The following is a 55997-nucleotide window of genomic DNA, read 5'->3' as shown; positions in this document are numbered from 1 at the left end:
CCGCCCTCTCCGCGCGCGACGCCATCACTCGCCTCCACCAGCGCATCGTCGGCTGACCTTCCAGAGGATCACAACCATGCAACTGCGCATTTCCCTCATCGCCCTGCTATCCCTGACCTCGACCCTGGTACTGGCTGGCCCCGACCCCATGCGCCGGGACGACGCGATCTTCCAGCACGACAACAACAACTTCACCAGCACCGACGGTGCAGTGCTCTACCAGTCCATCTGCCAGGGCTGCCACATGGCCGAGGGCCAGGGCGCCCACAGCGGCGCGGGGATGTACCCCAAGCTCGCCGCCAACCCGCGCCTGGCCACTCCCGACTACCCCGCCGCCATCATGCTCAACGGCCTGCACGGCATGCCCAGCTTCAGCGCCTACCTGAACGACACGCAGATCGCCGCCGTCGCCAACTACGTCACCACGCACTTCGGCAACAAGAGCACACAGACCATCACCGATCAGCAGGTCAAGGAGCTGCGGCCACCCAAACCCATCGTTTACCAGGAAGGCTGATTTCGCGCCCACCGCCCTTCACAACAGAAGACTGACCGATGAAACGACTCAATCCCTTCGCCCTTGCGCTCTCCCTGGCCGTGCTGGCCGGCCCGCTCTGCGCCGGCGCCGCCGAGGTGATCCGCTACAAGCTGCCGGACTCCAACTTCCCCATCGCCCTGGCGGTGGAGGTGCCCGAGGGCTACTCGGAAATCCATATCAGTGGCCTGACGCCCGGCGCCGTGCCGCAGAAAGACCTCTCCGGCGCCACCGTGGTCTACGGCGATACCAAGGCCCAGACCATCAACGTCCTCCAATCCATCCAGGGCACCCTCAAGTCCATGGGTCTGGGCATGGGCGACGTAGTGAAGATGCAGGCCTACCTGGTGGGTGACCCGAAGAAGGACGGCAAGATGGATTTCGCCGGCTTCATGGAAGGCTACAACCAGTTCTTCGGCACCGCGGCACAGCCCAAGGTGCCGGCGCGCTCGGCCATCCAGGTCGCCGGCCTGTTCGACCCCGGCTGGCTGGTGGAGATCGAAGTCACTGCCGTGCGCAAGAAGCCCTGACGCCCCGCGCAACCGACGCCCGCAAAGGCGCCGGCCCACTCTTTCGCAGGGGCGCACGTCGCCCCTTCTCCGATGATTCAAAGGAGCCCGATATGAGCCAGACAGTGGCAGAACTCATGGTCGACATCCTGCATGGCGCAGGTGCCCGACACTGCTGGGGCATTCCCGGCGATACCCTCAACCACTTCACCGACGCCCTGCGTCGCCAGGGCGGCATCCGCTGGGTGCACGTGCGCCACGAAGAAGCCGGCGCCTTTGCCGCCGGCGCCGAAGCGTTGATCAGCGACACCCTGACCCTGTGCGCCGGCAGCTGCGGGCCGGGCAGCCTGCACTTCATCAACGGCCTGTTCGAGTCCCACCGCAACGGCCTGCCGGTGGTGCTGATCGCCAGCCAGATCCAGAGCGACGACCTGGGCTCCGACTTCCCCCAGGAGGTCGACTTCCTCCAGGTCTACAGCCGTTGCAGTGTCTACTGCGAGCAGATCCACAGCGCGCAACAGGCCGTGCACAAGACCCAGCAGGCCGTGCAGGAAGCGCTGAACAAGCGCGGCGTCGCCGTGCTGGTGCTACCGGCCGACATTGCCGGCCTGCCCGCGCCGACTGGTGCTAGGGCGCTGCCACCGATCACCCCACGACCCAGGGTGTGCCCGGCGGAAGATGAGCTGCAGAAGATTGCCGCGCTGCTCAACGCCGGCAAGTCCATCGCCATCTACGGCGGTATCGGCTGCGCCGGAGTTCAGGACGCGGTGAAGAAACTGGCGACGGCCCTGCAGGCGCCCATCGCCCACACCTCCCGCGCCAAGGACTTCCTCGAGCCGGACAACCCCTTCAACGTCGGCATGATCGGCATGATGGGCCATGAGTCCGGCTGCTACGCCGTCAGCCAGTGCGACACCCTGCTGGTCCTTGGCTCAGGCTTCGCCTGGCGGCAGTTCTACCCGGACCACGCCACCATCATCCAGATCGACATCCAGGGCAGCCACCTCGGCCGCCGCCACCCAATCAGCCTCGGCGCCGTCGGCGATGTAGGCAGCACCGTGGAAGCGCTGCTGCCGCTGATCACGCCACGCCAGGATCGCAGCTTCCTCGACCATTGCCTGGAGCGACACAGCAAGGCACTGGCCGGCCTGCGCGAACACGCCCAGCCGACGCACAACGGCTTGATCCGCCCGCAGTACCTGACCAGCCTGATCGATCGTCATGCGGCGGCAGATGCGATGTTCACTGCCGACGGCGGCTCACCGATGATCTGGATACTGCGCTACATCAGCGCCCTGTCTAGCCGGCGCACCCTGAGCAGCCTGGTCCACGGCACCATGGCCAACGCCATGCCGCAGGCCATGGGGCTGAAGGTCGCCTTCCCCGAGCGCCAGGTCATTGCCCTGTGCGGCGACGGCGGCCTGTCCATGCTGATGGGCGACCTGCTGACGTTGGTGCAGGAGCAGATCCCGCTGAAGCTGGTGGTGTTCAATAACAGCGCGCTGTTCTTCGTCGAACTGGAACAACGGGTGGAAGGCATGCTGGACGCCTTCACCAACCTGCAGAACCCGGACTTCGGCCGCGTGGCGGAGGCCATCGGCCTGTGGGGGCGCAAGGTGACGCACTGCGACGAGCTGGAAGCGGCCGTTGTCGAATGGCTGGCGCAGCCCGGCCCGGCACTGCTGGACGTGGTGGTCAACCAGGAACTGGTGATGCCGCCCAAGGTCGCCCCCGCGGCGGTGCGGGGCATGGCCCTGTACGCCGCCAAGGCAGTCATCAGCGGGCACGCCGGTGACGTGGTGAAGATGATCGAGAACCACCTCGCTCGCTGACGCTTCACTTGCAGGAAATGCGAGCAGCAATGAAAAAGGCCCCGCCGGTTTTCCCGGCGCGGCCTTTTCTCATGACGACATCAACGCAGGTTGATGATGGTGTCGGAGATGGTGCTTTCGGTCTGGACGGTCTTGGCGTTCGCCTGGTAGTTGCGCTGCGCCACGATCAGGTTCACCAGTTGCGCGGTGAGGTCGACGTTGGAGTCTTCCAGGGTTCCCGAGCCGACCGAGCCGAGGGTGCCGGAGGTGGGCGTGCCGATCACCGCCTCGCCCGAGGCCAGCGACTGCTTCCAGCCGGTGTTGCCCACCGGGGTCAGGCCCTGGGTGTTGGCGAAGTTGGCCAGGATCACCTGGCCGATCACCTTGGACTGGCCGTTGGTGTAGGTGGCGTACATCTGGCCGTCTTCGGCGAACGACAGGCCGGACATCTGGCCGGTGGCGTAGCCATCCTGGGTCACCGCCGTCACGGCGAAGGAGCCGTTGGTCTGGGTGGTCTTGGTCAGGTCGATGCTGATGCCGCCAGTAGTGCCTGACGCGCCGTTGGCACCCCAGGTCACCGGGTTGGTGGTGGAGTCGGTGACGGCGGCCGGCGTCCAGCCGGTCAGGGTCATGGTGTTGTCGGCATTGACGGTCATGCCGGTGGAAGTGATGCCCGTCAGCTGGCCGGCGCTGTTGAAGGTGATGTCGCTGCTCAGCGGCGTGGTGCTGGTCGGGGTCTGCGGGTTACGCCCGTCCACCAGGGTGTACATGCTCCAGTTGTTGGCGCTGTCCTTGACGAAGTAGTTCGTCATGGTGTGCGAGTTGCCCTGGGAGTCATAGATGTCCACGGAGGTCGACCAGTTGTAGCTGTCCGAGTCGGTGGCATCGAACGGCGTGGTAGTCGGCGTGGTGGCGTTGGAGTTCAGGCTCAGGGTCGAAGTGATCTTCGAGGTCGGGCTCGGCGGCTGGTTGGCGGTGTCGACCTTCAGGTCGGTGATCACGCCATTGACGATGTTGCCGTTGCCATTGACGCCATAACCCTGCAGGCGATTGCCCGAACCATCGACGATGTAGCCGCTGGCGTCGGTATTGAAGGTGCCGTTGCGGGTGTAGACGCGGCTGCCGTTGTCGCTGGTCATGAAGAAGCCGTTGCCGCTCACTGCCAGGTCCAGGCTGCGACCGGTGGTGCTCAGGTTGCCCTGGGTGAATTGCTGCGAAACGGCCTGGGTGACCACACCGTTACCCACGGCGATGCGGCCGGTGCCGAGCATCGAGGAGGCGTAGAGGTCGGCGAACTCGGTCCGCGAGGATTTGAAGCCGGTGGTGCCGACGTTGGCAATGTTGTTGCCGGTGACGTTCAGGTCCATCGACGCGGCGTTGAGTCCACTCAGGGCGGTATTGAAAGACATGTGTTGCTCCTGTGCCGAAACGCGGCGTTATTTTCCGATGGTCTGAATGCTGGAGGCGGAAACGGCGCCGATGCCAGCCAGGTTCAGGGACATTTCCCCGCCGTTCTGGCCCAGCGTGACGCTGTTGACCGTGGCCGGCAGGTAGGTGGTCAGGGCGGTACTGGTACCGTCCAGGCTGGCGCTGGCCTTGACGGTGTAGGTGCCGGCAGCCACCAGTTCGCCGCTGTCGTCCTTGCCGTCCCACTTGAAATCGATGTTGCCGGCCTTCTGGCTGCCCATGTCGACGGTGCGGATCAGGTCACCCGAGTCGTCGTAGATCTTCAGGGTCACACCATCGCCGCCGGACGGCATCACCAGGGTGCCGTTGACGCCAGCGCTCGGGTCATCGACCTGCACCTTGCTGGAATTGACGATCACCGAGCGCCCGACCAGCGAAGAAGCCTGCAGGGCCTGCGACGACTGGAACGACGAATAGAAGGTGCCCAGGGTGGTATCCAGGTTCTGCATGCTCTCCAAGCTGCTGAACTGCGCCAGCTGGGAGACGAACTCGGTGTTGTCCTGCGGGTCCAGCGGGTTCTGGTTGTTCAACTGGGTGACCAGCAACTGCAGGAAGGAATCCTTGCCCAGCGCGCTGGTCCCGGTCTCGCTGGTGGTCGACGAACTCGACGACCCGGAGTTGAGCGAGGACAGGATCGAACTCGTGGTGCTGTTATCGGTATTGATGCTCATGGGGCGTCCTCTGCGCTTACTGACCCAGGGTCAGGACCTTCTGCATCATCTGCTTGGCGGTGTTCATCATTTCCGCGTTGCTCTGGAAAGAACGACTGGCGGAGATCATGTCGGCCATCTCCTCCACCACGTTGACGTTGGGGTAGTAGACGTAGCCGTCCTTGTCGGCGGCCGGATGGTTCGGCTCGTAGCGCGGCACCAGCGGGCTCTGGTCCTCGACCACGCCCAGCACCTGCACGCCGGAACCGGCCTGGTCGGTCTCGCCGAACAGCGAACCCTGGTCGCCGCCCTGGGCGTTCTGCAGCATGGTGGAGAACACCGGGTGACGGGCGCGGTAGGTCTGGTCGATGCTCGAGGAGACGCTCTCGGCGTTTGCGATGTTCGACGCGGTGGTGTTCAGACGGGTGGTCTGGGCACTCATGCCGGTACCGGCGATGTTGAAGACACTGGCGAGCGACATGGCGATTACTCCCCGCGCAGGGCGTTCATCAGCCCTTTGAATTTGCTGTTGAGGAAGGTGAACGAGGCCTGGAACTGCACGGAGTTTTCCGCGTAGTTGGCTTGCTCGATCTGTTCGTCGACGGTGTTCTGGTCAACCGAAGGCTGGTTCGGGATGCGGTATTTCACCGACTCGTCACCCATGCCGAAACCATCGGCGGCAATGTGATGCGAATTGGTCAGGGTCGCGCTGAAGGTGCCGTTCTTCAGCTTGTCCGACTGGGCTGCCAGCACCGAGGCGAAATCCAGATCGCGCGCCTTGTAGTTGGGCGTGTCGGCGTTGGCCAGGTTATTGGCCAGGACTTCAGCGCGCTGGGAGCGGAAGTTCAGCGCTTGCTGGTGGATGCCGAGGGCTTTGTCGAAGCTGATGCTCATGGTCACGAACCTGTTTGCCGGTGTGGGCTTGCCAACACTTCAGCAAGGTGCGTGCCATATTTATATTCCCTGGATAATCAAGGGCTTGAGGGAATCCGAGCAGCGGCAAGGAGCGGCAAACAGCGGCAAAGCGGCAACCGCTTTCCTTGCCGCCAGGGGCAAGGCGGCAAGCTTGCCGCTGCGCTTTGCCGCCCTCTTCTGCCGTTGCCGTTGCCGCGTTCAGCTTGCCCGCGAAGCTATTGGAAACGTCGGCCCTGCCGACGGATCGCGGGCATGGCCCGCTCCTACGGGGAAAGTCATTGCCACCCGATCGCGAACGGCACCCTGCCCGGCGAACGCATACGCAGGATGGCGTGGAGCACAGCGATACCCATCGATTCCGAGGCACCGATAGCATGGGTATCGCAAGCTCTCCCCCTCCTGCGGCCGTGCTCCGCCGCGAATTCGACGCACGCAGAAATGCAGATCGCGGACAAAGTCCGCGATCAGGTGAATGCCGTAGCAAGATCCCCGCCCGAACAGGCGGGGCGTCGGCCGATCACTTGGCCTTGTAGATGATCCCCGGGCTGCACTGGACCATCTGGTAGTGGTCCGGCAGCGCGTTGAGCGCTTCGGAGGCGCCGAGGAACAGGTAGCCGCCAGGCTTGAGCGTGGCATGGATGCGCAGGAGGATGTCGCGCTTCACCTCGGCCGAGAAATAGATCAGCACGTTGCGGCAGAACACCATGTCGAACTTGCCCAGCGTGGCATAGCTGTCCAGCAGGTTCAGCGCGCGGAACTCCACACGGCTCTTGATCGGTGGCTTCACTGTCCAGCGCCCCGGCGTCTTCTGGTCGAAGTAGCGCGCCAGGCGCTCCTGCGACAGGCCACGGCCAATGGCCAGGCTGTCGTACTCGCCGGCCTTGCAGGCGGTGAGCATGGAGCCGGACAGGTCGGTGGCGACGATCTGCACGCCGGCCTTCAGTTGGCCGAGGTTGGTGCGCTCGAACTCGTCGATGGACATCGACAGCGAATACGGTTCCTGCCCCGAGGAACAGGCCGCCGACCAGATGCGCAGGCGCTGGCCGGGCGAGGCCTTGATCATCTCCGGCAGCACGCGGTTCTTCAGCACCTCGAAGGGGTAGGTATCGCGAAACCACAGGGTCTCGTTGGTGGTCATGGCATCGACCACCTGCTCGCGCAGCTGGCTGCGCATCTGGATCTTCTGAACCAGCTCGCCCAGGGACTTGATGCCCTGCTGCTCCATCAACTTGTTCAAGCGGCTGGAGACCAGGTACTGCTTGTTGGCGCCCAGGAGGATGCCGCAGGTCTTCTCCAGGAAATCCCGGAACAGCTCGAATTCAGAATTGGTGGATGTCACAGATAAGCCTCTTTGCTCGTGGACGGCTGCCGGCAATGCGACGGCAACTGCCTGACCGGTGCTCAAAAAACCATAGACGATGCGGGCGGCACCGGCGCCACCCGCATCTCGTCACGCCGGCATCAGGCCGATGCGCCATCCACTGCCTTGATGCGGTCCGACACACGGGCCGCCAGGTCATCGGGACGGAACTTGGCGAGGAAGTCGTCAGCGCCGACCTTCTTCACCATCGCCTGGTTGAACACCCCGGACAACGAAGTATGCAGGAGAATGTGCAGATCCTGCATGCGCGGGTCGTGACGGATTTCCGCCGTGAGCGTGTAGCCATCCATTTCCGGCATCTCGATATCCGAGATCACCATCAGCAGATCGCTGCCCGGATGCCCGCCGGCCTCCACCATCTGGTGCAGGTAATCCAGCGCCTGGCGGCCGTCGTTGAGCGCCAGCACTTCCACGCCGACAGTCTCCAGGCAACGCACCAGCTGCTTGCGCGCCACGGAGGAGTCGTCCACCACCAGCACGCGCTTGCTCACCGCTCGGGCCTGGGTCTCGGCATCCAGCACGCCTTCGGAGATGTCCTCCGAGGTCGGCGCCACTTCGGCGAGGATCTTCTCCACGTCGATGATTTCCACCAGCTGGTTGTCGACCCGCGTCACCGCCGTCAGGTAGTGGTCGCGGCCGGTTCCCTTGGGTGGCGGATGGATCGACTCCCAGTTCATGTTGACGATGCGCTCCACCGAATGCACCAGGAAGCCCTGCACCTTGGTGTTGTACTCGGTGATGATCACGAAGCTGTTGGCGATGTCCCGCAGGGCGTGACGCCCCGTGGCCAGCGCCAGGTCGAGGATCGGAATGGTGCCGCCACGGATGTTCGCCACCCCGCGCACCACCTGGCTGGATTTGGGCATCACGGTCAGGCGGGGGCACTGCAGCACCTCCTTCACCTTGAACACGTTGATCCCGTACAGCTGGCTGCCGTTCAAGCGGAACAGCAGCAGTTCGAGACGATTCTGGCCAACCAGCTGCGTACGCTGGTTGACCGAATCCATGACTCCGGCCATTGAGCCTCCTGTGCACGCAACGCCGCCCGACTCACGAAGGCGGCATGACCATTGCTTGGATCGTTGCATGAAACGAGCAACGACATTTTTCCGACAGCTGAGACCCGCGCGCGCCCTGATGGCTGCGCTGCTCGGCATGACGGGTGCGCTGACCCTCTCCCCGGCAGGGGCGGAAGGCTTCACTGCGCCTGAGATCCTTATCGGCTCCACCCAGGGCTTTCTTGAGTTCAAGGTGGAAGATTATCTGCAGACCTCGGGCATAGACGCACGCTACGAGATCGAAGTCGCACGCATCGACCCCCGCCTGCGCCTGGCGGAGTGCGACAAGGACCTGACACAGAAGCTGGAAAGCCCGGCGCAGCCCGTTGGTCGGGTCACCGTGCGGGTGCTCTGCGAAGGCAGTTCACCCTGGACGGTGTTCGTGCCGGCGACGGTCAGGCTGTTCCGCCAGGTTGTCGTCACCACCCTGCCCCTGCAGCGCAATCATGTCGTCGAGCCCGGTGATATCAGCGTCGTCGAACGGGACGTCGGCCAACTGAGCCAAGGCTACCTGACCGACCCCAACCAGGTGGTCGGCATGAAGCTCAAGCGCCCCACGGTCAACGACCAGGTGCTGGCGCCGGTCTTCCTCGAACAGGCGGCGGCCGTGCGCAAGGGCGACCAGGTGGTGATCCGCGCCAGGACCAGTGCGATCAACGTGTTCATGCCCGGCGAAGCGCTGTCCGATGGGGTAACCGGCGAACAGATCCGCGTGCGCAACCTGCGCTCCCAGCGTATCGTCAGGGCTCGGGTGGTCGAGCCGGGGACGGTGGAAGTCAGCCTGTAGCGCTCGACCCAGGACTTTTTCTGGCATGATGGACGCAGCCCTCTGCAAAATGTGCTCAGGCGCACGAAAATTCGGCCTAAAGTTTCTCTCAAGACGGCCGAAAAGCTTGGCAAGCGTCCAATACCTCCAGAGGTTTCCACCATGGTCATCGACTTCAACCGGCTGAACCCGGCCTCTACGACAGCCAGCACTGGCCGTAGCAGTGCTGCCCAGAGCGGTCGCAGCGAAGCCGCCGCAGAGAATGCCTCCGTCAACGCCCCGGCCAAGAGCGGCGAGTCGGTACAGCTGAGCGACACCGCACAGCAACTGCAGAAAGTAAGCGATCAACTGAAGGACCAGCCCGTGGTCGACAACGAGAAAGTGGCCCGCATCAAAGCGGCCATCGCTGACGGCAGCTACCAGGTCGACAGCCAGAAAGTCGCCAGCAAGCTGCTCGATTTCGAATCCCAGCGCTGAGTTCACTCAGCGCCTGGTCAACCGCTAGTACGCCGAGCCCAAGATGTCCGATGCCCTGCTTTCTCTGATCAACGGCGACATCGAAGCAGCCAGCAGCCTGCTGCAGCTGATCGACGACGAGTTCCAGGCGCTGCAAGCCCGCGACCTGGACCAGTTGCAGAAGCTGCTCGACAGCAAGCTGCCGCTGCTGCATCAGCTCGAGCAGAACGGTCGTATCCGCACCCAGGCACTGCAACAGGCCGGGGTCAGCGCTGACAACGAGGGGCTTGCGCAGATTGCCCAGGCTACCGGCAACGCCGCTCTCACCGCGCGTGCGCAGGAGCTCGGCGCCCTGCTCGAACGTTGCCAGGAAGCCAACCAGCGCAACGGCCGCCTCATCCGTTCCGGCCAGACCAGCACCGAGCGCACGCTCGACATCCTGCGCGGCCAGGAAACTCCGCGACTCTATGATCGCTACGGCGGCTCCACCCAGAGCAACCGCCAGCGTCCGCTCAGCCAGGCCTGAACTCCTCTGGCCTGAAGGCCCGCCCTAGGGCAGAATGCCACTATCCGGCCCTGCCCCGTGCACGACTCATAACAAACACAATGGAGACCTGCGGACCGTGTCCAATCTGTTCGCCGAGGAAAATGGCCCTCAACCACCGAAGGTGTTGAAAGCTCCGGTGGAGATCCACGCCAGCCTGAAAATGCTGATGGACAGTCACGATCCACTGGTAATCACCTTCGAAGGGCGCAGCCAGCGCTTCCAGAGCTTCGTCGTCGAGATCAACCGCGAGCGCAACATCGTCGCCCTCGATGAACTCATCCCCAACGACGGCGAGCGCTTCCTGCAGAATGGCGAGCAATTCCGCATCGAAGCCTTCCACGAAGGTGTGCGCGTCGCCTGGGAAAACACCCAGAACGCTTTCTTCTCCGAGATCGACAGCGCCCGCTGCTACTGGCTGCCGGTGCCGGCCGAAATGCTCTACCACCAGCGCCGCAACGCCTTCCGCGCCCCTGTGAGCCAGGTCCAGCCGGTGCCGGTGGAAATTGGCGGCAGCAAGCTGAAGTCGCCGCTCAAGGGCAGCCTGATCGACATTTCCGCCACGGGCTGCAAGATTCGCCTGGAAGGCAACGCCGCCGAGCGCCTGCAGCCCGGTCAGGTCTATGAAGAATTCACCGCGCGCCTGCCCTTCGGCGCCCTGACCATGGAAGTCGAACTGCGCCACGTGCACTTCGAGGAAAAGGTCGGCTACAGCTTCGCCGGCATGCGCTTCCACCAGATGAGCGGCCTGGCGCAGCGCAACATCGAGCGCTTCGTCTACCAGCTGCAACGCGAAGCCCGGCGCTTCGAGAAGGACGAACTGTTCTAGTTCGTCCCGGGCGGCAAGCGCTTGCCGCCCTTCCCCTGCCGCCTCACGCGGGCCGGCTTTCTTCCTCGGCTTCTGCTTCTGCCTCCACTTCCGGCTCGGCAGCCGGCGTGCTGTTGTCGTTGCCCTTCATCTGCTCCTCCACGGCCGCTTCGTCGACCCGCGGGTCGAGGGCGGCGGACAGCGGCGAGGACGCCAGGCTGTCCGGCGTGGCAACGTGCTTGACCGGTGCCTCGTCGACCCGGTGTACACCACTGACCTTCTCCGGCTGCACGCGCCAGATGAGGATCAGCGAGCAGGCACAGACGAAGGCGTAGAGCATGTTGGCGCCGAACAGCTTCATCAGCGCACCGGCCGCCAGCGGGCCGATACAGGCGCCGACACCGAAGGTCACCAGCAGCATCGCGGTCAGCGAAACGCGGCGCTCACCTTCGACGTGGTCGTTGGAGAAGGCCACGGCCAGCGGATACAAAGTGAACTGCACCAGGCAGACGATGAAGCCCATCGGCAGCAGCCACGCCAACGAAATCGGCGGCACCGGCAGCAACGGCAGCGCCGCCAGCGGCAAGGCCACTATCAACAGCAGGATCGCGGCATTACGGATCAGCACGGCGCGGTCGATGCGGTCCGACAGCCAGCCCAGCGGCCACTGCACCAGCAGGCCGGCAAAGATGCAGCCGCCCATGAACAGACCGATCTCCTCGTTACTCAGACCCTGGCGCACCGCATAGAGCGGCGCCAGGCCGTAGAACGAACCGACCACCAGCCCGGACACCAGCACCGTGGTCAACGACTGCGGCACACGCTGGATGAAGAAGCGCGGCTCCAGCGGTGCCGGGCGCAGCGGCGCGGGGTGGACCTTGTGGGTGATCGCCACCGGGATCAGCGACAGCGCAAAGCACAGCGCGATCATCATCGGCAGCTCCGGGCCCAGCCCCGGATGCACCACCAGCACCAGCTGGCCGAGTACCAGGCCCAGGTAGGACGCGACCATGTAGCCGGCGAACACGGCACCGCGCTGGCGCGCTTCGGCCTGCTCGTTGAGCCAGCTCTCGATGACCATGTACTGGCACATCATCCCCAGGCCGATGGCGACCCGCAGCAACAGCCAGAAGCCCAGCCAGGGCAACAGGCCGATGCCCAGCACCGCAGCGGTCACCAGCCCGCCACAGGCGACGTAGGCGCGGATATGACCGACGCGGGCGATCAGCCGGTGGCCGATCTTGCCGCCCAGCACCAGGCCGAGGTAGTAGGCGGCCATCATGGCGCCGATCCACAGCCCATCGACCTTCTCCGCGCCCAGGCGCAGCGCGAGGTAGGTACTGAGCAGACCGGAACCGGTCAGGAGCATGACGGCGGCGAAGTACAGAGCGCGGAAGGCAGTGACGATCCGAAGCATTGGACCTCCTGGTCCAGGACAACCCCGGCACAACGTCCGGGCAGCGGAAAGCGGGACTTGCGCTCACACCTTAGAGCTTGCCAATCGGCGCGTCGAGAGGGCTGCCGGGCCCGGAATAGCGCGTGTCGCGCACGGTCATGCGGGGCGTTTCGAAGGATGTCGGCGGGATGAACGAGGATGGCCTGAAGATCGCCAGAAGATGGCTGCCGATCACAGCTGCACCGGGTTTCGGCGCAGCTGTGTCAGCGACTTCAAATCAGATCATGCGCCTCAGGCTTGCGCTGCGAGAACGCGGCGTTCCCACGGGGTGATTTCGTCGAAGAAGCTGGTCAGCTCCATGGACTTGGTCGCGCTGTAGCCGTCGATGAACTCGTTGCCGAACACCTCGCGGGCCAGCTCGCTGCGCTGCAGGCGCTGCAGTGCGTCGTACATCGTGCAGGGCAGCAGCAACTCCGGCGGCACCTCGAACTCACCCTGGATCGGCGCGGTGGGCTCCAGGGCGCGCTCGATGCCGTGCAGACCGGCAGCCAGGCTCGCGGCGATGGCCAGGTAGGGGTTGGCGTCGGCACCCGGCAGACGGTTCTCCACGCGACGAGCCACCGGCGCGCTGGCCGGAATGCGCAGGCCGGCGGCGCGGTTGTCATGGGACCAGCAGGCGTTGTTCGGCGAAGCGTACGGGTGGCACAGGCGCTGGAAGGAGTTCACGTTCGGCGCGAACAGCAGGGTGAAGTCCGACAGGCACGCCTGCAGGCCACCGATGAAGTGGCGGAACTCCGGCGTGGCCTCGCCCTGGGCGTCGCTGAAGATATTGCGGCCCTCGCCGTCGACGATGCTCTGGTGAATGTGCATCGAACTGCCCGGCGTGTGCGCCAGCGGCTTGGCCATGCACACCACGATCAGCCCGTGCTTGAGCGCGACCTCCTTGAGCAGGTGCTTGAACAGGAAGGTCTGGTCGGCCAGCAGTACCGGGTCGCCGTGCAGGAAGTTGATCTCGAACTGGGTGGTACCCATCTCGTGCATGAAGGTGTCGCGCTCCAGCCCCACCGCCTCCATGCAGCGGTAGACGTCCTGGAAGAACGGGCGCAGGCCGTTGTTGGACGACACGCTGAAGGCCGAGTGACCGATCTCGCGGCGACCGTCGAGGCCGACTGGCGCCTGGAAGGCTTCCAGCGGATCGGGGTTGGGGGCGAACACGAAGAACTCCAGCTCGGTCGCCACCACTGGGCTCCAGCCGCGTTCGGCGTAGCGCGCGACAACTTGCTTGAGCAGGCCGCGGGTGGACAGGCCGGAGGGCTTGCCGTCGAGCTCCAGCGCATCGCAGATGGCGAAGGCGCGGGGTTCGTCGCTCCAGGGCAGGCGGTGGATCTGGGTCGGCTCGGCGATCAGGGCGAGGTCGCCGTCGTCGCTGCCGTAGAACTTCGCGGCCGGGTAGCCGCCCATGATGCACTGCAGCAGGACGCCGCGCGCCAGTTGCAGCCGGCGCCCGGTGAGGAAGCCCTCGCCGGTCATCACCTTGCCACGCGGCACCCCGTTGAGGTCGGGGGTGACGCACTCGATCTCTTCCACTCCAGCCAGACGCTCGGCGAGTGGGATTCCAGGATCGTTACTCATGACTTCTTATCCTTGTTCTTTTGTCCCTGTCACAGGACGCCGCGCGAGGCGCGCGAGCCCGTACAAAATACGCATCACGCGTTCGATATTTCAAGCGGGCATGGAACGAAGCTATCGCAGCAAGTTGCGGGACGAACACGACGTAGGATGGCGTGGAGCGCAGCGATACCCATCCTACGAATACTGCACCGTGGTGCCGAGACAGACGCCGGCCCTGCCGGCGGATCGCGGGCATGGCCCGCTCCTACAGGGGGAATCGGTGCCAAAAGAAAACGCCGCTCGTAGGAGCGGCGTTTTCGTTGCATCAGCCAAGGTCAGAACAGGTGGGTGAACAGCCAGTACAGCGACGCCGAGAGCACGATGGCCGCCGGCAGGGTCAACACCCAGGCCATCAGCAGGTTGCGGATGGTGCGCATCTGCAGGCCCGAGCCGTTGGCCGCCATGGTGCCGGCGACGCCGGACGACAGCACGTGGGTCGTCGACACCGGCAACCCGTACATGTCCGCCGCGCCGATGGTCAGCATCGCCACCATCTCCGCCGAGGCGCCCTGGGCGTAGGTCAGGTGGGTCTTGCCGATCTTCTCGCCGACGGTCACCACGATGCGCTTCCAGCCAACCATGGTGCCCAGGCCGAGGGCGATGGCCACGGCGACCTTCACCCACAGCGGGATGAAGCGCGTCGACTCGTCGATCTTGCCCTTGAACGCGGCCAGCTTGCTGGCGGTGTCCGCGTCGAAGTTGCCGACCTTGTCCTTGTCCATCAGGCGGATCGCCTCGCTGGTCAGGTACATGTCGTTACGCACGTTGCCCATGGCTTCGGCCGGCACGCGGGCCAGGCTGCCGTAACCCTTCACTTCCGCGCCGATGGCGCCGGTCAGCGCCGCCAGGGACGGAATGAGTTCGGGCTTGGCGTCCTTGGTCCGCACGTACTCCGACAGCACCGCGCGCGGGTCGGCCGGGGCCGGCTGTGGCGCGGCACGGACCAGCGCCTGCTGGGTAACTTCGGCGATGGCGACGAACTGCACGGTCTGGTCCGCCGGCATGGTGCGGTTCAGTGCGTAGGCCATCGGCAGGGTGCCGACCAGGATCAGCATGATCAGGCCCATGCCTTTCTGCCCGTCGTTGGAGCCGTGGGCGAAGGACACGCCGGTGCAGGTGAGGATCAGCAGGCCGCGAATCCACCACGGCGGCGGCGACTTGCCCTTGGGCGCCTTGTACAACGCACGGTTCCTCACTAGCAGGCGCAGCGCCAGCAGCAGGAGCGCGGCGCAGACGAAGCCGATCAGCGGCGAGAGCAGCAGCGAGTAGCCGACCTTGGTCGCCTGCGCCCAGTCCACACCGCTGGTGCCATCGCGGCCGTGCATCAGCGCGTTGGCCACACCGACGCCGATGATCGAGCCGATCAGCGTGTGCGAGGACGAGGCCGGCAGGCCCAGCCACCAGGTGCCGAGGTTCCACAGGATGGCGGCGATCAGCAGGGCGAAGACCATGGCGAAGCCGGCCGAGGAGCCGACCTGCAGGATCAGCTCCACCGGCAACAGGGCGATGATGCCGAAGGCCACCGCGCCGCTGGAGAGCAGCACGCCAAGGAAGTTGAAGCAGCCCGACCAGACCACCGCGAAGTGCGGCGGCAGCGAGTGGGTATAGATGACGGTGGCCACCGCGTTGGCAGTGTCGTGGAAGCCGTTGACGAACTCGAAGCCCAGGGCGATGAACAGGGCGACCCCGAGCAGCAGGAACGGCGTCCAGGTGGTGACCGTGGTGGTGACGTCGTCGACGTCGCGCACCAGGCTCCAGGCCGAGAACAGCAGGCCGACGGCAAGCACGGCGAAGAAGATGAAGGCGGTGATGCGGCCGGGCCTGTGTTCCAGATGGGGCCGGCCTTCGACGACGGGAACGGCCAGGGTATCGGTGGTCATGCTGGGAGTCCGCTTGGGGGTGTCCCGGTCATGATCGGCGGGGAATGTTACAGGTTGTGTCTCTGCGGAAATGACTGTCCGCACCGAAGGGATGCTGTACGTAGGGCCAACGGCCTTCTTCTGGCGTATTTGCGCCAGGGCCTCCCCTCACCCTAACCCTCTCCCGGAGGGAGAGGGGACTGTATGGCGCAGGATGAAGCCGTAGTGTCAGCCGGCACAGTCGGCCCCCTCTCCCCGAGGGAGAGGGCTGGGGTGAGGGGGAAGCGCAGGCGCGGAACTCAAGAGCAAGACAGCTGCTCCTACGTAATCCTGTTCCTGCTCAGTAAACCTCCGGCACCACGATCTGCTGCGGCGTCGGCGTGCGCGCGTAGTCTTCGTGACGCTGGCGCTGCGGCAGGATCACCGCCGGGTGCTCGACGTCCTCGTAGGGAATCAGCTTCAGCAGGTGGCTGATGCAGTTGAGCCGCGCGCGTTTCTTGTCGTCGGCCTGCACTACCCACCAGGGCGCCTCGGGGATGTGGGTGCGCTCGAGCATGATTTCCTTGGCCTTGGTGTAGGCCTCCCAGCGACGCCGCGACTCCAGGTCCATGGGGCTGAGCTTCCACTGCTTGAGCGGGTCGTGGATGCGACTGAGGAAGCGCAGGTGCTGTTCGTCGTCGGAGATCGAGAACCAGTACTTGATCAGCTGGATGCCCGAGCGCGCCAGCATGCGCTCGAACTCCGGCACGCTGCGGAAGAACTCCTCGTACTGGTCGTCCGAGCAGAAGCCCATCACCCGCTCGACGCCGGCGCGGTTGTACCAGCTGCGGTCGAACAGGACGATTTCCCCCGCCGCCGGCAGGTGCGAGACGTAGCGCTGGAAGTACCACTGGGTCTGCTCGCGGTCGTTCGGCGCGGGCAGCGCGGCGACCCGGCAGACGCGCGGATTGAGGCGCTGGGTGATGCGCTTGATCACGCCGCCCTTGCCCGCCGCATCACGGCCTTCGAAGAGGATCACCACCTTGTGGCCGGTCTTCACCACCCAGCTCTGCAGCTTCACCAGTTCGCCCTGCAGGCGGAACAGCTCGCTGAAGTAGCGACGGCGGGCGAGCTTTTCCTCGTCGACGTCGGCGTGCTCGTCGAACAGCTCGTCGAGGTTGCGCACATCCTCCAGCAACTCCAGCTCCAGCTCTTCGTCGCTGTGGTCGAGCAGTTCGCGGTGGATGCGGCGGATCACGGATTCATTGGTCAGGGGCATGGCGGCGGCCTACGCGTCGGGGCTTTGCCGACAGACTAGGGGCGCTCGGTGTCAGGCTGGTGACAGCGACCCCGGCCGCACAGGGTTCGCGGACATGACCCGCTCCTACAAAAGCACGACTACCTGTAGGAGCAGGCCATGCCCGCGACCAGCGCCCGCAAGGGGCGCCCTCCCCTTACTGCTCGCGCAGCTCCATCACCTTCAACTCCGGATCGGCCTTGATCTGCTCCTCGGTGAATGGCAACTCCGGCCACTGCTGCCGGGCGAACAGTTCGGTCTGGTCACGGTGATGCGGCGAGCCGGGTTCGCTGGACTGCGAAAACGCCAGCAGCCCGCGTGCCTTCGGGCCATCGGCGGTGAAGTCCACCAGCTGGATGTAGCTGCTGCCGCTGAGCACGCGGTAATGGTCGCCCTGCCACTCCGAGGTGATGGCGTTGTACACGCCCTCGTTGCCGGTGCCACCGGGGATGCCCAGCGGGCCGGCGACATCGCCAGTCAGTTGCAGCTCGCCCCACTTCTCGTCGGCGCGGATGCGGCGGCCATCGATCTCCTGCGCGGCGGCGACCAGCGCCTGCTGCACCTGCTGGCGTACCTCCGGCTTGTCCAGGGCAATGCCCGAGGGCGTGGCCAGCGGCAGCTTGGGATCGAAGGGCAGGCGCCAGCCGCCGTCGATCTTCAGGAAGCGCGCGACGAAGGCCTGGAAGTAGGCGAAGCCCGGATTGCTGTCGAGGTTGACGTGGCGATCCCACGAACCCAGCGCGGCACAGGCCGCCTCGGTGCCCGCCGGGGCCGGTTTGCACAGTTGCAGCAGGTCGTCGAGGAGCATGTCGGCCACATAGACGCGGTTGTCGGTGACCATCTTCTGCAGGTCGTCCGGGCCGATCTTGCCGTCGCCCTTCAGCCGGTCGAGGGCGAAGCGCGCGCGGGCGCTGACCGGGACCGAGTCGCGGCTCACCAGCGGCGAGAAGCCGGTCAGCGGCTGCGCGGGGTTGCTCATCCAGGCGCTGTCATTGGAGTTCTGCACGAAGTCCTCGCGCTCCAGCGCCGGCATCTGCTCCGGCGGCGTCAGCCCGGCATGACGGGTGCCCGGCGCGCTCGACCAGTTGCAGGCGCGACGCCCGCCCTGCAGCACCGGCAGGCCCTGCTTCTGGTACTCGGCGATGGCGCAGTCGGCCAGTTGCTGCTGGCTCAGGTGCGGCACCACCGACTGGTTGAGGTAGAGCACCTTGCCCTCGGCGTTGGTCGCCAGGGTGTTGACCCAGGGAATGCCCTGCAAGTGCTCGATGCTGTCACGCAGCTCATCCAGGCTGCGCGCGTGATCGATGGCGTACCACTGCTGCAGCACGCGGTCGTTGCCCAGGTTGGCGTCGCGTACGGCAAAGGCTTCGCTGGCGTTCCAGGGGAATTTGCCGGGCACGCTGAGCAGCGGGCCGTACTCGGACTCGTACAGCGTGTGGCTGCGCGTACCCACACGGCCATTGGGCTCCAGCACGCGAACGCGCAGGGTGACTTCCTTCAGCGGCCGCGACTGTCCATCGACGCGATAGCTGTGCGGGTCCTGCGGATCGAGGTCGAGGCGGTACAGGGTGAAGTGGCTGGAGGTGTCCACTGTGTGGCTCCAGGCCACGTCCCTGCTGAAGCCGATGTTCACCAGCGGCATGCCCGGCAGGGAGGCGCCCATCACGTCGAGCTGGCCGGGAATGGTCAGGTGCATCTGGTAGAAGCGCAGCGCACCGAACCAGGGGAAGTGCGGGTTGGCCAGCAGCAGGCCGTTGCCGTCTGCCGAGCGCTCGCTGCCCACGGCGACGGCGTTGCTGCCGTGGTCCCGGTGGAAGTCTTCGCGACGCTGCATCGCCGCCAGCACCTCGCCGTCACTGACTACCGAAGTGCTCGCCTGCCCCGGCGGCGTGGCCGCCATCATCGCCTCGGCGAACTGCCCGGCGCCGGCCTGCACCAGCAGGCGGCGGGTCAGGCGCAGCAGGTCGTCGGCCTCCAGCGGGCGCAGCCAGGCCTTGCCCGCGCACTGCGTGCCGGCGGCCTGGGTGTCCCACAGCCAGCGGTTGTAGCCGGCGGCGTAGCCATCGAGGAGGTCACGGATCGGCTGCGGCTGGGCGCTGCGCAGGCGGCGCAGGGATTCGTTGTCGTTGAGCCAGGTGTAGAAGAAGTCCGAGGGCAGGTTGCCGACGCCGGCAGAAGTCTTGCCGTCCTCGCCGAAGTAGCGCGAACGCTCGCCCCGCGCGGTGAGCACTTCTTCTGCGAGCAGGCAGGCGTTGTCGCGGGCGTAGGCGTAGCCGATGCCGTAGCCCAGGCCCAGTTCGTCCCTGGCCTGGATGTGCGGGATGCCGTAGCGGGTCCAGCGGATCTGCGCCTCGAGTTCGGCGCCATAGGCCAGCGCGGGCAGTCCGGTAGCCAGCAGGCTGCCGGCCACGGCGGCCAGTCGGAAGGTCTTGCTCATTGATTCCCTCAATGCTCGGATGACGGCCGGATGCCCGGCCAGGGGCACGCGGCCGCGCCGCTCGCGCGGTGCCGGTGCAAGGAGTGGATGGCGGCTCAAGTCCGCCAAAGCAGTGCGCTGAAGGTCATCGCGCCGCGCCTTCCGAGGCACGCGCGCAGGCAGGTTGCACAGGACATGGATTCTCCTTTTCTTGTTGGACGCCTCACGAAAAATGACGATGCGCCTCTTGAGGGCAACGGATGGGAAGCAAGCGAAATTAGCCCGCGACCGATGGCAATCGGCCACAACAGAAGGCTCTATCTCGCGGCTTTCGCCCGTTGCAGAGGCATCGCGGGCGGTTCGACTTCAGTGCGCCGGGAGGGTTCCGGACTGACGTTTCCAACGACCGGGCGACTGCCCCGTCCAGCGCTGGAAGGCGCGGGAAAAACTCGCCGCCTCGGCATAGCCCAGGCACTGGGCGATGCCCTGCAGGTCCATCCGCGATTCGCGCAGCAGGCGTTCGGCGAGACGCTGCTTGATGCCGTCGTTCAGCCCCTGCAGGTTTTGCCCTTCCTCGGCCAGACGCCGTTGCAGCGTACGTTCGGAAAGGCCCATGCGTTCGGCCACCGCCGCCGCGCCGAGCAGGCTGGCGGAGTCGCGCAGCAGCAGTTGCTGCACCTGCCGCGCGGTGGGTGTGGCGGCCAGGGTCAGCGCCAGTTCACCACACAGGCGCTCGCAGAGTTGCTCACCGCTGTCGCGCGCGCTGATCTGCGCCTGCGGTAACGGCGCCTGCAGGTCCTCCAGGGCGAAGAGCATGGCGTTGCGTGGCGCCGCGAACACCGGCTCGATGCCGAAGGTCTCGCGGAACGCGCTGGCATCGCCCGGCGCCGGGCAGCGCAGTTCAATCGCCAGGGGTTGCAGCGGCCGCTGCAGCAGTTCGCCGGACAGTTGCCAGCAACCGGCGATGCCGCGTTCCACCACGAAAGCACGGGCATCCTCGGGCAGCACGCGGTCATCGAACACCAGCCACAATCCCCGCGCCTCCACTTCGCTACTTACCGGGCAGAGCGTCAGCGCCAGGCTCTGGAAGCGCCCGAAAGTCTCGAAGGCTTCCTGCAAAGTGCGGCTGGCGAGCATGGTGAAGCCCAGCAGGCCCAGCGAGGTGAGGTGGTAGCGCCGCCCGGTCGCCAACCCCAGGCCGGGCCGGTCGATGTGCTGCAACAGGTTGCGGATCACCGCCAGTTCCTGCCAGGCCTGGATACGGCCGGCGCGCGCCTGCAGGTCGGCCAGCGAGATCGCGCTGCCCACCAGGCAATCGTCCGCGCCGAGGCCCTCGTCGCGGGCGCTGTCGAGCAGGTAACGCACTCCGGTGATCTCGCGGGTCTGGCGCCAGTCCATCGCGGGCTCCTGTGGCGGCAAGGTACGCCGTGGCGGGAATCATCATTTTTTGGCGGACTTCATCATGGAAGAAAGCGCCAGCGCTGGCCATGCTGGAAATGCCAATAACACTCACAAGAGGCTTCCCCATGTTCGAGTTCTTCTACGCGCTGCCGAGCCAGAACCGCGCGGCCGACTACCGCCACTTCCGCATCGTCCCCGCCACCGGCGCGATCGGCGCGGATGTCAGCGACCTCGACCTCACCACCCTGGGCGAGGAAGGCTACACCGAGCTGCGCCAGGCGCTGCTGGCGCACAAGGTGCTGTTCATCCGCGGGCAGAACCTCAGCGTGGAGAACCTCGAAGCCGTGACCCTGCGCTTCGGCGAGTTCGGCCGCGAGCCCTATGTGGTCGGCATGGACGATCATCCGCATGTGGTGCGGGTGGTGAAGGAAGCCAACGAGAAGACCCCGGTGGTGTTCGGCGGCGCCTGGCACAGCGACTGGTCCTTCCAGGAGCGCCCGCCGGCGTTCACCCTGCTCTACGGCCACGACATCCCGCCGTTTGGCGGCGACACGCTCTACGCCAACCTGGCGCTGGCCTACGAATGGCTGTCGCCGAAACTGCGCGCGCAGCTGGAAACCCTGGACGCCATCCACAGCCCCGAGCGTGCCTACGGCGCCGAGGCCAAGCACAACGACCTGATGGAAAACATGGCGGTGCGCTATGGCAGCCACGAGGGCGAGGTGCGCTCGCATCCGCTGGTGACCCGGCACCCGGAGACCGGCAAGAAGATCCTCTACATCAACCCGGCCTACACCAGCGGCATCAAGGGCATGCGCCCGGCGGAGTCGCAGCCGCTGCTGGACTACCTGTTCAGCATCGCCACGCAGCCGGCATTCACCTGCCGCATGCGCTGGAGCGCGGGCACCCTGGCGATCTGGGACAACCGCAGCACCTGGCATTATCCGGTGTCGGACTACCACGGCATGCGCCGGGAGATGTACCGCACGACTGTGGTGGGCGAAGTGCCCAGCCGCTGAACACGCAGTGTGATCGTAGGGCGCATAACCTGGAACAGGTTATCCGCCAGATGCGGTGCGGCGGATAACGCTGGCGCGTTACTCGCCCTACGAAGCCACGCCTACAGGGTGCTTCGCTTCTGGCTACAGCTCTGTGCCAAACCGCTGCGCATGCTCGCGCAACATGCCGCGCAGCAATTGCGCGGCGGGAGAAAGGTAGGCGCCCTCGCGCACCGCCAGGCCGATGGTCCGCGTCAGCGTCGTCTCGGCCAGTTCCACCTCGCGCAGTTGGTCCATGCCATGCCCACCGGCCAGCGCCTCGCGGGCGATGAAGCTGAGCAGGCGGGTACGGGCGATCAGGTTGGGCAGCATGGGAATCGCGTTGGTCTCGATCTGCACCTGCGGCATGGGCAGCTGGTGGGCCTGGAAGGTGGAATCCATCCAGCGCCGCGACGACACGCCAGTGGCCGGCAACACCCAGCGATATCGACACAGGTCGGCCATGGCGACGGGGCCGTCGAAGATCGGATGGTCACGGCTGGCGACCACCACCACCTGATCCTGCAACAGCGGCTCGCTGCTCAGCTGCGGGTCGTCGACGATCCGCGAGCAGATCGCCATGTCCAGCCGCCCGCTGCGCAGCGCCTCGCGCAGAACGTCGTCCTGGCCCAATACCAGGCTCATGGTGACGTCCGGCGCCCGCGCCAACAGGTCCTCGGTCAAGCGTGGCAAAAGGTACTCGGCCATGGTCGCGGCGCAGCCGAGGCGGATATTGCCCACCACGCCACTGGCGAAATCGCGCACCTCGCGGCGGGTTTCCTCGATGTCCTGACGCAACTGCCGGGCGCGTTGCAGCATGAGTTCGCCGGCTGGCGTCAGGCGGATGCGGCGGCCGTCGCGCTGGAACAACCGCGCGCCGAGGGACTCTTCCAGGCGCTGGATGCTCTTGGTCAGCGCCGGCTGGCTGCGCCCCAGGCGCTCGGCGGCGCGACCCAGGTGGCCGAGTTCGGCAATGGTTTCGAAGTAGGCGAGATCGCGCAGGTCCATGGCGGCCAACCGATAAATTTCAGGAATGGATTCATGACTATTAGAAAATAGACTTGATCGATTCCGCTACCGATAATTCCGACGTCTTCCCCGCCCGGAGCCGTCCGTGTCCAGCCGCCCTGCCCTGCCCGTCGCCCGTATCCCCGTCAGTCTGCAATGGCTGGCCCTGGCGCTCGGAGCCGGAGGCGCCGGGCAACTGCTGACCTGGCTCGGCATCCCCGCCGCCTTGTTTCTCGGCCCCATGCTGGTGGCCATCGCCTTTGGCGTCAGCGGTGCGGAAATCCGCCTGCCGCGCCAGGCCTTCCGCCTGAGCCAGGGCTGTATCGGCCTGCTGGTCGCCCACGCCATGAGCTGGTCGGTGCTGCAGGCGATGGTCGCTTCCTGGCCGCTGATGCTCAGCGCCACCTTGCTCACCCTGCTGCTCTCGGCCGTGGTCAGCTACGCCATGGTGCGCTTCGGCGGCATCCCCGGCAGCACCGCCGCCTGGGGCACCGCGCCGGGCGGCGCGGCGGCCATGGTGTCGATGGCCGAAGCCAACGGCGCCGACCCGCGCGTGGTCGCCACCATGCAGTACGTGCGGGTGGTCTGCGTGGTCATGGCCGGAGCCCTGGTCGGTCGCCTGCTGGGCATCGAAGGCGGTGGCTCGGCAGCGCACAGCACGCCGATCGTCGACACCGCCACCCTGCCCGACCTGATCAACTGCCTGCTGCTGATCTTCGTCTGCACCACCGCCGGCGCCAGGCTGCCAGCCGGCCCGCTGCTGGTGCCGCTGGTGGCCGGCGCCGTGCTGCAGCTCACCGGCGTGCTGCACATCACCCTGCCGCACTGGTTGCTGGCCACAGCCTACGGGGTGATCGGCTGCTACATCGGCCTGCGCTTCGACCGCGAAAGCCTCGCCTACGTCGGCCGCCACCTGCCCGCCATGCTGGTCAGCGCACTGGCCCTGATCGCCAGCTGCGCGCTGTTCGCCTGGGTGCTGGCGGCCATCACCGGGATGGATTTCCTCTCCCTCTACCTCGCCACCAGCCCCGGTGGCCTGGACGCCATGGCGATCATCGCGGTGGACACCCACTCCGACGTCGGCCTGGTGCTGGCGATGCAGACGCTGCGGCTGTTCGTGGTGCTGTTCACCGGGGTGTCCGTCGCACGGACGGTGATCCGCCTGAGCCGCGCCTGACAGCCCCTCGGCTTGGCGCTAACCCGTAGGATGGGTGGAGCCCAGGCGATACCCATGCTGACGGTGCCGGGAGTGATGGGTATCGCTTCGCTCCACGCCATCCTACGTTGGTGTTTCGCTGCCGCGTCGGCAGAGACTGAGACCCTGCTCGTGGCAAGGCGAAAACCAGTACAGATCGCCGGGCGGATTGCCCATGTCTGCCTCTTGCAGTGATTACCGCCAGACTTCTAAGGTCGTCGCTCTTTCACCGAGCGAGCACGATATGGACAGCCTTCGCCACCGCCCCACCGCCTTCCACGTCACCCACTGGAGCGACGATCCGTTCAGCCGTGGCGCCTACAGCACCCTGCTGCCCGGTGCGACGCCGGAGCATCGGCGCCGGTTGGGCGAAGTGCTGGGCGGCAAGCTGGTGCTGGCCGGCGAGGCCTGCAATCCCATCGCGCCGGCCATGACCCATGGCGCCTGGAACGACGGCCTGCGCGCGGCCGAAGCGGCCATCGAAAGCGGCGCCCGCCGGGTACTGGTGATCGGCGCGGGCTTCGCCGGGATTGCCGCCGCACGACGACTGCGCGAAGCCGGGATCGACTGCGTGGTGCTGGAAGCCCGCGAGCGCATCGGCGGCCGCGTCCACAGCATTTCCCTCGGGCCGGTACGGGTAGACGAAGGCGCCGCCTGGCTGCAGCACTTCGGCGACAACCCGCTGGCCGCCCACGCCCAGCATCTCGGCCTGCCGTTACGGGAAACCGATTTCGGGCACCCCCTGGCTGCGGCGGCGGATGGCCCGGTGCCCGATATCGATGCGGCCTGGGAAGCCCTGCGCGCCGGGATCGACCGCAGCCTGCCACTGGCGGATGGTGTCGCGCGCTACCTCGAAGAACGCGACGAGCCGACCCGCCGCGCCACTCGTTTCGCCCTGGACGCCAACCTGATCCTGGAGGCCTGCCTGCCGCTCGAATCGCTGTCGGTCGATGCCCTCGACGAAGAAGGCGTCGGCGCCGGCGACCGCTTCCTGCCGCAGGGTTATTCACAGCTGGCCGCGCATCTCGCCGAAGGGCTGGATATCCGCCTGAACCAGCCGGTGACCGCCATCGACTGGTCCGGCGAGCAGGTGCGGGTGGGTGCTGAAAGCGCCGACTTCTGCGTCTGCTCCGTCCCTGTCGGTGTATTGCGCGATATCCGCTTCACCCCGCCCCTGCCGGCGGCCCAGCAGGACGCGCTGGCGCACCTGGGCATGGGGCAACTGGAAAAGGTCGTGCTGCAGTTCGACGAGCGCTGGTGGCCGGTGTCGCCCTCGGGTTACCTGCGCTGGTACGACACGCCAGCCAGCTTCGGCGAGTGGCTGGATCTCACCGAAGCCGTGGGCACGCCGACCGTTGCCGGGCTGATCGCGGCGGATGCGCTGGAGCGGGTGTTTGCCGGGCGCACGGACCAGGAGATTGCGCTCGCGGCCTGCGACGCCCTTCAATCGTGGGCAGATGCAGTGCGGAGCGCGCAGTTGTAAGAGCGCGCCATGCGCGCGATCGCGGGCATGGCCTGCTCCTACAGATTGGTGCTGAACTGTGCCGCAAAAACGTAGGATGGGTGGAGCCCAGGCGATACCCATGCTGACGGTGCCGGGAGTGATGGGTATCGCTTCGCTCCACGCCATCCTACGCATACGTCCATGGCAGGTACGGAGCCTGTCCGCGAATCCGCTACAACCCCTCCAGCGTCAGATCGACCAGGCGCTCGACATAGGCCACTTCCAGCTCCTCGCCGGAGAACAGGATGCGATACACCAGCGGCGCCATCAGCCGGTCGACGATGCGGTCCAGCTCCGGCAGCTTTTCACCGCGTTCCCTGGCGCGCAGCAGGATGATGTCGAACTGGCCGCAGGCGATCGCCATGCAGCGTCCCGAAGAACCGCCGCCGGCGGCCAGCAGGTCGAGCACCACGGCGCGGCCGGGCACCGAGGCGGTTTCCTCCATGTACTGCTCGCCCCAGGCCAGCAGGTCGCCGCGCAGGCTGCCGGTGTCCGCCGGCTCGGCGTCGGGGCGGATGCGCTGCAGGGCGACGTCGCCGAGCAGTTCGCTCAGGTCACCCCAGCGCCGGTAGATGGTCGACGGCGTGACGCCGGAGCGCGCAGCGATCATCGGCACGGTCAGTTCCGAGCGGTCGCGCTCTTCCAGCAGCTCCGTCACGGCCTTGTGCACCGAGGCCTGCACCCGCGCACTGCGGCCGCCCGGTCGAACACCCTGATTGATTGCCATAAGCACCTTAAAGCAAAGAATTTGCTTTTATCCGAAAACGGGTCCAGCATCTCGCAAAAGCAAAATCTTAGCCTTTGCGAGCTGAATCATGGCACACACTCAATCGAAAAGCGCGTCCGGCTTCTCACCCCGGGCTTCGGCCTGGCTGCTGACCGCCATCCTCATGGCCTTCCTCGCCGCCGCTGCCGCCCCCACGCCGCTGTATGCGCTGTACCGCGAGTCCTGGCAGTTCTCCCCGGCGCTGCTGACCCTGGTGTTCAGCATCTACGCCGGCGGCCTGATGCTGGCGCTGCTGGTGTTCGGCTCGCTGTCCGACCACCTCGGCCGGCGCCCGGTGATCCGCGCCGCGCTGATCCTCGAACTGCTGGCGATGGCGGTATTCCTCTACGCCAACTCGGTGGAGCTGCTGATCGTTGCGCGCCTGCTGCAGGGCTTCGCCACCGGCATCGCCACCAGTGTGCTGGGCGCGGCGATGCTGGATATCGACCGCGAGCGCGGCCCGCTGATCAACAGCGTGGCGCCCATGCTCGGCATGGCCATGGGCGCGCTGGGCAGCAGCACGCTGGTGCAGTTCGGCTCCGATCCGCTGCATGAGGTGTATGTGTGGCTGCTGGCGGTGTTCGCCCTGGGCATAGTGCTGCTGCGCTGGCTACCGGAAAGCATCAGCCGGCAACCGGGCGCGCTGGCCTCGCTGAAGCCGCGCATCCGTATTCCGCCGCAGGCGCGCCGCGCCTTCTGGAGCGTGGCGCCGCTGAACGCCAGCCTCTGGGCGCTGGGCGGCTTCTACCTGTCGCTGGGGCCGACGCTGGCGCGGCAGGTCACCGGCCTGCAGGTGCCGATGATCGGTGGCGGGCTGGTGTCGCTGCTGTGCCTGTGCGGTGCGCTGGCGATCTTCGCCCTGCGCCACCAGCCGGCGGCAGTGATCCTGCGCCGCGGCGGCCTGGCGCTGATCTTCGGCCTGCTGATCACCCTGCTCGGCGTGGACAGCGGCAACCTCTGGCTGTTCTTCCTCGGCACCGCAGTGGCCGGGCTCGGCTTCGGCGGCGCCTTCCTCGGCGCGCTGCGCTCGGTGGTGCCGCTGGCCCACGCCCATGAACGCGGGGCGCTGATGGCGAGCTTCTATGTGCTCAGCTACCTGGCCTTCAGCGTGCCGGCGATCCTCGCCGGGCTGGCGATCCAGCGTTACGGCCTGATCGCCACCACCAACGGCTATGCCAGCCTGCAGATTCTCGCGGCCTCGCTGGTCCTGCTGCTGTCCTTGCGCGCACCCTCCGCACAGAAGGCGCAGGCCTGACTCAGGCCGTTCGCAGGAAGTCGTAGAGCCCGCGTACCGCCGGGTGCTCCAGCGCCTGGGCAGAGTGGCAGAGGCCGATGCGGCGGATCGGCAACGGCAGGTTCAGTGAGCCACTGCGCACCGCCGGCGCGCCGCTCAGCAGGGATGCCGGCAGGATCGCCGCGCCCACCCCCGCACTGACCAGCCGCAGCGCCAGGTTCAGGGTGCTGGCCTGCGCGACCACCGGCGCGCCGCCGTAAGCCGTCATCAGTCGCTGATGGGAAGGATGCGTCGGGCAGGTGATCCAGCCACTGCTCTGCGCATCCTCCACACCCGGCGGCAACGCCAGCACGTACGGGTCTTCCCAGACCGGCACGAAGAGTTCGTCCTCGCAGCAGAATTCCTCCACCGCCAGCCGCGCATCGCCCACGCAACCCTCCTCCAGGTGCAGCAGCAAATTGGGCACGGCCTGCTGTGCGAGGCCGACGAAACGTTCGACCTGCTCGGCGCTGACATCGCCTTCCACGCCCAGGTGCAACGGCTGATGTGCCGAGGCCTGACGGAACATGTTGCGCAGGCCGTCGGCTTCGGCCAGCAAGGCGCGGGCGCGGGGATACAGCGCACGCGCCGCTTCGCTGACCTCCACCCCGCGCGCCTGGCGCAGGAACAGCTCGGTGCCCAGCGCCTCCTCAAGCTGGCGGATGGTCACCGACAGCGTCGGCTGGCTGACGAACAGGCGCTGGGCGGCGGCGGTGATGTTGCGTTCTTCGAAGACCGCGACAAAGGCGGCCAACTGTCGGATATCCATAGGCAAACCCGATACCAGGCACAGGAATAAGCCATTTTTCAGGCGGAATACCGCTCAATATACTTCACTGCATCGTTCAGTCATCCAGATTTCCGATAGCAGGAGAATCCCCATGAGCAAGCCCCTGATCATCGTCACCGGCGCCAGTTCCGGTATCGGCGAAGCCACCGCCCGCCTCTTCTCCCAGCAGGGCCACCCGCTGCTGCTGCTCGCCCGCCGCATTGAGCGCCTGGAGGCGCTGCAACTGCCCAACGCGCTGTGCCGCGCCGTGGACGTGACCGACCGCGAGGCGCTGCTGGCTGCCGTGGCGGAAGCCGAGAAACGCTTCGGCCCGGCCGACGCGCTGGTCAACAACGCCGGCGTGATGCTGCTGGGCAACATGGTCGAGCAGGACCCGGCCGAGTGGGAGCGCATGCTCGACGTCAACGTGAAGGGCCTGCTCAACGGCGTGCACGCCGTGCTCAAGGGCATGGTGCAGCGCAACCGCGGCACGCTGATCAACGTCAGCTCGGTGGCCGGTCGCAAGACTTTCCCCAACCACGTCGCCTACGTCGGCACCAAGTTCGCGGTACACGCGATCTCCGAAAACCTGCGCGAGGAAGTCGCGGCGCACAATGTCCGCGTCGTCACCATCGCCCCCGGCGCGGTGGAGACCGAGCTGCTCAGCCACACCACCGACGAGGCGATCAAGAGCGGCTACCAGGACTGGAAGCGCGAGATGGGCGGCAAGGTGCTCAGCGCCGAGGACGTGGCCAACGCCATTCGCTATGCCTACGAACAGCCGCAGGGCGTGTGCATCCGCGAGATCGTGCTGGCGGCGACGCGGCAGCAGGCGTAACGGACTGGAAGTTCGGGGGTGTTTGTGGGAGCTCTCGCACGAGCTCCCAGGAAAAACGCCACCGCAGGATGGGTGGAGCCTAGGCGATACCCATGCTGCCAATGCGACAGGAATCGATGGGTATCGCTTCGCTCCACGCCATCCTACGCAGAGCATTGAAGCGGCTCACCCCGCCTGCCGCGCCGCCCAGCGGCGGTACTGCTTGGCCCGGCGCAGCGTGCGCCATTGCTCCATCACCAGCGTGCGCCACGGCGAGGCATGCGGATTGGGCGCGCGGCGGGCGCCGATGCGGTGCAGCTGCAGCTTGACCAGCGCCATGTAAGCCAGCGCCGCCAGCGGCTTGGAGCGCCAGCGGATCGCCGGCAGCTCCGGCTGGGTCTGGCTGCCGCGCTGCCAGTGCAGCACCAGTTGCGGCTCCAGCGCCAGGGCGGTGCCGATGCCGACCATCTCCAGCCCGCTGTCCAGCACCTGTTCCGCCACCGGCAGACGACGAATACCGCCAGTGACCATCAGCGGCATGCGCGCCGCTTCACGCATCTCGCGGGCGAATTCGAGGAAGTAGGCTTCCCGCGCCAGGGTACGGCCGTCGCGGGCATCGCCCTGCATGGCCGGTGCCTCGTAGCTGCCGCCGGACAGCTCGACCAGGTCGACCTTCTCGTCGTTCAGCCACTCGATCACCTGGCGCGCGTCGCTGGCGTCGAAGCCGCCGCGCTGGAAGTCGGCGGAGTTGATCTTCACCCCCACGCAGAATTCCGGCGACACCTCGGCGCGCACCGCGCGGACGACCTCCAGCAACAGCCGCGCGCGGTTTTCCAGCGAGCCACCCCAGCGGTCCTGGCGCTTGTTGGCCAGCGGCGAGAGGAACTGGCTGAGCAGGTAGCCGTGCGCCGCGTGGATCTGCACGCCGGTGAAGCCGGCCTGCTCGGCAAGCTGGGCGGCACGGACGAAACGCTGGATCACCTCGGCGATATCGCCTTCGGTCATCTCGCGGGCGACGGCGAACAGCTTGGAGAACTTGCCCATTTCCAGCGGCACCACCGACGGCGCGATGGCGCCCTGGCCGAGGTTGGTCTGCACCTGGCGGCCGGGATGGTTGAGCTGCAGCCAGAACTGCGCGCCACGGGAGCGGCCGATGCGCGCCCATTCGCGGAAGCGCTCAAGATGCCGGTCATTCTCCAGCACCACGCCGCCGGGGCCGGTCATGGCGCGGCCGTCGATCATCACGTTGCCACTGAGAATCAGGCCGACGCCGCCGTCCGCCCAGGCCTGGTACAAGCGCAGCAGCGCGGCCGAGGGCGCCTGGTCGGCGTCGGCCATGTTTTCTTCCATGGCGGCCTTGGCCATGCGGTTGGGGACTTCGCCGCCGTTGGGCAGGCGCAGGGGCTGGAAGGGCGACATGGCGGGGCTCCGTGATTGTTCGGGTGGTTGTCCGGGTGGTTGTGGCTGCGGCGAGGTTAAGTTTAAAGTTCACTTCAAGGTCAAGCCCCTTTCGGAGCCCAGCATGAAAATCGGTGAACTGGCCAGCCTCAGCGGCCTCGCGCCCTCGCGCATCCGCTTCTACGAAGCCAGCGGGCTGATCGCCCCGGCGCGCCGCCTGGCCAATGGTTATCGCGCGTACCCGCCGGAAACGCTCGACCTGCTGGAAATCATCCGCAGCGCCCAGCAGACCGGCTTCAGCCTGGAGGAAATCCGCAACCTGCTGCCGCACTCCAACCCCATCGAGAACGGTCACGGTGAACTGGTCGCCGGCCTGCGCCGCAAGGTCGCGGAGATCGAGGTGATGGAGCAGCAGCTGCGGCAGAACCGCGAGCGGCTGCTGGCGGTGATCGACGGCATCGAGAACAAGCCCGAAGGCATGGGCTGCCAGGCCAATGCCGAGCGCATGCTGGCGGAGATGCGCGAGCGCAAGGCCAAACCTGTAGGAGCGGGCCACGCCCGCAACGAGCGGACAAAGTCCGCTGCTTCAGCGAAGCGCCCTGCCCCGACGGAATCCTGAATCCGCACTCCGGCCGCTGGCCGGCCTGTTATGCGGTCGCGGGCATGGCCCGCTCCTACACCGGTAATCCCAACCTGCGCAGGAGCGTGCTGCCCCTTTCCCCCTTCCGGAAAGAAAGACCGGAACGTAGGGCGCATAACCTGGAACAGGTTATCCGCCGCCCCCCTGGAACGGCGGGTAACGCTGGCGCGTTATGCGCCCTACAGTTGCGTCCCCTTCCCCAGCGCTATTTCCACCCCTCCAGGCGCAAGGTCGCCCGCACCAGCCGCTGTTCCTCCTGCTCGATCTCCCGCAGGTTGTCGCGCACGCTGTGGATATGTTCGCGGGCGGCGCGCTGGGCCTGTTCCGGCTGGCGTTCGTTGATGGCGCGGTGCAGCCGCGCGTGCTGGCGGTCGATCTGGCGCTTCTGCGGCGGACGGTTGTAGAGGTTGTTCACCGAGGCGAACACGGTGCTGAGCATCAGTTCGTTGAGCGACTGCAGCGTGTGCACCAGCACCGGGTTGTGCGAGGCCTCGCTGATCGCCTGGTGGAAGGCATGGTCGCGCCGCGCATGCTCGCGTGGGTCCAGCGGCTGCGGTTCGTCGTAGGCGGCGTGCATCTCCTCGAAGCGCCGGTCGATCAGCACCAGGTCGGCCTCGGTGGCGCGCAACGCGGCCAGTCGTGCGGACTCCCCTTCCAGCAGCGCGCGAACTTCCAGCAGGTCGTAGAGCGTGCGCGGTTGCGAGCGGAACAGGTGCAGCAGCGGCGACACGTCCTCGGCACCGGTCAGGTCGGCAACGAACGAACCGCGCCCCTGTTCGGTATCGACGATGCCGCGTCCGCGTAGTGCGCGCAGCCCCTCACGCAACGCCGAGCGCGAGCAGCCGAGCTTCTCCACCAGGCGCCGCTCCGAAGGCAGCGCCTGGCCTACCTTGAGCACACCATCGACGATCAGCCGCTCGATCTTCTCGGCCACCTGGTCGGCGACACGCTGCTTGCCCTGTGCATAAGTCGTCATTGCGGTTCTCCCGAACTGGTAGGACCAGCTGAAACTGGCCTGCATGGCTGCGAAGAACCCTAGCTGTCAGGACAGGGCCTTTCCAGTGGACGCCCGTGCAAGAACTGGTAGGACCAGTATCAATGCAGGTGGACGCCGCCTGACCGGCGGTCGCATTTTCAGCGTGCCGTGGCTCCACGCGACCGCCTGGCGGGCGCGAACAAAAAAACAAAATCAGAGCACCGTCAGCCTATGAACATCCTCTACGACGAGCGCGTCGATGGCGCGCTGCCTGCCGTCGACAAGTCCGCCCTGCTGGCCGAGCTGCGCGCGGCCCTGCCCGATCTCGAACTGCTGCACCACGCCGAAGACCTCAAGCCCTACGAATGCGACGGCCTCTCCGCCTACCGCACTGTGCCCATGCTGGTGGCGCTGCCCGAGCGCATCGAGCAGGTGCAGGCGCTGCTGAAACTCTGCCATGCGCGCAAGGTGCCGGTGGTGGCACGCGGCGCGGGCACCGGGCTGTCCGGCGGCGCGTTGCCGCTGGAGAAAGGCATCCTGCTGGTGATGGCGCGCTTCAATCGCATTCTCGAAGTGAATCCACAGGGGCGCTTCGCCCGCGTACAGCCCGGCGTGCGCAACCTGGCGATCTCCCAGGCCGCCGCGCCGCACGGGCTGTATTACGCGCCGGACCCGTCCTCGCAGATCGCCTGCTCCATCGGCGGCAATGTCGCCGAGAACGCCGGCGGCGTGCATTGCCTCAAGTACGGCCTCACCGTGCACAACCTGCTCAAGGTGGACATCCTCACCGTCGAGGGCGAGCAGCTGACGCTGGGCAGCGACGCCCTGGACAGCCCCGGCCTCGACCTGCTGGCGCTGTTCACCGGTTCCGAGGGCATGCTCGGCATCGTCACCGAAGTCACCGTCAAGCTGCTGCCCCGCCCGCAGGTGGCGCGGGTGCTGCTGGCCAGTTTCGATTCGGTGGAAAAGGCCGGCCGTGCGGTGGCCGACATCATCGCCGCCGGCATCATTCCCGGCGGGCTGGAGATGATGGACAACCTGTCGATCCGCGCCGCCGAGGACTTCATCCACGCCGGCTACCCGGTGGACGCGGCGGCCATCCTGCTGTGCGAGCTGGACGGCGTGGAAGCCGACGTGCAGGACGACTGCGAGCGCGTCGACGGCGTGCTGCGCGCGGCCGGCGCCACCGACGTGCGCCTGGCCTGCGACGAGGCCGAGCGCGTGCGCTTCTGGGCCGGGCGCAAGAATGCCTTCCCGGCGGTGGGGCGCATCTCCCCGGACTACTACTGCATGGACGGCACCATCCCGCGTCGCGAGCTGCCGCGCGTGCTGCACGGCATTGCCGAGCTGTCGGAGGAATTCGGCCTGCGCGTGGCCAACGTGTTCCATGCCGGCGACGGCAACATGCACCCGCTGATCCTCTTCGACGCCAATGTGCCCGGCGAGCTCGAGCGCGCCGAGGCGATCGGCGGGAAAATCCTCGAACTCTGCGTGGCGGTGGGCGGCAGCATCACCGGCGAGCACGGCGTGGGGCGCGAGAAGATCAACCAGATGTGCGCGCAGTTCAACAGCGACGAGCTGACCCTGTTCCACGCGGTGAAGGCGGCGTTCGACCCGGACCGCCTGCTCAACCCCGGCAAGAACATCCCCACCCTGCACCGCTGCGCCGAGTTCGGTGCAATGCACGTGCACCACGGCCAACTGCCCTTCCCCGACCTGGAGCGCTTCTGATGCCCGATGCCAGCAGCGAACTGCTCGAGCAGGTGAACCAGGCGCTCGCCGCGCGCACGCCGTTGCGCATTCGCGGTGGCGACAGCAAGGCCTTCCTCGGCCGCCCGGTGGAAGGGGTGGAACTAGACACCCGCCGGCACAGCGGCATCGTCAGCTACGACCCGACCGAACTGGTGCTCACCGCCCGCGCCGGCACGCCGCTGGCGGAGATCGAAGCGGCGCTGGAGGCGGCCGGGCAGATGCTGCCGTGCGAGCCACCCGATCATTCGGGCGCGACCTTCGGCGGCATGGTCGCTGCCGGGCTTTCCGGCCCGCGCCGGCCCTGGTCCGGTTCGGTGCGCGACTACGTGCTGGGCACGCGGCTGATCACCGGCCACGGCAAGCTGCTGCGCTTCGGCGGCGAGGTGATGAAGAACGTCGCCGGCTACGACCTGTCGCGCCTGCTGGCGGGCAGTTTCGGCTGTCTGGGGGTGATCACCGAAGTCTCGATGAAAGTGCTGCCCAAGCCGCGGATGTGCGCCAGCCTGCGCTTGGAAATGGGCGTCCACCAGGCGCTGGGTGAGCTCGCCGAATGGGGCGCGCAACCGATCCCGATCACTGCCGCCTGCTACGACGGCACCGCGCTGCACCTGCGCCTTGAAGGCGGCGAAGGCTCGGTGTGCTCCGCGCGCCTGCGCCTGGGCGGCGAGGAGATCGACAGCGGCTACTGGCAGGACCTGCGCGAACAACGCCTGGGGTTCTTCGCCGGCCAAGGCACGCTCTGGCGGCTGTCGCTGCCCAACGCGACACCGGCGCTGTCCCTGCCGGGCGAACAGCTGATCGACTGGGGCGGCGCGCAGCGCTGGCTGAAGTCCGAGGCGGACGCCGAGCTGATCCGCCACAGCGTCGCCGAAGTCGGCGGCCATGCCCTGCGCTACACACCGGGTGACGATGGCTTCCACCCGCTGCCCGCCGCGCTGCTGCGCTACCACCGCAGCCTCAAGCAGCAGCTCGACCCGCAAGGCCTCTTCAACCCCGGCCGGATGTACAGGGAGCTCTGATGCAAACCAACCTGAGCGAACAGGCCAGGCATCTGCCGCGCGCCGAGGAAGCCGAGCGCATCCTGCGCTCCTGCGTGCACTGCGGCTTCTGCACGGCCACCTGCCCGACCTACCAGTTGCTGGGCGACGAACTGGACGGCCCGCGCGGACGCATCTACCTGATCAAGCAGGTGCTCGAAGGTGCCGCGCCCAGCGCCAGCACCCGCGAGCACCTGGACCGCTGCCTGAGCTGCCGCAACTGCGAAACCACCTGTCCTTCCGGCGTGGACTACCACAACCTGCTGGACATCGGCCGCGCGGTGGTCGAGCAGCAGGTGCCGCGTACCTTCGGCGAGCGCCTGATGCGCCAGGGCCTGCGCGCCGTGGTGCCGAATGCCGCGCTGTTCGGCGCGCTGGCCAGGGCCGGGCGCACCTTCCACCCGCTGCTGCCGGAGGGCCTGCAAAGCAAGCTGCCGCGCCATCCGCATCCCCCCGTGGAGCGCCCGAAACCGCGCCACACGCGGCGCATGCTGATGCTCGAAGGCTGCGTCCAACCGGCGCTGTCACCCAACACCAATGCCGCTGCCGCGCGGGTGCTGGATCGTCTCGGCATCAGCGTGATCCCGGCGGCGGATGCCGGTTGCTGCGGTGCCGTGGACTATCACCTGAATGCCCAGGAACAGGGACTGGATCGGGCGCGGAGGAACATCGACGCCTGGTGGCCGTCGATCCAGGCCGGCGCCGAAGCCATCGTGCAGACGGCGAGCGGCTGCGGCGCCTTCGTCCGCGACTACGGCCATCTGCTGGAGCGCGATGCGCAGTATGCGGACAAGGCCCGGCGGGTCAGCGAACTGACCCGCGACCTGTCCGAGGTTTTGCGCGATGAACCACTGGAAGCGTTGCACCTGCACGGCGACCGTCGCCTGGCCTTCCACTGCCCCTGCACGCTGCAGCACGCGCTGAAGCTCGGCGGCGCGGTGGAAGGCGTGCTCACGCGCCTGGGCTTCAGCCTCACCAGCGTGCCGGACAGCCACCTGTGCTGTGGCTCGGCCGGCACCTATTCGCTGACCCAGCCGGAGCTGTCCCGGCGCCTGCGCGACAACCGCCTGAAGGCGCTGGAGAGCGGCGGCCCGGAAGTCATAGTCACCGCCAATATCGGCTGCCAGACGCACCTGGGCGGCGCAGGTCGCACGCCGGTGCGGCACTGGATCGAACTGGTGGAAGAGGCGCTCGCCGATGCGCCATTGGAATCCCTTCAAGGCGAGGTGCAAGCATGCTCAGCAAAGCCGTTCTGACCCAGCAGGAAGTCGGCCGCATCCTCGCCGCCGCGCGCGCCGAGGCGCAGCGCAACCACTGGGCGGTGTCCATCGTGGTGGTCGATGACGGCGGCCACCCGCTGGCGCTGGAGCGCCTCGACGGCTGTGCCCCGGCCAGCGCCTACATCGCCACCGAGAAGGCCCGCAGCGCGGCACTGGGCCGGCGCGAAACCAAGGGCTACGAGGACATGGTCAACGGCGGCCGCACCGCCTTCGTCACCGCGCCGCTGATCACCTCCCTCGAAGGCGGCGTACCGGTCGTGCTGGACGGCCAGGTGATCGGCGCGGTGGGCGTTTCCGGGGTGAAGGCCGGCGAGGACGCACAGGTCGCCAGCGCCGGAGTGGCCGCGCTTTGAAAGCGCTCACACGGCCCTGGCGACAGACAGCCACCGGCCGAGTTGTGGTCGCCGCCGGCCTCAAGCGAACCGGCGGCGACACCCCGAAAAGCTTGCCCGAACCCGCTTTCAGAAGCCCCGCTGCGCGCCGCGTTGCGGGGCTTTTTCAATGCCTGCCGGCTCGCGCGCCGCCCGGGCAGGCGCCACCTGAAAGAGTTATCCACCGCTGACGCTTTGCCTCCGACAACAACAAGGGACAATCCCCATGCAAACCTGGCAGCAGCTCTATACCCCGCTCGGCAGCCTCGGCCTCTCGGCCCTGGCGGCCCTCGTGCCGATCATTTTCTTCTTCCTCGCCCTGGCGGTGTTCCGCCTCAAGGGCCACGTCGCCGGCGCCATCACCCTGGTGCTCTCGCTGCTGATCGCCATCAGCGTCTACCAGATGCCGGTGGACAAGGCGCTGGCCTCAGCGGTCTACGGTTTCTTCTACGGACTCTGGCCGATCGCCTGGATCATCGTGGCGGCGGTGTTCCTCTACAAGCTGACGGTGAAGAGCGGGCAGTTCGAGATCATCCGCAGCTCGGTGCTGTCGATCACCGTCGACCAGCGCCTGCAGGTGGTGCTGATCGGCTTCTCCTTCGGCGCCTTCCTCGAAGGCGCGGCGGGCTTCGGTGCGCCGGTGGCGATCACCGCGGCGCTGCTGGTCGGCCTGGGCTTCAACCCGCTGTATGCGGCCGGCCTGTGCCTGATCGCCAACACGGCGCCGGTGGCCTTCGGCGCGCTGGGCATCCCGATCATCGTCGCCGGGCAGGTGTCGGTCGTGGATGCCTTCAAGATCGGCGCCATGGCCGGTCGGCAACTGCCGATCCTGTCGGTGATCGTGCCCTTCTGGCTGGTGGCGATGATGGACGGCTGGCGCGGCATCCGCGAGACCTGGCCGGCGCTGCTGGTGGCCGGCGGCACCTTCGCCATCAGCCAGTTCCTCACCTCCAACTTCATCGGCCCGGAGCTGCCGGACATCACCTCGGCGCTGCTGAGCATGGTCTGCCTGACCCTGTTCCTGCGCGTGTGGCAGCCGGCGAACGTGCGTGAGACGGAGTTCTCCAGCATCAACGCCGACGGCACGGCGACGCTGGGCGCAGTCGGTGGCGGCAGCGGTCTGCAGCGCCGGGAATCGCAGTACAGCTTCGGGCAGATCTTCAAGGCCTGGTCGCCGTTCCTGATCCTCACCGTGCTGGTGACCATCTGGACCATGAAGCCCTTCAAGGCGATGTTCCTGCCTGGCGGCGCGCTGGAGAACTGGGTGGCGGTGATCGCCGTGCCCTACCTCGACCAGCTTGTCCTGAAGGCTGCGCCTATTGTGGCCAACCCGACGCCGATGCCGGCGATCTACAAGTTCGACCTGGTGTCGGCCAGCGGCACGGCGATATTCCTCGCCGCGCTGATCTCCATGGCGATCCTGCGCATCGGCGTGAAGAGCGGCGCGGCGACCTTCGGCGAGACGCTGAAGGAGCTGAAGTGGCCCGTGCTGACCATCGGCATGGTGCTGGCCTTCGCCTTCGTCACCAACTACTCGGGGATGTCCACGACCCTGGCGCTGGTGCTGGCGGGCACCGGTGCGGCCTTCCCGTTCTTCTCGCCTTTCCTCGGCTGGCTGGGGGTGTTCCTGACCGGCTCGGACACTTCGTCCAACGCCCTGTTCGGCTCACTGCAGGCCACCACCGCGCACCAGCTCGGGGTCAGCGACACACTGCTGGTGGCGGCCAACACCACCGGCGGGGTGACCGGCAAGATGATCTCGCCGCAGTCCATCGCCGTGGCCTGCGCGGCCACCGGGATGGTCGGGCGCGAGTCGGACCTGTTCCGCTTCACGGTCAAGCACAGCCTGATCTTCGCCGCGTTCATCGGCCTGATCACCTTGGCGCAGGCCTATGTGTTCACGGGGATGCTGGTGCACTGATTCACCGAAGGAGCTTTACGTAGGGTGCATAACGCGCCAGCGTTATCCGCCGTGTGCAAGACGGCGGATAACCTGCGCCAGGTTATCCGCCCTGCAGGACTAAAGTCTCCTGTAGGAGCAAATGCCCCTCACCCTAACCCTCTCCCGCAAGCGGGAGAGGGGACTGTTCGGCGCAGGATGAAATCACGCTGTCAGCCGGCACAATCGGCCCCCTCTCCCTTCAGGGAGAGGGCTGGGGAGAGGGAAGCGCCCCAACGCCGATGTTCAGCCAAACCAACAACTCAGAAATCCACCTTCCCCCGCCCCGCCTTGATCGCCCCGCGCTTGCTCTTGCCTTCCAGCCGGCGCGTCTTCGAGCCCAGCGTCGGCTTGGTCGGGCGGCGCTTCTTCTCCACTTTCGCCACGCTGCGGATCAGCTCCGCCAGGCGGTTCAGCGCATCTTCGCGGTTCTGCTCCTGGGTGCGGTACTGCTGCGCCTTGATCACCACCACGCCGTCGCTGGTGATGCGCTGGTCGCTCAGGGCCAGCAGGCGTTCCTTGTAGAACTCAGGCAGGGATGAGGCGCGCACATCGAAGCGCAGGTGCACGGCGCTGGACACCTTGTTGACGTTCTGCCCGCCAGCGCCCTGGGCGCGGATGGCGTTCAGCTCGATCTCGGCGTCGGGGATCTGCACGGTGTTGGAAATTTGCAGCATGGCTATCGGAAGAGTCGGAAAGTCAGCAGCATAACGGCTGGCGACCAGTCTGTCGCCAAGCCGCAGTACAGCGCCGCGCAAGGCCCATTCCTGACTTCTGCGTCAATTTTTGTATACGTATTTGTGTACAAGTTTTTCTTGCAATGTCATCAATTCACCATTAGAACCCAGCCTGTCACCGACCGCAGTTCACCCTGCGGGACGCCGGCCCCGAAGCCACAAAAAATAAGAACAACACAGAGGTGCAGCATGGTTTCTTCCGCGATGACGGCCCTTGGCGCCGCCCGCCCCCAACTGCGTTCCAGCCGCCGCCTGAGCACCGGCCGCCGGTTCGCCCTCGGTACCGCGCTGGTGCTCGCCCCGCTGGGCATGGCGCAGGCCGATGACGATGATCGCTTCTTCGAGTGGACCAGCAACACGCTGGGCTTCCGCTACGGCGAGGGCTTCACCAACCCGAACAACCCGCACGACATCAGCAAGCGCATCTTCAGCTTCAGCCACGCCGACGGTTACCGCTACGGCAGCAACTTCTTCCACCTCGACGTGCTGCAGTCCGACAGCGATGACCCGCGCAAGGGCACCGACAGCGGCAGCAGCGAGGTCTACGGCGTGTTCCGCAGCCAGCTGTATGCCTCGCGGGTGTTCGACCTGCCGCAGGGCAAGGGTCTGGTGAAGGACCACGCCTTCACCTTCGGCTTCGACGCCAGCCGCAACAACAACCTCGGCTCGGCGAAAAAGCGCGCACTGGTGTTCGGCCCCACCATCAAGTTCAACGGGCCCGGCGTGCTGGACCTCTCGCTGTTCTACTACCGCGAGAAGAACCACTCCGGCATCCCCAACGTGAAGCACCCGGACCACACCTTCGACACCACCTACATGCTCAACCTGACCTGGCTGCGGCCGTTCCAGCTGGGTGACCACGGGGCGAAGTTCCAGGGCTTCCTGAACTACACCGGGGAAAAGGGCGAGGACTACAACGACAACGACACCGCGCCGGAAACGCTGGTGCGCACCTCACTGATGTTCGCCACCCTGCCCGGCACCAAGCGCCAGCCGAACCTGTGGCTGGGCGTGGGCTACGAGTACTGGCACAACAAGTTCGGCGTGGACGGCGGACGCGGCACCCGCACCTCGACGCCGACGGTGAACCTCGAATTCACCTTCTGACAGGGTGCGAATTGTAGGAGCGCGCCATGCGCGCGATCGCGGGCATGGCCCGCTCCTACAGGTTTAATCCGCGTCTCGGCCTATGTTCGGTCGTAGGGCGCATAACCTGGAACAGGTTATGCGCCGTTGTCCATGCGGCGGATAACGCTGGCGCGTTATTCGCCCTGCAAAAGCTCATCCGCCCATGGCGCGCTGACATGAAAAAGCCCGGCATCTGCCGGGCTTTTCCGTCCGGGCGCCACAAGAGGAATCAGCTCTCCTTGCAGGCTACGCCGTCGGCGGGCTCGCCGCCTTTCCAGTCCTTGTACAGGGTGGCGTCCTCACCCTTGGTCCACCAGATGTACTGGCCGGCGGCGTACTTGGCGCCGGAGGCGGAGATGACGTTGGCGAAGACCAGGCTGGAGGCGTCGGTCACCGGCACCACGGCCAGGCTGTTGTCGCCCTTGTTCAGGTACTGCACGCTGATCTTGCGGCCGTCCTCGCACTTGTACGAAACGCTGCGCGAATCCAGCTTGGCGTCGCCGGGCAGGACCAGCGCGTCGACCTGGGGTGCTTTCTTCTCTTCACCGCCGCAGGCGACGAGGAGGACCGGCACGGCGGCCGCGAGCAGCCAAAGTGCTTTTTTCATGAGTATCCCTCTGACGAAAAATGGCCCGGTCACTCTAGGAAAGGTCGGGCCGCACGGTCAATCGCGGGCGGCCCGTCTCAAAGTCGGGCAACTCAGTCCGCCAATGCCGTCCGCACCTCGCCACGCACCGCGCCCTGGCGCTTGAGGCGATAGCAGCCGTACATCACCAGCAGCCACACCGGAATCGCATAGACCGACACCTGGATGCCCGGAGTGAGCAGCATGACGCCGAGGATGAACACCACGAAGCCCAGGCACAGCCAGTTGGCCGCCGGGTAAGCCACGGCGCGGAAGGCGGTGCGCCTGCCGTCGGCATCCATGCGCGCGCGGAACTTCAGGTGCGCGAGGCTGATCATCGCCCAGTTGATCACCAGCGCGGCGACCACCAGGGACATCAGCAGCTCCAGCGCGCGGGCCGGGACCAGGTAGTTCACCAGCACGGCGAGGAAGGTCACCGCCGCCGAGACCATCAGCGAGCGCACCGGCACGCCGCGGCTGTCCACCTTGGCCAGCGCACGCGGCGCATCGCCCTGCTCCGCCAGGCCCACCAGCATGCGGCCGTTGCAGTAGGTGCCACTGTTGTAGACCGACAGCGCGGCGGTGAGCACCACGAAGTTGAGGACGTGGGCGGCGGTGCTGCTGCCGATCATCGAGAAGATCTGCACGAAGGGGCTGCCGCTGTAGGAGTCGCCGGAAGCATTCAGGGTCTGCAGCAGGCTGTCCCACGGCGTCAGCGAGAGCAGCACGGTCAGCGCACCGATGTAGAAGATCAGGATGCGGTAGATCACCTGGTTGATCGCCTTGGGGATCACCTTCTTCGGCTGGTCGGCCTCGGCGGCGGTGAAGCCGAGCATCTCCAGCCCGCCGAAGGAAAACATGATGATCGCCATGGCCATCACCAGCCCGCTTATGCCGTGGGGGAAGAAGCCGCCATGGGCCCACAGGTTGCTCACTGCCGCCTGCTCACCACCGGTGCCGCTGGCCAGCAGGTAGCAGCCCAGGGCGATCATGCCGACGATGGCGGCGACCTTGATGATGGCGAACCAGAACTCCGCCTCGCCGAAGGCCTTCACGTTGAACAGATTGATGGCGTTGACCACGACGAAGAACAACGCGGCGGTGGCCCAGGTCGGCACGTCCGGCCACCAGTAGTGGATGTACTTGCCCACTGCGGTGAGCTCCGACATGCCCACCAGGATGTACAGCACCCAGCAGTTCCAGCCCGAGAGGAAGCCGGCGAAGCCGCCCCAGTACTTGTGCGCGAAGTGGCTGAAGGAGCCGGCGACGGGCTCCTCGACGATCATCTCGCCGAGCTGGCGCATGATCAGGAAGGCGATGAAACCGGCGATGGCGTAGCCGAGGATCATCGACGGGCCGGCGGACTTGAGCACCCCGGCCGAGCCGAGGAACAGCCCGGTACCGATGGCGCCGCCGAGGGCGATCAGCTGGATATGGCGATTCTTCAGGCCGCGCTGGAGCTGGCCTGCGTGTTGAGTTTCACGCGTCATGCGTCACCTGTTGTTTTTATCTGTGACGGGAATCGGCCGCCCGGCTTGTGGTCAGGCGGTGCGAGCAAGGCAAGGCTAAAGAGCGGTGGGTCTTACTGGGCGTCGGGCTGCACCTCCGGGGCGGCCTGCTGGAAGGCTTCGAGGGATTCGCAGCGCGCGGCGATGGCGAGCAGGCGCGGGCAACCGGAGAGGTCGCAGTCAAAGCGGCGGGCGTTGTACAACTGGGGAATCAGGCAGGCCTCGAAGTAGCCGGGGCGCTCGCCCAGGGACAGCGGGCCGGTCCAGTGGGCGACGCCCTTTTCCACCGCGTGCAGGCCGGTCTCGACCCAGTGGCGAATCCAGGCGCTTTTCGCCTCGTCCGCCACACCCAGCGGGCCGCTGAGGTACTGCAGCACCCGCAGGTTGTTCAGCGGATGGATGTCGCAGGCGATGTGCAGAGACAACGCGCGGACCTGCGCACGTTGCAGCGCATCGCGCGGCAGCAGGCCGGGTTGCGGATGGGTTTCGTCGAGGTATTCGAGGATGGCCAGAGATTGGGCAATGCGCGCGTCGCCGTCCACCAGCAGCGGCACCAGCTCCTGCGGGTTGAGCGACTGGTAGTCGGCGGCGTGCTGTTGCCCGCCGTCCTTCACCAGGTGCACCGCGACCTGGCGGTAGGCCAGGCCCTTGAGCCCGAGGGCGATGCGCACGCGATAGGCAGCGCTGGAGCGCCAGTAAGAATACAAGGTGAGCATGGCGGTTCTCCGTGAGCGGCCACGCTACCCGCGCGGCCGCCGGGCAAGCGAGTTACTGGTCGGAGATCACGCCACGACGAATCTGGTCTTCCTCGATGGATTCGAACAGGGCCTTGAAGTTGCCCTCGCCGAAGCCCTGGTTGCCCTTGCGCTGGATGATCTCGAAGAAGATCGGGCCGATCACCGTGTTGGTGAAGATCTGCAGCAGGATGCCGTCATCGCCCGGCGCGCCGTCGATGAGGATGTTCAGCTCGCGCAGTTGCTCCAGCGGCTCACCGTGGCCGGCGACGCGGGTGTCGACCTTGGCGTAGTAGGTGTCCGGGGTGCTCATGAATTCCACGCCGTTGGCGCGCAGCTGGCGCACGGTGGCGTAGATGTCCTCGGTGGTCAGGGCGATGTGCTGGATGCCTTCGCCGTGGTATTCGCGGATGAATTCCTCGATCTGCGACTTGTCGTCCGCCGACTCGTTGATCGGGATGCGGATCTTGCCGCAAGGCGCGGTCATGGCGCGGGACAGCAGGCCGGTGAGCTTGCCTTCGATGTCGAAGTAGCGGATTTCGCGGAAGTTGGCGATGCGCTCGTAGAAGCCGGACCAGACGTCCATCTGGCCGCGCTTGACGTTGTGGGTCAGGTGGTCGATGCACAGCAGGCCGACGGCGTTGTCGTTGGCGGTGCGGCCTTCGATGAATTCGAAGTCGACGTCGTAGATGCTCTTGTCGCCATAACGGTCGACGAGATACAGCAGCGAACCGCCGATGCCCTCGACGCAGGGGATGTTCAGCTCGCCGAAGTTGGCGTGGCTGCCCACCAGTTTCGCGCCCTGGGATTCGACGTAGGCGGCGGCCTGCGCTGCGTTCTTCACCCGAAAGGCCATGGCGCAGGCACTCGGCCCGTGCTTCTTGGCGAACTCGTGGACGTGGCCGGTGGGGCTGCCGTTGAGCACGATGTTGATGTCGTTCTGCTGGAACAGGAAGACTTCCTTGGAACGGTGCTTGGCAGTCTCGGTGAAGCCCATGCCGGTGAACAGCTGGCGCAGCTGCTGGATGCCCTGGGCGTCGGGGGCGGTGAATTCGACGAACTCGAAGCCGTCGGTGCCGATGGGATTGTGTTGTTCGATCTTGGTCACGGCGTTCATCCGGCCTCCTCGTTGTCGTTATCGGCTGGCTCGGCGCGCGGCCGCCCAGGCGTCTGGAATGCCTCCATCTCAACCGTCGCGGGGCTCTGGAACAAGCCGGGTACCGCCGGTTTGCGCCCTGGCGGTGCGCTTGTCCCGGCAAGAAATCCTTACACCGCCCAAGGTCCCGTGCGGCATGCCGCCGCACCGTAAAGAATTCGTGACAAGGTGGTGCGCCAGCCTGCCAGTGCGAGTGCCGCGCTCTCGTCAGGGCGCCGTGCGGCGGCTACCATGCGGCCCATCTCCCCTGCCCGAATCGGACATTGGCCCGCACTATGGCCCGCGCCGCTCCCCCTGATTTCGAAGCCACGCCGGCGACCCTGCGTGCCCTGGCCCGCAGCTACCCGCGCGGCCTGCACATCGAGCCGCACTCCCACGACTGGGGGCAGGTGCTCTACGCCATGTCCGGGGTGATGTGGCTGGAGACGCCTTCCGAAGCGCTGCTGGTGCCGCCCAACCGTGCCGTCTGGCTGCCGCCGCAGGTGCCCCACGGCATCCGCGTGGTCAGCGAACTGCAGATGCGCAACATCTACCTGCGGCCGGGCACGGCGGATTCCCTCGGCGAGCAGGTGCAGGCATTCGAAGTGGGCGGGCTGCTGCGCGAGCTGATCGTCCGGCTGGTGGAGCACGAAAGCGAGCCGGATACCGACTACTACCAGGCGTTGTCGCAACTGGCGGTGCTGGAGCTGCAACGCGCCCGCAGCCTGCTGTTGCGCGTGCCATTGCCGGACGACTCCGACCGTCGCCTGCTGAACCTGTGCCTGGCGGTGATGGCCGAACCGACCCAGGAGATATCCTTCGAGCAGCACGCCGCCGACGCCGGCGCCAGCGTGCGTACCCTTGCCCGCCTGTTCACACGCAGCCTGGGCATGGGCTTCGCCCAGTGGCGCCGGCAGGTGCAACTGGCCACCGCAGTGGCGCAGCTCAACGAAGGCCTCGCGGTGAGCCAGATCGCCCATGGGCTGGGGTATCAGCCGGGGAGCTTCAGCGAGATGTTCCGGCGAGAGCTGGGTGTGGTGCCTTCGGAGTATTGCGCCAGGTGAAGCGTCCCCTGTAGGAGCGGGCCATGCCCGCGATCCGCCGGCAAGGCCGGCGCCAGCCGCGACTTCGGTGTTACGGGCCTGCTGCTTCGGCTTGGATATTTCTGCGCCGCTTCGGCGTGCGCATGAGCTTCGTGTTTCGCCCCCTCGGGCGAGTCCCTTTTGGCAAACGCCCCAAAAGGAACCAAAAAGTCTCGCCCCTACATCCGGCTTTTCGCTTCGCGAAAAGTACCCTCGGTTCTTCGGAGTTTCAGGGGCCCGCCGCGAAGGGCCATCCCTGGCCAGTCGCGGCTTCCGCGGCATCCATGCCGCTCTACCCCTGAAACTCCGATCACCTTCGGCCTCCTGAAAGGGGCACTCCGGAGCGCTTGGACGTTTCTCTGGAAATCTGAAAAAGCAAAGCAAGACCGAGGAATCGTGTGCCCCGCAGAAGAGGTACTAGTTCGCGAGGGGCCGTAGGGCGCATAACCCGGAACGGGTTATCCGCCGATTAGGTCGCGGCGGATAACGCTGGCGCGTTATGCGCCCTACGATCCTGCACCATTGGCATCAGAGCAAGCGCCGGCGCTGCCGGCGGATTGAGGGCATGGCCCGCTCCTACAGGGAGCGCTGCCGGCCGACATCTGAGACAGTCATCCAATACTCCCCACCCACATCTGTCCGATATTCCGAAGCCAATGACCGGCGGTGCTTCGGCGCGGCTCCTAGACTGGCCCCATTCCCGCCAGCCGCCGGAAGCACCCGCGGAGTACAAGATGAACTACCTGATATCCCTGGCCATCGGCATCTGCGTCGGCCTCGCCTACCACTTCCTCGACTTCCGTTCACCGGCGCCGCCGCTGGTGGCGCTGGTCGGCCTGCTGGGCATGCAGATCGGCGAAAACGCCCTGCCGCTGTTGACCCGCTGGTTCCCCTGACCCCTTCTCCCCTGATTGCCAAGGACCCGTGCCATGAAAGCCCTGCAATTCGACCGCACCGGCGACCTCGCCGCCCTGAGCTTCACCGAGATCGCCGACCCGGTTCCCGCCGCCGATGAAGTGCTGGTGGAAATCCACGCCGCCGGCCTGAACCCCAGCGATGTGAAGAACGTCCTCGGCCGCTTCCCCTACACCACCCTGCCCCGCGTGCCCGGCCGTGACTTCGCCGGCACCGTGGTGAAAGGCCCGGAGGAGCTGCTGGGCAAATCCGTCTGGGGCACCGGCCGGGGGCTGGGCTTCAGCCGCAACGGCAGCCACGCCCAACTGATGAGCGTGCCGGTCGGCGGCGTGGCGCCGATGCCCGAGCGCATGAGCTTCGCCCAGGCCGCCAGCTGCGGCGTGCCCTTCACAACCGCCTGGGACGCGCTGGAGCGCAGCCAGGTCGGCGCCGGCACCCGCCTGCTGGTGATCGGTTCCGGCGCCGTCGGCGCGGCGGCCATTTCCCTGGCCAAGGCCCGCGGCGCCCAGGTACTGGGCGCGGTGCGTCGCGCCGAATCGCAGGTGGAGCTGAAGGCTCAGGACGTACCGAGCATCCTGCTGGGCTCGGCGGACACCCTGGCGGCGCAGGTGGAAGAACACTTCCCCGGCGGCGCCGAGGTGATCTTCGACACCACCGGCTTCTGGCTGCCGGCGGCGGTCTCCGCCCTGGCCACCTTCGGCCGCATCGCCATCATCGCCGCGCCGGTGGACGGCCACGTGCAGCTGCCGGCCCTGGCACTGTATCGCCGGGGCGGTTCGGTGGTGGGGGTGAATTCGCTGCTGTATGACACGGTCGCCTGCGCCGCGATGCTGCGCCAGTTCGGCCAGTGGTTCGACGACGGCAGGCTGCCGCTGCCCACCGGCCTGCGCGAAGTGCCGCTGAGCGAGGGCGTGCAGCGTTATCACGAGATCAACGAAGGCAGCAGCGAGAAGATCATTCTCGTGCCCTGAGTCCGGACACGGCTGGGAGGTTTGCCTCTCAGCCGGCTATCTGCATCGGCCCCCGCCGCACATCGCCCTGCACCTGCTCCAGCGCCAGGCACTGGTCGAGGAACATGCGCATGTACCCGTAGCTCTTGCAGATCGCTTCACGCAGCGCCAGGCAGCGCGGCATGGGGAGCTGCGGGCCGCAGAGAGTGCATATGATCTCCAGGGCTTCCCAGGGATGATCGTCATCGTAGCGGGCGTGCATCTTCAGCCAGCGCATGGCGTCCTTGCGGGTGCCGGCCGGCAGGGTGCGCTCGTAGGTATCGGTGGAGCAGACCAGGACCGACCAGTCGCCGGTCGCGCCTTCGATGGCGTAGTTGGTGGCGGCCATGGCCAGCGCCAGCTCCTCGGTGGCGCAGCTGTGCCAGCACCAGTGGCCGAGGGCGTGGAGTTCGGCGGGTACCAGTTGTGCCTTGAGCTCGGCCAGGGTGACGCCATAGGCCTCCGCCCAGCGTACCCAGTAGTCGGCGTGGTTCAGCTCGACGCGGATATTGCGCATCAACCAGCGGCGCGCCATGTCTTCGCCGGGGCTGCGGCCGAATCGCGTCTTGAGCAGGTTGTGGGACATGTACAGGGGGAACTGCTCCACCACCTGCCAGCCGCCGATCAGGAAGGCGCGCATGGTCTGCCGGCTCAGCTGGCCGTCACGCATGCGCGTGTAGAGGGGGTGCTCGACCACCGACAGACGGCTGGTTTCACATTCCTGCACCAGGCGCTGGGCCCAGTGCGGATAGCTGGAAAGCTCCTTGAGCGGCCCACTGCGAACAAAGGTGTCGTTCATCCAAGGCTCCGTTGCTGGTCGATCCATGCAAGCACCGGTAATTCAGGCCTCAGGTTAGTCCTCTCCTGGCTGCACGTCACCGTCCGGAGGTTGTGTCGGATGCTACAGCTGCGACATGGGTCTCACGCAGGAAGCTCCGGTTGAAGGGTTGCGGCCGCGCCAGCCCGTACCCCTGTGCGTAATCGATGCCGATTTCCCGCAGAACCTCGAGGATTTCCTGGGTTTCGACGAACTCCGCCACCGTGCGTTTGCCCATCACGTGGCCGATCTGGTTGATCACCTGGACCATGGCGCGGTCGATGGGGTCTTCGAGCATGTCCTTGATGAAGCTGCCGTCGATCTTCAGGTAGTCCACCGGCAGGTGCTTGAGGTAGACGAAGGAGGACATCCCGGCACAGAAGTCGTCCAGCGAGAAGCGGTAGCCCAGGGCCTTGAGCTCCTGGATGAAGCGCGTGGCGTTGACCAGGTTGGCGATGGCGCTGGTCTCGGTGATCTCGAAGCAGACGCTGGAGGGTTCGATGCCATAGCGCGGCTGCACTTCGCGGAGGAAGTCGAGGAAGGTCTCGTCACCGATGGTGGCGCCGGAGAGGTTGATGGCGCAGGTATGGATCGGTTCGTAACCGCCCTCGGCGTTGCGCTCGGCCAGGGTCCGGAAGGCATTCTCGACCACCCAGCGGTCGATGTCCGGCATCAGCCCGTAACGTTCGGCGGCAGGGATGAAGTTGATCGGCGCCACCAGCCGGCCGCACTCGTCGTTCAGGCGCAGCAGCAACTCGACGTGGGCGCCCTCCATCACGCGGTCGTCGACCGGGAAGATCGACTGGGCATAGAGGCAGAAGCGCTCCTCCTCGAGCCCCAGGCGGATGCGCTGTACCCAGGCCATCTCGCCGACGCGGTTGGACAGTTCGGTATCGTCCGGGCGAAACACCTGGGCACGGTTGCGGCCCTTTTCCTTGGCCATGTAGCAGGCCATGTCGGCGCAGCGCAGCGCCTCCTCCACCGACACCAGCATGGCGGAGATGTGCACCACGCCGATGCTCACGGTGATGTTGAAGCCACGGCCTTCCCACATGAAGTGCAACGCCTGCACGGTCAGGCGGATGCGCTCGGATATCTGCACCGCCATGTCCGGTGGGCAGTTTTCCAGAAGGATACCGAACTCATCGCCCCCCAGGCGCGCCAGGGTGTCGCCATCGCGCAGGCACTGCTGCAGCACGGAGCAGACCTGGCGCAGCAGTTCGTCGCCAGCGGCGTGGCCGCAGGTGTCGTTGACCAGCTTGAACTGGTCCAGGTCCAGGTACATGAGCGAATGCTGGTCATGGGAGTCCGCCGAGCTTTCCAGGGCCTGCTTGAGGCGGAACTCGAACTCGCGGCGGTTGGTCAGGCCGGTCAGCGCATCGTGGGTCGCCTGCCAGGACAGGCTGGCCATGTACTGGCGTTCGCGGGTCATGTCGTGCAGCACCAGCACCACGCCGACTACCCGGCCGTCCGCATGGATGGGCGTGGCCACCAGGGTCACCGCCACACTGGTGCCGTCCAGGCGCTGGATCAGCTTGCTGGTCTCGCTGCCGCCGTCCACCTCGCCGCGCAGGATCTGCCCCACCAGCGGCAGTCCCTCGGCCTGGGAGTTCTCGTCGAGCACCCGCAGCAGCGAACGCAGCGGCAGGCCGACGGCCATGGAATTGTCCCAGCCGATCAGGCGTTCCGCCGCCGGGTTGAAGTAGGCAATGCACTCGTGTTCGTCGAGGCTGACCACGCCGTCGCCGATGGCCGCTAGGGTGGTCTGCGCGCGTTCCCGCTCGGTGTCCAGGGCGCTTTCGAAGGCACGCTGCTGGTGCAGCAGCTTGCGGGTGCGCCAGACCGCCAGGAGGATCAGCGCCAGACCGGTCAGCCCGTTGACCCCCAGCAGCACCCACATGATCATCCGCGAGCCCTGCCCCAGTGCGGCGGAGAAGGCCATGGCTGCCGGCGTGACGCCGTCGTTGATCGCCTGGATGCGGCTGTTCCAGTAGCTCAGGTCGCCGGGGCGGACGTCATTGGCACGGATCTTCGCGCTCATCTCGTCAGACAGCTGCTCCAGCTGGTCAAGGTAGGCGTCGCCGATGATCCACATCTTCACGGCCTGGTCGAAATAGCTGTACTCGTGGAAATAGCGGTACAGCCAGATCAGCGCGCCGACATCGTCGGGATGGATGCCGCCCTGCAGCGCGCCGGCGCGGGCCAGTTCGAGGTCGGGTTGGCTGAGGTCGAGGGCGGCGCGGAAGGTGCGGTCACCCTGGGGAATCGCGATGGCGGTGCGGTAGCGCTCGTAATCCATCGTGTCACGGCTCTGGCCGTAGAGTTGCAGGTAATGGATGGCGTCCTTCTGGCCCTTGGACCAGAGACTCTCGCCACCCACATAGGCGCGCACCCCCGAAAGGATAAAGAAGCTGCCGCTGCCGATCAGCGTCTGTAGCAGGACCACGACCATGAACGGCCAGACCAGCTTGAGCAGACGCGTCGTACGCCGGGTCGGCAACAGTCCCATTGCATCCATAACCAGTTTCGACTTCCTTCTTTCAATTCCTGGCAGGCCGCAGGGGTAGTGACGGCTCACCCCGGGACTTTTCTGTCAGGCCGCCCCTTTCTTAACTTCTAGCCGATCGCGGGAAATCCTCAAACTGTCTGCATGAGCTTGGTGGTCCGGATTCCAGCCGTCCGGCGGAAAAGTGCCAATTCGTTGTGTGAAATGCCTTCCGTCGCCATCCCACAATTCATCCGAAGCCGGCCGATTAGTGGCCTTGCGACACTCAAGGCCATGTGCCATACCTCGATCGTGCAATCTGCAAAGTGCAATCTGCACGGTGAACGAGCACGTTGAAAGCGCACGGCGAACAGTGCGATCCGCAAGCAACGGATGGAGCGGCCATGCCACGGCGGGATATGGACAGGCGGTACGACCGGCTGGTGGGGCTGACCTACGAGTGCGTACTCGACGAAGCCAACTGGCTGCCGCTGCTCACCGAGCTGATCTCAGCCAGCGGCCGCCAGCAGGGTGCCCTGTTGTTCTGGGACCAGACCGAGAGCGGCGCGCTGGCCAGCGAGATCAACCTCTGCGACCCCGGCGCCATCGAGACCTACAACCGCGAGTTCTGCACCATCGATCCGTCCAAGGGCTTCATGCTCCACCGCCCGGTCGGCCAGTGGTACCACGACCGCGAGGAATACGGCCCGCAGCGCATGGCCCGCGACCCGTACTACCAGGAATTCCAGCGCCCCAACGGCATGCACAACGTGTCGTGCCTGAAACTCAACGAGCAGGCCAACTCCGGCGTCTACCTGTCGGTGCTGACCAGCCTCGGCGCGCGCTACCCCACCCCGCAGGAACAGACCCTGCTGACCCGCCTGAGCGAGCACCTGACCCGCGCCGCGCGGATGTTCGGGCGTATCGACGAGATGCGCCAGCAACTGGCCCACCGCGACCTGCTGCTGGACCAGCACCCCACGCCGCTGTGGCTGCTCGAAGGCAACGCCCGCGTGCTGTACGCCAACCAGGCCGCTCAGCAGCGACTCGGTCTGCGCGGCGGGCTGTTCCATGAGGTTTTCGGCCGCCTGCACTGCCGCCAGCACGACGCGAAACTCCAGGCCCTGGTACGCCAGGCCGCGCCCCGCGCCGGCAAGGGCAAGGCCGGCTGGCTGCCGCTGGGCGATGGCAGCGGGCAGGAACTGCTGGTCACCCCGGTGCCCGCCGAGGCCAGCTTCAACCAGCCCTTCCAGCGCCCCGTGGTGCTGTTGGCGCTGCTCGACGCACACCGCCAGAGCCGCCTGCTGGGCGAACTGTTCGGCCTCACCCCGGCCGAGCAGCGCCTGGGCGACCTGCTGGTCCGCGGGCTGACGCCCGAACAGTGCGCCGACCAGCTCGGCACTTCGATCAATACGGTGCGCAGCCAACTGCGTGCGTTGTTCCGCAAGACCCACACCAGCCGCCAGGCCGAACTGGTCAGCCTGCTGGTGCGGCTCGGGCAGCGCTGAATTTTCGCGGCCGTCATTCATTCAGATGATGGCCCGGGGCCAAGTGCCCCCTAAGGTGTTGGACGGATCACCGGCAAGGCCGGTGGCGCTTTCTCATCACTGAGCGGTATCCCAGGTGGACGGCATGGACAACGGCACCCAGCAGAATCCGAACTCGCTAACCGAAGCCATCGAGCAACTCGAACAGCAGCTGCGTCACCTCAGGGACGACGAGACCGACCTGCTGGCGCTCGCCACCGGCAGCACGCCGCCGGCCGAGGCCCCGCGCGTGGTGCCCTTCCCCCGGCGCCGCGAACGGCCGATGGGTGAAGGCGCCGGCAACGCGGTGCTGATGGACTACCTCTACGGCATCGACAGCACCCTGCGTTCGCTGCTGCCCGATGGGCCGACCGAAGAGTTGTTCCGCTACGCCAGTTCTGCTCCCGCCTCCCGCGCACTGCGCTCGCGCCGCCAGTTGCTGGCGCGCGAGATCGACCGCTGCTGCCAACAGCTCAGCGGCCAGGCGCGCATTCTCTGTGTGGGCTGCGGACACCTGCGCGAGGCCGAGTTGGCACGTTCGCTGCGCCATGGCCAGTTCCGCCAGTTCACCGCGCTGGATGCGCAGGCGCTGTCCCTGCAGACGGTGGAGGCCAGCTATGCCGCGCTCGGCGTCCAGACGCAGCAATGCAACCTGGACGACCTGTTCTACGGGCGCCAGGACCTCTGCCATTTCGACCTGATCTACTCGCCGGGCCTCTACGAGGTGCTGGACGACCACGACGCCCGCGACCTGACCCGCAACCTGTTCGCCCGCCTGCTGCCCGGCGGGCGCCTGCTGATGGGCAACTTCCTCCCCGGCGTGCCGGACATCGCCTACCTCGAAGGCCTGCTGGACTGGCGCCCGCACTACCGCAGCGATGCCTGCCTGCTCGACCTGCTGCTGGGCATTCCCTACAACGACATCGGCAGCGCGCGGGTCTTCCACGACATGGGCAACTGCGTGGCCTTCCTCGAAGTCACCCGCTACGGCTGATCAGCCCTGCTGCAGGTGTCCGTACAGGCGCGCATAGAGCCCGCCTTCAGCGATGAGTTGCTGGTGGTCGCCGTCTTCGGCGATGCGCCCGCCGTCGAACACCAGCACGCGGTCGGCCTGTTTCACCGCGGACAGGCGGTGGGCGATGATCAGCGTGGTGCGCCCTTCGAGGAAGCGCTCCAGCGCCTGGTGCAGGGCGTACTCGGTGGCGGCGTCCAGGGCGGAAGTGGCTTCGTCGAGGATCACCACCCTCGGTTCGGCGAGCACCATGCGGGCAATTGCCAGGCGTTGCCGCTGGCCACCGGAGAGACGCACGCCGGAGCGCCCGACCACGCTGTCCAGGCCCTGCGGCAGGGCGCGGATGGTGTCCGCCAACTGCGCTACTTCCAGCGCGCGCCAGCAGGCTTCGTCACCGCGCTCGCGGCCCATGGTCAGGTTGGCGCGCACGGTGTCGTTGAACAGCGCGGGATGTTGCAGCACGACCGCGACATGTTCGCGCACGCAATCCAGACCGATCTCCTCCAGCGCCGCACCGCCGTAGCGGATGCTGCCGGACTGCGGCTGGTAGAGGCCCAGCAGCAGTTGCACCAGGGTGCTCTTGCCGCCGCCACTGGCACCGACGATGGCGACTTTCTCGCCGGGAGCGATATCCAGGTCGAGGCCGTCCAGCACCAGTTCGTCGCGGTAGGCGAAGCTCAGGTCGCGCACCTGGATGCCGACGCTGGTCTGCCCGGCAAACGGATCGCGGCGGTGCTGGTAATGCGGCTCATCGGAGCGCGCCAGCAGCTCGTTGATGCGGGTCAGCGCGCCCCCGGCGGCGTAGTAGGCGTACTGCAGGCTGAGCAGCTGTTCCACCGGTCCGATCATGAACCAGAGGTAGCTGAACACCGCGAGCATCTGGCCGATGGACAGGTCGGAGAACAGCACGGTGAGCATGGCCGCGGCGCGGAACAGGTCGATGCCGAACTGGAACAGCAGCCCGCTGGCGCGCCCGGCGGCGTCGCTCTTCCACTGCGAGGCGACGGCGTAGTCGCGCACTTCTCGAGCGCGCACGCCGAGACGTCCGAGGAAGAAGCCCTGGCGATTGCCGGCGCGCACTTCCTGGATGGCTTCGAGGGTTTCGGTCAGCGCCTGGGTGAAGCGCGAGGTGCTGTCGTTCTCCAGCTTCTTCAGGTGCTTCACGCGCTTGCCCAACTGCACCGTGGCGAAGATCACCAGCGGGTTGAACAGCAGGATCAGCAGCGCCAGCTTCCAGTGCATCCAGATCAGGATGCCGGCGGTGCCGCAGAGCGTCAGCAGTGCAACCAGGAAGCGGCTCAGGGTGTCGCCGACGAACTTGTCGAGGGTGTCGAGATCGGTCACCAGGTGCGCGCTGACCGAGCCGCCGCCGAGGGTCTCGTACTCGCCCAGGGCGATGCGTTTCAGGCGTTCGATCAGGCGCAGACGGATGCGGTACACCACGTCCTTGGACAACCGCGCGAACAACTTGGCCTGCAGCACGTTGAACACCAGCGCGCAGCTGCGCAGCACCAGGGTCACCAGCAGCATCAGGCCGATGTAGCCGACCGGCTTGTGCCAGCCCGCGGGCAGCCAGTGGTTCATCACCTGCAGGGCGGCGTCGCCCTTGCCCAGCAGCACTTCGTCCACCAGCAGCGGCAACAGCAGCGGGATCGGCACGCTGCAGGCGGTGGCCAGCACGGCGACCAGGTTGGCCAGCAGCAGGGCCTTGCGATGACGGAAAGCGAGCCGGCGAATCTCCGCCCAGCTCAGGCGGTCAGCGGACAGCTCAGGCATGCCGCCCGCGCTCCAGCCAGCGCTCCAGCAGCGGAGCGAGCTCGCCCAGTGGCTGGTAGCCGTTGGTCAGCAGGGCCAGCTGGCCGTCGCGCTCGGCCAGCAGCGTGGGGAAGCCGGCGATGCCCAGGTCGCGGGCCCAGGAAAAGTCGGCCAGGGTGGCCAGGTGGTTGTCCTGGCTGTCGAAGGCTTCGGCGAACTCGATGCGCGGCAGGCCGACCTGCTCGGCCAGTTCCGCGAGCACGCCGGCCTGGGTGACATCGCGGCCTTCGGCGTAGAACGCCTTTTGGATTTCGCCGACCAGCGCCCAGGCGCAGTCCTCGTCCAGGCGGCGCGCGGTGACCACCGCGCGGCAGGCGGGCTCGGTGTCGTAGACGAAGCCGTCGGGCAAGGCATCTTCGAAGCGGAACGGCTGGCCGGTGGCTTCATGCACCGCGTGCCAGTGTTCGAGGATGTAGCGCTTGGTGGTCGGCTCCAGCGCGGCGCCCTGCCCCGTGCGCAGCCCGCCCATCACCAGCGCCAGCGGCACACCCGCGGCGCGCGCCTGCTCCACCAACTGCCCGGCCACCGGGGCGAAGCCCCAGCACCAGGAGCACATCGGGTCCATCACGTAGAGCAGGCGGCTGGTCATGGATCAGGTCTCCGCGCGGGGATCACGGCCAATGGGGTGCGGCTGGTTGCGCTCGCGCGCCAGTTCGATCTGCTTCTGCCGCTCGCGGGCGCTGGCTCGGGTTTTCTCCGACAGCGTGTCCCAGCAGTGCGGGCAGCTGATGCCGGGAGCGTAGTGCTCGGAGGCACGATCGAGGGCCGAGATCGGGTTGCGGCAGGCATGGCACTGGTCGTAGTCACC

The 55997-nt window shown here is 66.6% G+C and carries 52 protein-coding genes (2 of these 52 cut by a window edge); 25 read left to right on the top strand and 27 right to left on the bottom strand.

Annotated features, from left to right (window positions below; genetic code table 11):
• The 4 genes from IB273_RS12515 to IB273_RS12500 form a co-directional block, all read left to right on the top strand.
• On the top strand, positions 1-56 hold the end of the coding sequence (locus tag IB273_RS12515; protein ID WP_192224189.1) for a flavin monoamine oxidase family protein. Its footprint begins 1531 nt before the window's first position; the window shows 56 of its 1587 coding nt (coding positions 1532-1587); the start codon falls outside the window, past its left edge; the stop codon is at positions 54-56.
• 20 nt (positions 57-76) lie between these two features.
• The gene (locus IB273_RS12510) at positions 77-517 is read left to right on the top strand and encodes a c-type cytochrome (protein WP_192224188.1); all 441 of its coding nucleotides are present in this window, start codon (positions 77-79) and stop codon (positions 515-517) included.
• A 38-nt stretch (positions 518-555) separates the two neighbouring features.
• Positions 556-1065, top strand: coding sequence for a RidA family protein (locus IB273_RS12505; protein ID WP_192224187.1), 510 nt, complete (start codon positions 556-558; stop codon positions 1063-1065).
• 92 nt (positions 1066-1157) lie between these two features.
• Positions 1158-2876: a thiamine pyrophosphate-dependent enzyme gene (locus IB273_RS12500; RefSeq protein WP_192224186.1), complete on the top strand. Its 1719-nt coding sequence runs from the start codon at positions 1158-1160 to the stop codon at positions 2874-2876.
• Between the two features lie 80 nt (positions 2877-2956).
• On the opposite strand, the gene flgE is transcribed toward IB273_RS12500, so the two are convergent.
• The 6 genes from flgE to IB273_RS12470 form a co-directional block, all read right to left on the bottom strand.
• Complete coding sequence (gene flgE / locus IB273_RS12495) at positions 2957-4264, bottom strand: flagellar hook protein FlgE (protein WP_192224185.1); 1308 nt, start codon at positions 4262-4264, stop codon at positions 2957-2959.
• Positions 4265-4291: 27 nt separating this feature from the next.
• On the bottom strand, positions 4292-4987 hold the full coding sequence (flgD, locus tag IB273_RS12490; protein WP_412548079.1) for a flagellar hook assembly protein FlgD: 696 nt from the start codon (positions 4985-4987) through the stop codon (positions 4292-4294).
• A gap of 22 nt (positions 4988-5009) precedes the next feature.
• Complete coding sequence (flgC, locus tag IB273_RS12485) at positions 5010-5453, bottom strand: flagellar basal body rod protein FlgC (protein WP_045212156.1); 444 nt, start codon at positions 5451-5453, stop codon at positions 5010-5012.
• A gap of 5 nt (positions 5454-5458) precedes the next feature.
• Complete coding sequence (gene flgB, locus IB273_RS12480) at positions 5459-5866, bottom strand: flagellar basal body rod protein FlgB (protein WP_081519255.1); 408 nt, start codon at positions 5864-5866, stop codon at positions 5459-5461.
• 538 nt (positions 5867-6404) lie between these two features.
• On the bottom strand, positions 6405-7226 hold the full coding sequence (cheR, locus tag IB273_RS12475) for a protein-glutamate O-methyltransferase CheR (RefSeq protein ID WP_138212790.1): 822 nt from the start codon (positions 7224-7226) through the stop codon (positions 6405-6407).
• A 122-nt stretch (positions 7227-7348) separates the two neighbouring features.
• On the bottom strand, positions 7349-8287 hold the full coding sequence (locus IB273_RS12470) for a chemotaxis protein CheV (protein ID WP_151187854.1): 939 nt from the start codon (positions 8285-8287) through the stop codon (positions 7349-7351).
• 136 nt (positions 8288-8423) lie between these two features.
• On the opposite strand from IB273_RS12470, the gene flgA reads away from it, so the two are divergent.
• From flgA to IB273_RS12450, 4 genes are all read left to right on the top strand, one after another.
• On the top strand, positions 8424-9113 hold the full coding sequence (flgA, locus tag IB273_RS12465; protein WP_139791622.1) for a flagellar basal body P-ring formation chaperone FlgA: 690 nt from the start codon (positions 8424-8426) through the stop codon (positions 9111-9113).
• Positions 9114-9254: 141 nt separating this feature from the next.
• Entirely contained in the window at positions 9255-9569 is a 315-nt protein-coding gene (gene flgM / locus IB273_RS12460) for a flagellar biosynthesis anti-sigma factor FlgM (RefSeq protein ID WP_045212162.1), read from the top strand.
• A 43-nt stretch (positions 9570-9612) separates the two neighbouring features.
• Positions 9613-10074, top strand: coding sequence for a flagella synthesis protein FlgN (locus IB273_RS12455; RefSeq protein WP_081519251.1), 462 nt, complete (start codon positions 9613-9615; stop codon positions 10072-10074).
• Between the two features lie 97 nt (positions 10075-10171).
• Positions 10172-10921: a flagellar brake protein gene (locus tag IB273_RS12450; RefSeq protein WP_081519250.1), complete on the top strand. Its 750-nt coding sequence runs from the start codon at positions 10172-10174 to the stop codon at positions 10919-10921.
• 43 nt (positions 10922-10964) lie between these two features.
• On the opposite strand, the gene IB273_RS12445 is transcribed toward IB273_RS12450, so the two are convergent.
• From IB273_RS12445 to IB273_RS12420, 6 genes are all read right to left on the bottom strand, one after another.
• Positions 10965-12317, bottom strand: coding sequence for an MFS transporter (locus IB273_RS12445; protein WP_081519249.1), 1353 nt, complete (start codon positions 12315-12317; stop codon positions 10965-10967).
• Positions 12318-12587: 270 nt separating this feature from the next.
• Positions 12588-13826 carry a glutamine synthetase family protein gene (locus IB273_RS12440; RefSeq protein ID WP_192209865.1) on the bottom strand — a complete coding sequence of 413 codons (1239 nt, stop codon included), beginning with the start codon at positions 13824-13826 and terminating at the stop codon, positions 12588-12590.
• Between the two features lie 416 nt (positions 13827-14242).
• On the bottom strand, positions 14243-15847 hold the full coding sequence (locus IB273_RS12435) for an inorganic phosphate transporter (protein ID WP_192224184.1): 1605 nt from the start codon (positions 15845-15847) through the stop codon (positions 14243-14245).
• Between the two features lie 319 nt (positions 15848-16166).
• Positions 16167-17084 carry a polyphosphate kinase 2 gene (gene ppk2, locus IB273_RS12430; RefSeq protein WP_081519246.1) on the bottom strand — a complete coding sequence of 306 codons (918 nt, stop codon included), beginning with the start codon at positions 17082-17084 and terminating at the stop codon, positions 16167-16169.
• 175 nt (positions 17085-17259) lie between these two features.
• Positions 17260-19539 carry an acylase gene (locus IB273_RS12425; RefSeq protein ID WP_192224183.1) on the bottom strand — a complete coding sequence of 760 codons (2280 nt, stop codon included), beginning with the start codon at positions 19537-19539 and terminating at the stop codon, positions 17260-17262.
• Between the two features lie 345 nt (positions 19540-19884).
• Positions 19885-20916, bottom strand: coding sequence for an AraC family transcriptional regulator (locus IB273_RS12420; RefSeq protein WP_081519244.1), 1032 nt, complete (start codon positions 20914-20916; stop codon positions 19885-19887).
• Between the two features lie 128 nt (positions 20917-21044).
• On the opposite strand from IB273_RS12420, the gene IB273_RS12415 reads away from it, so the two are divergent.
• Positions 21045-21938 carry a TauD/TfdA dioxygenase family protein gene (locus tag IB273_RS12415; RefSeq protein ID WP_081519243.1) on the top strand — a complete coding sequence of 298 codons (894 nt, stop codon included), beginning with the start codon at positions 21045-21047 and terminating at the stop codon, positions 21936-21938.
• A gap of 123 nt (positions 21939-22061) precedes the next feature.
• Here the strand turns inward: IB273_RS12415 and IB273_RS12410 are convergent, their stop codons facing one another.
• The gene (locus IB273_RS12410) at positions 22062-22964 is read right to left on the bottom strand and encodes a LysR family transcriptional regulator (protein WP_081519242.1); all 903 of its coding nucleotides are present in this window, start codon (positions 22962-22964) and stop codon (positions 22062-22064) included.
• A 106-nt stretch (positions 22965-23070) separates the two neighbouring features.
• Between IB273_RS12410 and IB273_RS12405 the strand changes: the two genes are divergently transcribed.
• Positions 23071-24141, top strand: coding sequence for an AbrB family transcriptional regulator (locus IB273_RS12405; RefSeq protein ID WP_081519241.1), 1071 nt, complete (start codon positions 23071-23073; stop codon positions 24139-24141).
• A 262-nt stretch (positions 24142-24403) separates the two neighbouring features.
• Entirely contained in the window at positions 24404-25642 is a 1239-nt protein-coding gene (locus tag IB273_RS12400; RefSeq protein WP_192224182.1) for a flavin monoamine oxidase family protein, read from the top strand.
• A 193-nt stretch (positions 25643-25835) separates the two neighbouring features.
• On the opposite strand, the gene IB273_RS12395 is transcribed toward IB273_RS12400, so the two are convergent.
• Positions 25836-26390 carry a TetR/AcrR family transcriptional regulator gene (locus IB273_RS12395; RefSeq protein ID WP_081519239.1) on the bottom strand — a complete coding sequence of 185 codons (555 nt, stop codon included), beginning with the start codon at positions 26388-26390 and terminating at the stop codon, positions 25836-25838.
• A gap of 88 nt (positions 26391-26478) precedes the next feature.
• Between IB273_RS12395 and IB273_RS12390 the strand changes: the two genes are divergently transcribed.
• On the top strand, positions 26479-27684 hold the full coding sequence (locus tag IB273_RS12390; RefSeq protein ID WP_225610156.1) for an MFS transporter: 1206 nt from the start codon (positions 26479-26481) through the stop codon (positions 27682-27684).
• Position 27685: 1 nt separating this feature from the next.
• Here the strand turns inward: IB273_RS12390 and IB273_RS12385 are convergent, their stop codons facing one another.
• On the bottom strand, positions 27686-28471 hold the full coding sequence (locus tag IB273_RS12385) for a LysR family transcriptional regulator (RefSeq protein WP_151187863.1): 786 nt from the start codon (positions 28469-28471) through the stop codon (positions 27686-27688).
• Positions 28472-28583: 112 nt separating this feature from the next.
• Here IB273_RS12385 and IB273_RS12380 point away from each other — a divergent pair, with 112 nt between their 5' ends.
• Positions 28584-29309, top strand: coding sequence for an SDR family oxidoreductase (locus IB273_RS12380; protein WP_151187864.1), 726 nt, complete (start codon positions 28584-28586; stop codon positions 29307-29309).
• A gap of 165 nt (positions 29310-29474) precedes the next feature.
• Here the strand turns inward: IB273_RS12380 and IB273_RS12375 are convergent, their stop codons facing one another.
• On the bottom strand, positions 29475-30707 hold the full coding sequence (locus IB273_RS12375; protein WP_192224181.1) for an NADH:flavin oxidoreductase/NADH oxidase family protein: 1233 nt from the start codon (positions 30705-30707) through the stop codon (positions 29475-29477).
• Positions 30708-30810: 103 nt separating this feature from the next.
• Here IB273_RS12375 and IB273_RS12370 point away from each other — a divergent pair, with 103 nt between their 5' ends.
• On the top strand, positions 30811-31305 hold the full coding sequence (locus tag IB273_RS12370) for a MerR family transcriptional regulator (protein ID WP_192224180.1): 495 nt from the start codon (positions 30811-30813) through the stop codon (positions 31303-31305).
• A 226-nt stretch (positions 31306-31531) separates the two neighbouring features.
• Here the strand turns inward: IB273_RS12370 and glcC are convergent, their stop codons facing one another.
• Positions 31532-32302 carry a transcriptional regulator GlcC gene (gene glcC / locus IB273_RS12365; protein ID WP_081519234.1) on the bottom strand — a complete coding sequence of 257 codons (771 nt, stop codon included), beginning with the start codon at positions 32300-32302 and terminating at the stop codon, positions 31532-31534.
• 231 nt (positions 32303-32533) lie between these two features.
• On the opposite strand from glcC, the gene glcD reads away from it, so the two are divergent.
• From glcD to IB273_RS12340, 5 genes are all read left to right on the top strand, one after another.
• Positions 32534-34033 (top strand): glycolate oxidase subunit GlcD, encoded by a 1500-nt coding sequence (gene glcD / locus IB273_RS12360; protein ID WP_192224179.1) that lies wholly within the window; start codon positions 32534-32536, stop codon positions 34031-34033.
• Entirely contained in the window at positions 34033-35073 is a 1041-nt protein-coding gene (gene glcE / locus IB273_RS12355) for a glycolate oxidase subunit GlcE (RefSeq protein ID WP_192224178.1), read from the top strand. The genes glcD and glcE overlap by 1 nt, the downstream gene beginning before the upstream one ends.
• The gene (gene glcF, locus IB273_RS12350) at positions 35073-36347 is read left to right on the top strand and encodes a glycolate oxidase subunit GlcF (protein ID WP_192209733.1); all 1275 of its coding nucleotides are present in this window, start codon (positions 35073-35075) and stop codon (positions 36345-36347) included. The genes glcE and glcF overlap by 1 nt, the downstream gene beginning before the upstream one ends.
• Positions 36326-36724: a heme-binding protein gene (locus IB273_RS12345; RefSeq protein ID WP_081519230.1), complete on the top strand. Its 399-nt coding sequence runs from the start codon at positions 36326-36328 to the stop codon at positions 36722-36724. The genes glcF and IB273_RS12345 overlap by 22 nt, the downstream gene beginning before the upstream one ends.
• A 244-nt stretch (positions 36725-36968) precedes the next feature.
• On the top strand, positions 36969-38663 hold the full coding sequence (locus tag IB273_RS12340) for a lactate permease LctP family transporter (RefSeq protein ID WP_192224177.1): 1695 nt from the start codon (positions 36969-36971) through the stop codon (positions 38661-38663).
• A 281-nt stretch (positions 38664-38944) separates the two neighbouring features.
• Here IB273_RS12340 and arfB read toward each other — a convergent pair whose 3' ends face one another.
• The gene (arfB, locus tag IB273_RS12335; RefSeq protein ID WP_081519491.1) at positions 38945-39358 is read right to left on the bottom strand and encodes an alternative ribosome rescue aminoacyl-tRNA hydrolase ArfB; all 414 of its coding nucleotides are present in this window, start codon (positions 39356-39358) and stop codon (positions 38945-38947) included.
• A gap of 369 nt (positions 39359-39727) precedes the next feature.
• On the opposite strand from arfB, the gene IB273_RS12330 reads away from it, so the two are divergent.
• The gene (locus tag IB273_RS12330; protein WP_225610185.1) at positions 39728-40525 is read left to right on the top strand and encodes a nucleoside-binding protein; all 798 of its coding nucleotides are present in this window, start codon (positions 39728-39730) and stop codon (positions 40523-40525) included.
• Between the two features lie 250 nt (positions 40526-40775).
• On the opposite strand, the gene IB273_RS12325 is transcribed toward IB273_RS12330, so the two are convergent.
• The 4 genes from IB273_RS12325 to hppD form a co-directional block, all read right to left on the bottom strand.
• Complete coding sequence (locus IB273_RS12325; RefSeq protein ID WP_015476418.1) at positions 40776-41153, bottom strand: MliC family protein; 378 nt, start codon at positions 41151-41153, stop codon at positions 40776-40778.
• Positions 41154-41245: 92 nt separating this feature from the next.
• Positions 41246-42661, bottom strand: a complete 1416-nt coding sequence (locus IB273_RS12320) for an amino acid permease (protein WP_192224175.1) — start codon at positions 42659-42661, stop codon at positions 41246-41248.
• A gap of 92 nt (positions 42662-42753) precedes the next feature.
• Positions 42754-43395 carry a maleylacetoacetate isomerase gene (gene maiA / locus IB273_RS12315; protein ID WP_081519227.1) on the bottom strand — a complete coding sequence of 214 codons (642 nt, stop codon included), beginning with the start codon at positions 43393-43395 and terminating at the stop codon, positions 42754-42756.
• A 52-nt stretch (positions 43396-43447) separates the two neighbouring features.
• On the bottom strand, positions 43448-44530 hold the full coding sequence (gene hppD / locus IB273_RS12310) for a 4-hydroxyphenylpyruvate dioxygenase (RefSeq protein ID WP_192224174.1): 1083 nt from the start codon (positions 44528-44530) through the stop codon (positions 43448-43450).
• Positions 44531-44844: 314 nt separating this feature from the next.
• Between hppD and IB273_RS12305 the strand changes: the two genes are divergently transcribed.
• The 3 genes from IB273_RS12305 (at position 44845) to IB273_RS12295 (ending at position 47516) form a co-directional block, all read left to right on the top strand.
• The gene (locus tag IB273_RS12305) at positions 44845-45612 is read left to right on the top strand and encodes an AraC family transcriptional regulator (RefSeq protein ID WP_081519225.1); all 768 of its coding nucleotides are present in this window, start codon (positions 44845-44847) and stop codon (positions 45610-45612) included.
• A gap of 752 nt (positions 45613-46364) precedes the next feature.
• On the top strand, positions 46365-46526 hold the full coding sequence (locus IB273_RS12300; RefSeq protein WP_081519223.1) for a DUF1427 family protein: 162 nt from the start codon (positions 46365-46367) through the stop codon (positions 46524-46526).
• 33 nt (positions 46527-46559) lie between these two features.
• Positions 46560-47516 carry a quinone oxidoreductase family protein gene (locus IB273_RS12295; protein WP_192224173.1) on the top strand — a complete coding sequence of 319 codons (957 nt, stop codon included), beginning with the start codon at positions 46560-46562 and terminating at the stop codon, positions 47514-47516.
• Positions 47517-47544: 28 nt separating this feature from the next.
• Here the strand turns inward: IB273_RS12295 and IB273_RS12290 are convergent, their stop codons facing one another.
• Together IB273_RS12290 and IB273_RS12285 are read right to left on the bottom strand one after the other, a co-directional pair.
• A complete protein-coding gene (locus tag IB273_RS12290; protein ID WP_192224172.1) occupies positions 47545-48333 on the bottom strand; it encodes a TenA family transcriptional regulator in 789 nt (262 codons plus the stop codon).
• 76 nt (positions 48334-48409) lie between these two features.
• Positions 48410-50860 carry an EAL domain-containing protein gene (locus IB273_RS12285; RefSeq protein ID WP_192224513.1) on the bottom strand — a complete coding sequence of 817 codons (2451 nt, stop codon included), beginning with the start codon at positions 50858-50860 and terminating at the stop codon, positions 48410-48412.
• A 380-nt stretch (positions 50861-51240) separates the two neighbouring features.
• On the opposite strand from IB273_RS12285, the gene IB273_RS12280 reads away from it, so the two are divergent.
• A complete protein-coding gene (locus IB273_RS12280; RefSeq protein ID WP_225610155.1) occupies positions 51241-52344 on the top strand; it encodes a helix-turn-helix transcriptional regulator in 1104 nt (367 codons plus the stop codon).
• A 124-nt stretch (positions 52345-52468) separates the two neighbouring features.
• Positions 52469-53356 carry a class I SAM-dependent methyltransferase gene (locus tag IB273_RS12275; RefSeq protein WP_151187878.1) on the top strand — a complete coding sequence of 296 codons (888 nt, stop codon included), beginning with the start codon at positions 52469-52471 and terminating at the stop codon, positions 53354-53356.
• Here the strand turns inward: IB273_RS12275 and IB273_RS12270 are convergent, their stop codons facing one another.
• The 3 genes in view from IB273_RS12270 to IB273_RS12260 are tightly spaced (at most 36 nt apart) and all read right to left on the bottom strand, a layout consistent with a single transcriptional unit that may run on beyond the window.
• Complete coding sequence (locus IB273_RS12270; RefSeq protein WP_192224171.1) at positions 53357-55150, bottom strand: ABC transporter ATP-binding protein; 1794 nt, start codon at positions 55148-55150, stop codon at positions 53357-53359. It abuts the gene before it with no gap.
• Entirely contained in the window at positions 55143-55745 is a 603-nt protein-coding gene (locus tag IB273_RS12265; RefSeq protein WP_174824625.1) for a DsbA family protein, read from the bottom strand. Before IB273_RS12265 ends, IB273_RS12270 begins: the two co-directional genes overlap by 8 nt.
• Positions 55746-55781: 36 nt before the next feature.
• Positions 55782-55997, bottom strand: the 3' portion of a protein-coding gene (locus tag IB273_RS12260) for a rhodanese-related sulfurtransferase (protein ID WP_192224170.1). Its footprint extends 720 nt past the window's final position; the window shows 216 of its 936 coding nt (coding positions 721-936); its start codon lies beyond the right edge, outside the window; the stop codon is at positions 55782-55784.

Source organism: Pseudomonas sp. PDM19, from assembly GCF_014852215.1.
GTDB lineage: Bacteria > Pseudomonadota > Gammaproteobacteria > Pseudomonadales > Pseudomonadaceae > Pseudomonas.
The sequence above is the reverse complement of the archived record's forward strand: the minus strand, read 5'-3'. Positions and strand labels throughout refer to the sequence as shown.

Bases quoted from the DNA above. Each gene is read 5' to 3' on its own strand.
- IB273_RS12395 (WP_081519239.1), bottom strand. From the start codon at position 26,390: ATGGCAATCAATCAGGGTGTTCGACCGGGCGGCCGCAGTGCGCGGGTG.
- IB273_RS12300 (WP_081519223.1), top strand. From the start codon at position 46,365: ATGAACTACCTGATATCCCTGGCCATCGGCATCTGCGTCGGCCTCGCC.
- IB273_RS12420 (WP_081519244.1), bottom strand. From the start codon at position 20,916: ATGGACTGGCGCCAGACCCGCGAGATCACCGGAGTGCGTTACCTGCTC.
- IB273_RS12510 (WP_192224188.1), top strand. From the start codon at position 77: ATGCAACTGCGCATTTCCCTCATCGCCCTGCTATCCCTGACCTCGACC.
- IB273_RS12440 (WP_192209865.1), bottom strand. From the start codon at position 13,826: ATGACCGGCGAGGGCTTCCTCACCGGGCGCCGGCTGCAACTGGCGCGC.
- IB273_RS12340 (WP_192224177.1), top strand. From the start codon at position 36,969: ATGCAAACCTGGCAGCAGCTCTATACCCCGCTCGGCAGCCTCGGCCTC.
- IB273_RS12325 (WP_015476418.1), bottom strand. From the start codon at position 41,153: ATGAAAAAAGCACTTTGGCTGCTCGCGGCCGCCGTGCCGGTCCTCCTC.
- IB273_RS12345 (WP_081519230.1), top strand. From the start codon at position 36,326: ATGCTCAGCAAAGCCGTTCTGACCCAGCAGGAAGTCGGCCGCATCCTC.
- IB273_RS12330 (WP_225610185.1), top strand. From the start codon at position 39,728: ATGGCGCAGGCCGATGACGATGATCGCTTCTTCGAGTGGACCAGCAAC.
- IB273_RS12270 (WP_192224171.1), bottom strand. From the start codon at position 55,150: ATGCCTGAGCTGTCCGCTGACCGCCTGAGCTGGGCGGAGATTCGCCGG.
- maiA (WP_081519227.1), bottom strand. From the start codon at position 43,395: ATGCTCACCTTGTATTCTTACTGGCGCTCCAGCGCTGCCTATCGCGTG.
- flgE (WP_192224185.1), bottom strand. From the start codon at position 4,264: ATGTCTTTCAATACCGCCCTGAGTGGACTCAACGCCGCGTCGATGGAC.
- IB273_RS12500 (WP_192224186.1), top strand. From the start codon at position 1,158: ATGAGCCAGACAGTGGCAGAACTCATGGTCGACATCCTGCATGGCGCA.
- arfB (WP_081519491.1), bottom strand. From the start codon at position 39,358: ATGCTGCAAATTTCCAACACCGTGCAGATCCCCGACGCCGAGATCGAG.
- IB273_RS12280 (WP_225610155.1), top strand. From the start codon at position 51,241: ATGCCACGGCGGGATATGGACAGGCGGTACGACCGGCTGGTGGGGCTG.
- IB273_RS12415 (WP_081519243.1), top strand. From the start codon at position 21,045: ATGTTCGAGTTCTTCTACGCGCTGCCGAGCCAGAACCGCGCGGCCGAC.
- IB273_RS12400 (WP_192224182.1), top strand. From the start codon at position 24,404: ATGGACAGCCTTCGCCACCGCCCCACCGCCTTCCACGTCACCCACTGG.
- flgC (WP_045212156.1), bottom strand. From the start codon at position 5,453: ATGTCGCTCGCCAGTGTCTTCAACATCGCCGGTACCGGCATGAGTGCC.
- flgM (WP_045212162.1), top strand. From the start codon at position 9,255: ATGGTCATCGACTTCAACCGGCTGAACCCGGCCTCTACGACAGCCAGC.
- glcE (WP_192224178.1), top strand. From the start codon at position 34,033: ATGCCCGATGCCAGCAGCGAACTGCTCGAGCAGGTGAACCAGGCGCTC.
- IB273_RS12445 (WP_081519249.1), bottom strand. From the start codon at position 12,317: ATGCTTCGGATCGTCACTGCCTTCCGCGCTCTGTACTTCGCCGCCGTC.
- IB273_RS12285 (WP_192224513.1), bottom strand. From the start codon at position 50,860: ATGGGACTGTTGCCGACCCGGCGTACGACGCGTCTGCTCAAGCTGGTC.
- hppD (WP_192224174.1), bottom strand. From the start codon at position 44,530: ATGAACGCCGTGACCAAGATCGAACAACACAATCCCATCGGCACCGAC.
- glcC (WP_081519234.1), bottom strand. From the start codon at position 32,302: ATGACGACTTATGCACAGGGCAAGCAGCGTGTCGCCGACCAGGTGGCC.
- glcF (WP_192209733.1), top strand. From the start codon at position 35,073: ATGCAAACCAACCTGAGCGAACAGGCCAGGCATCTGCCGCGCGCCGAG.
- IB273_RS12265 (WP_174824625.1), bottom strand. From the start codon at position 55,745: ATGTGCTCCTGGTGCTGGGGCTTCGCCCCGGTGGCCGGGCAGTTGGTG.
- IB273_RS12275 (WP_151187878.1), top strand. From the start codon at position 52,469: ATGGACAACGGCACCCAGCAGAATCCGAACTCGCTAACCGAAGCCATC.
- flgA (WP_139791622.1), top strand. From the start codon at position 8,424: ATGACGGGTGCGCTGACCCTCTCCCCGGCAGGGGCGGAAGGCTTCACT.
- IB273_RS12410 (WP_081519242.1), bottom strand. From the start codon at position 22,964: ATGGACCTGCGCGATCTCGCCTACTTCGAAACCATTGCCGAACTCGGC.
- IB273_RS12320 (WP_192224175.1), bottom strand. From the start codon at position 42,661: ATGACGCGTGAAACTCAACACGCAGGCCAGCTCCAGCGCGGCCTGAAG.
- IB273_RS12470 (WP_151187854.1), bottom strand. From the start codon at position 8,287: ATGGCCGGAGTCATGGATTCGGTCAACCAGCGTACGCAGCTGGTTGGC.
- IB273_RS12390 (WP_225610156.1), top strand. From the start codon at position 26,479: ATGGCACACACTCAATCGAAAAGCGCGTCCGGCTTCTCACCCCGGGCT.
- IB273_RS12505 (WP_192224187.1), top strand. From the start codon at position 556: ATGAAACGACTCAATCCCTTCGCCCTTGCGCTCTCCCTGGCCGTGCTG.
- glcD (WP_192224179.1), top strand. From the start codon at position 32,534: ATGAACATCCTCTACGACGAGCGCGTCGATGGCGCGCTGCCTGCCGTC.
- IB273_RS12305 (WP_081519225.1), top strand. From the start codon at position 44,845: ATGGCCCGCGCCGCTCCCCCTGATTTCGAAGCCACGCCGGCGACCCTG.
- IB273_RS12370 (WP_192224180.1), top strand. From the start codon at position 30,811: ATGAAAATCGGTGAACTGGCCAGCCTCAGCGGCCTCGCGCCCTCGCGC.
- IB273_RS12380 (WP_151187864.1), top strand. From the start codon at position 28,584: ATGAGCAAGCCCCTGATCATCGTCACCGGCGCCAGTTCCGGTATCGGC.
- ppk2 (WP_081519246.1), bottom strand. From the start codon at position 17,084: ATGCCCCTGACCAATGAATCCGTGATCCGCCGCATCCACCGCGAACTG.
- IB273_RS12385 (WP_151187863.1), bottom strand. From the start codon at position 28,471: ATGGATATCCGACAGTTGGCCGCCTTTGTCGCGGTCTTCGAAGAACGC.
- IB273_RS12290 (WP_192224172.1), bottom strand. From the start codon at position 48,333: ATGAACGACACCTTTGTTCGCAGTGGGCCGCTCAAGGAGCTTTCCAGC.
- IB273_RS12375 (WP_192224181.1), bottom strand. From the start codon at position 30,707: ATGTCGCCCTTCCAGCCCCTGCGCCTGCCCAACGGCGGCGAAGTCCCC.
- flgB (WP_081519255.1), bottom strand. From the start codon at position 5,866: ATGAGCATCAGCTTCGACAAAGCCCTCGGCATCCACCAGCAAGCGCTG.
- IB273_RS12455 (WP_081519251.1), top strand. From the start codon at position 9,613: ATGTCCGATGCCCTGCTTTCTCTGATCAACGGCGACATCGAAGCAGCC.
- IB273_RS12435 (WP_192224184.1), bottom strand. From the start codon at position 15,847: ATGACCACCGATACCCTGGCCGTTCCCGTCGTCGAAGGCCGGCCCCAT.
- IB273_RS12295 (WP_192224173.1), top strand. From the start codon at position 46,560: ATGAAAGCCCTGCAATTCGACCGCACCGGCGACCTCGCCGCCCTGAGC.
- IB273_RS12425 (WP_192224183.1), bottom strand. From the start codon at position 19,539: ATGAGCAAGACCTTCCGACTGGCCGCCGTGGCCGGCAGCCTGCTGGCT.